The organism is Paenibacillus sp. JNUCC 35, from assembly GCF_058269095.1.
Window position 1 is genome coordinate 5975063 of sequence record NZ_CM177771.1, and the last position, 57671, is coordinate 6032733.

Genomic DNA, 57671 nt, shown 5'->3' on the forward strand with positions numbered 1-57671 from the left:
GTCACTCAGATCGAAACAGGGCCTGATGGAAGAGCTTCCGGTGTGCTTTTTATGAAAAAAGGAGTCGAATACCGTCAAAAAGCCAAACTCGTGATCGTATCGGCCTATGCGGTCGAAACACCCCGATTGCTGCTGAATTCTGCGAACAGTCGTCATCCGGACGGGCTTGCCAACAGCAGCGGCTGGGTAGGCAAAGCACTTATGACGCACAGCAGCCATGACGTGTATGCCAAGTTCGAGGAGGAAGTGCGGCTGTACAAGGGGACCCCTGTGCTGGCTACCACTCAGGAGTTTTACGAATCCGACCGGAGCCGCGGCTTTGCACGCGGGTATTCCCTGCATGCCCATGGCACGCGGCCTCTCGCTTTCGCCCAAGGGATCGTCAAAACAGCCGAATTCCCCATCTGGGGAGCTCCGTTACGAGAGGCTATGCTGGACTACAATTTTTACGGCCGCGCGACACTAGTTGGAGAAGTCCTTCCTCAAGAGCACAACTGTGTCACGTTATCCGGGGAAAAAGACGCTTTCGGTTTGCCCAGAGCCAAAGTATCCTTCAGCTTCGGGGAGAACGACACCAAGCTTATCGAGCATGCGGTCTCGAACATGAAATCTATTCTTCAGGCTGCGGGAGGAACACCCGAATTTGTGGTCCCTGATACCGCCCACCTGATGGGAGGCTGCCGGATGGGGAGCGATCCTTCGCGATCTGTCACAAATTCATTCGGGCAAACGCACGATATCCCGAATTTATTCGTATGCGATGCGAGCCTATTCGTCACGTCCAGCGGAGTGAATCCTACTAACACCGTAATGGCTTTAGCATCGCGAACAGCCGATTACATCGTAAGTGAAATCATTTAATCACCAAAATGAAGATATCAGATCCCCTTTTCTTGTTACAAATCGCTGATGGTAACCCAGGCGCTTCCGCCTTTTCCAAGCAGCAAGTAGCCACCGGGCATCGTTTCCATTACAATTAAAGACAAAGCTATCCCTAACAAAGGAGGATCACTACTAAATGGCTATTGCAGAAATTACGGTTGTTCCTATAGGCACAAGCTCTACAAGCTTAAGTGAATATGTAGCTCATCTCCAAAAGGTGCTGAACAACCAACCTCTCCATTATGAGCTTACTCCAATGAGCACCATCATCGAAGGCCCACTGGATCAACTCATGGAAGTCATTCTTAAGCTTCACGAAAGCCCCTTTGAAAACGGCGCTCAACGTGTCTCCACCTCCATCAAGATAGACGACCGCCGTGATAAAACGGCATCCATGCAACAAAAACTCCAGTCCGTTGCCGACAAACTGGAGCGGCTTCAATAGCTCGGAAGCTATACTCAATCACTCGCTGAAAACCTTTTTCGCTCACCTTGAACACCGGGAGTCCTCTAAAAATCGAATTCAACACCAGCGAATATCAGGGTCTTTCCGGCACGGCTAGGTCGAGAGTTGGACTCATGCAGCGATTTAAGATATTTTTCTTTTCCGTTCGCCAGCTAAAAAGACAACAAAAAAAGAGACCGTTAAGGTCTCTTTTTATATGAAGAGAATTGTTCACATGGCATGTGAGCCATGAAGGACTCGAACCTTCGACACCCTGATTAAAAGTCAGGTGCTCTACCAACTGAGCTAATGGCTCTTGGAAAAACTGGTGGAGGCTGATGGATTCGAACCACCGAACTCGTCAGAGAACAGATTTACAGTCTGCTGCGTTTGGCCACTTCGCTAAGCCTCCACAATACTGCCAAGCGCCGTTATGGACCAACTTGACTAAAAGTGGTGGCTCGGGACGGAATCGAACCGCCGACACGAGGATTTTCAGTCCTCTGCTCTACCGACTGAGCTACCGAGCCATACTATGAAATTGTTATACAAACTAAAATGGCGGAGCTGACGGGATTCGAACCCGCGGTCTCCTGCGTGACAGGCAGGCATGTTAGGCCTCTACACCACAGCTCCGTGCAATAAGATTGTATGGTGGACGCTGACGGGATCGAACCGCCGACCCTCTGCTTGTAAGGCAGATGCTCTCCCAGCTGAGCTAAGCGTCCTTATGTAGTTGTTATGGTAGCGGCGGAGGGGCTCGAACCCCCGACCTCACGGGTATGAACCGTACGCTCTAGCCAGCTGAGCTACGCCGCCTTAATACTGGCGGAGAGAGAGGGATTCGAACCCTCGCACCACTTACGCAGTCTAACCCCTTAGCAGAGGGTCCCCTTGAGCCACTTGGGTATCTCTCCAATGTGTAAACAAACTTTTCAGGTTGCTCCCTGAAAACTAGCAGCGAAACGTGCAGTCGATCCATCCAAGATCTTGTGGTGCATATGCTTCCGATGTCAGACACTATCGTCTAGGCTCGTAGCATATGCTTTCGATGCGGCCTTTCCTGTCGGAAAAGCCTTGTGGTCAAGCCCTCGACCGATTAGTATTGGTCAGCTCCACACATTGCTGTGCTTCCACCTCCAACCTATCTACCTCGTCGTCTTCAAGGGGTCTTACATACTGGGAAATCTCATCTTGAGGGGGGCTTCACGCTTAGATGCTTTCAGCGCTTATCCCTTCCGTACATAGCTACCCAGCTATGCCTCTGGCGAGACAACTGGTACACCAGCGGTACGTCCATCCCGGTCCTCTCGTACTAAGGACAGCTCCTCTCAAATTTCCTGCGCCCGCGACAGATAGGGACCGAACTGTCTCACGACGTTCTGAACCCAGCTCGCGTACCGCTTTAATGGGCGAACAGCCCAACCCTTGGGACCTACTTCAGCCCCAGGATGCGATGAGCCGACATCGAGGTGCCAAACCTCCCCGTCGATGTGGACTCTTGGGGGAGATAAGCCTGTTATCCCCAGGGTAGCTTTTATCCGTTGAGCGATGGCCCTTCCATGCGGTACCACCGGATCACTAAGCCCGACTTTCGTCCCTGCTCGACCTGTATGTCTCGCAGTCAAGCTCCCTTATGCCTTTGCACTCTTCGAATGATTTCCAACCATTCTGAGGGAACCTTGGGGCGCCTCCGTTACTCTTTAGGAGGCGACCGCCCCAGTCAAACTGCCCACCTGACACGGTCCCTCTACCGGTTAACGGTAGTAGGTTAGAACTCCGATACGATCAGGGTGGTATCCCAACGGCACCTCCACCCAAGCTGGCGCTCAGGCTTCAAAGGCTCCCACCTATCCTGTACAGATCGTACCAAAGTCCAATATCAAGCTGCAGTAAAGCTCCATGGGGTCTTTCCGTCTTGTCGCGGGTAACCTGCATCTTCACAGGTATTAAAATTTCACCGGATCTCTCGTTGAGACAGCGCCCAAGTCGTTACGCCATTCGTGCGGGTCAGAATTTACCTGACAAGGAATTTCGCTACCTTAGGACCGTTATAGTTACGGCCGCCGTTTACTGGGGCTTCAGTTCACAGCTTCGGATTGCTCCTAACCGCTCCCCTTAACCTTCCAGCACCGGGCAGGCGTCAGCCCATATACTTCGCCTTGCGGCTTCGCATAGACCTGTGTTTTTGCTAAACAGTCGCTTGGGCCTTTTCACTGCGGCCCCCTCGTGCTATTCACACTACCGGGGCACCCCTTCTCCCGAAGTTACGGGGTCATTTTGCCGAGTTCCTTAACGAGAGTTCTTCCGCGCGCCTTAGAATTCTCTTCTCGCCCACCTGTGTCGGTTTGCGGTACGGGCACCTTCGCCTGGCTAGAAGCTTTTCTCGGCAGTGTGAGATCAAGACCTTCGCTACTGTAATTTTCGCTCCCCATCACAGCCCAGCCTTCACGATGTGCGGATTTGCCTACACATCAGCCTCACTGCTTGGACGGACATCCATCAGTCCGCGTCCCTACCCTGCTGCGTCACTCCATTGCTCATAACGGCTTACGGTGGTACAGGAATTTCAACCTGTTGTCCTTCGACTACGCCTTTCGGCCTCGCCTTAGGTCCCGACTTACCCTGAGCGGACGAACCTTCCTCAGGAACCCTTAGGCTTTCGGCGGATCAGATTCTCACTGATCTTTTCGTTACTCATACCGGCATTCTCACTTCTGTACAGTCCAGCAGTCCTCACGATCTACCTTCACTCCGTACAGAACGCTCCCCTACCCATGCACGCAAGGTGCAAGTCATAGCTTCGGTGGTGTGTTTAGCCCCGTTACATTTTCGGCGCAGAGTCACTCGACCAGTGAGCTATTACGCACTCTTTAAATGGTGGCTGCTTCTAAGCCAACATCCTGGTTGTCTGTGCAACTCCACATCCTTTCCCACTTAACACACACTTGGGGACCTTAGCTGATGATCTGGGCTGTTTCCCTCTTGACAATGGATCTTAGCACTCACTGTCTGACTCCCGGGGTAATGTCTGTGGCATTCAGAGTTTGACTGGACTTGGTAACCCTTGGCGGGCCCCGCACCCAATCAGTGCTTTACCTCCACGACACATCCCCCGAGGCTAGCCCTAAAGCTATTTCGGGGAGAACCAGCTATCTCCGAGTTCGATTGGAATTTCTCCGCTACCCCCACCTCATCCCCGAATTTTTCAACATTCGTGGGTTCGGGCCTCCAGTGCGTGTTACCGCACCTTCACCCTGGACAGGGGTAGATCACACGGTTTCGGGTCTACGCCTGCATACTCATTCGCCCTATTCAGACTCGCTTTCGCTGCGGCTCCGCCTTTTCAGCTTAACCTCGCATGCAAACGTAACTCGCCGGTTCATTCTACAAAAGGCACGCCATCACCCATTAACGGGCTCTGACTTCTTGTAGGCACACGGTTTCAGGTTCTTTTTCACTCCCCTCCCGGGGTGCTTTTCACCTTTCCCTCACGGTACTGCTTCACTATCGGTCGCTAGGGAGTATTTAGCCTTGGCAGATGGTCCTGCCGGATTCCGACGGGGTTTCACGTGTCCCGCCGTACTCAGGATCCGTCTAGGCATACGTTCACTTTCGGCTACAGGGCTGTTACCTTTTCCAGCGGACCTTTCCAGATCACTTCACCTAATGAACTTTTGCCACATTGACGTCCTACAACCCCAAGGAGCAAGCTCCTTGGTTTGGGCTAATCCGCGTTCGCTCGCCGCTACTGACGGAATCACTATTGTTTTCTTTTCCTCCAGGTACTTAGATGTTTCAGTTCCCTGGGTGTGCCTCCAATGCAGCTATGTATTCACTGCATGGTAACTGCGCATTACCACAGCTGGGTTCCCCCATTCGGACATCCCCGGATCAAAGCCTGCTTACGGCTCCCCGAGGCATTTCGTCGTTCGCCACGTCCTTCTTCGGCTCCTAGCGCCTAGGCATCCTCCGTGTGCCCTTATTAGCTTGACCAAACGCTCCGTTATATACCGATTCGCGCTAGCAAGCAAGCTTGCCAAATCGCTCATACGCCATATAACCTCGCTTTACATCAAACCATCAAGGTTTTGGATGATTCTAGTTACATGTTTCGCTATCTAGTTTTCAAGGATCAACTGACTTCGTTACCGCTCAAAGCGGCAAGAAGTATCTTACCACATCACGCATCTTCAGATCAACCCGTAATTTATTGGAAATTACGACCGTTTCGAAGACGGTTTTGGTGGAGCCAAGCGGGATCGAACCGCTGACCTCCTGCTTGCAAGGCAGGCGCTCTCCCAGCTGAGCTATGGCCCCTCATTATATCGCCCACATGGTTATGGGGCCCCCGAAAAGTACTCGGAATCTTCTGCGAAGCCACGCTTCACTTTTTGGGGTATTATGGTGGGCCCTAGTGGACTCGAACCACCGACCTCACCCTTATCAGGGGTGCGCTCTAACCAGCTGAGCTAAGGGCCCGTATATTGTGAGTTTTCACTCACTTTGGTCTTGCGTGCCAGCAAGCAACCGCCTGCTCTTTTCGCAAAATAAAAACCCACAAAGTGGGTTCGCTTGGCAACGTCCTACTCTCCCAGGACCCTTCGGTCCAAGTACCATCGGCGCTGGAAGGCTTAACGGTCGTGTTCGGGATGGGTACGCGTGGTTCCCTTCCGCCATCGTCACCAAACGAATTGCGTGGTTTCCGGAGTCGCCAAACTCCAGAAAGGGTTTGTAGCTTGAAAGGTTCTTGCCCTTTCAAAACTGACAACGAGTGATTGAAGGTTGAAGGCTAAGCCTTCTTGACTGGGTCCGTTTCAGGACCCGAGTCTCCATAGAAAGGAGGTGATCCAGCCGCACCTTCCGATACGGCTACCTTGTTACGACTTCACCCCAATCATCTACCCCACCTTCGGCGGCTGGCCCCTTGCGGTTACCTCACCGACTTCGGGTGTTGTAAACTCTCGTGGTGTGACGGGCGGTGTGTACAAGACCCGGGAACGTATTCACCGCGGCATGCTGATCCGCGATTACTAGCAATTCCGACTTCATGCAGGCGAGTTGCAGCCTGCAATCCGAACTGAGACCGGCTTTTCTAGGATTGGCTCCAGATCGCTCCTTCGCTTCCCGTTGTACCGGCCATTGTAGTACGTGTGTAGCCCAGGTCATAAGGGGCATGATGATTTGACGTCATCCCCGCCTTCCTCCGGTTTGTCACCGGCAGTCAACTTAGAGTGCCCAGCTTCACCTGCTGGCAACTAAGTTCAAGGGTTGCGCTCGTTGCGGGACTTAACCCAACATCTCACGACACGAGCTGACGACAACCATGCACCACCTGTCACCTCTGTCCCGAAGGAAAGGCTTATCTCTAAGCCGGTCAGAGGGATGTCAAGACCTGGTAAGGTTCTTCGCGTTGCTTCGAATTAAACCACATACTCCACTGCTTGTGCGGGTCCCCGTCAATTCCTTTGAGTTTCACTCTTGCGAGCGTACTCCCCAGGCGGCATGCTTACTGTGTTAACTTCGGCACCAAGGGTATCGAAACCCCTAACACCTAGCATGCATCGTTTACGGCGTGGACTACCAGGGTATCTAATCCTGTTTGCTCCCCACGCTTTCGCGCCTCAGCGTCAGTTACAGGCCAGAAAGTCGCCTTCGCCACTGGTGTTCCTCCACATCTCTACGCATTTCACCGCTACACGTGGAATTCCACTTTCCTCTCCTGCACTCCAGTCTCCCAGTTTCCGGTGCGAACCGAGGTTGAGCCTCGGGATTAAACACCAGACTTAAAAAACCGCCTGCGCGCGCTTTACGCCCAATAATTCCGGACAACGCTTGCCCCCTACGTATTACCGCGGCTGCTGGCACGTAGTTAGCCGGGGCTTTCTTCTCAGGTACCGTCACCCAAAGAGCAGTTACTCTCCTTGGCGTTCTTCCCTGGCAACAGAGCTTTACGATCCGAAAACCTTCATCACTCACGCGGCGTTGCTCCGTCAGACTTGCGTCCATTGCGGAAGATTCCCTACTGCTGCCTCCCGTAGGAGTCTGGGCCGTGTCTCAGTCCCAGTGTGGCCGTTCACCCTCTCAGGTCGGCTACGCATCGTCGCCTTGGTGAGCCGTTACCTCACCAACTAGCTAATGCGCCGCAGGCCCATCCGTAAGCCACAGATTGCTCCGTGTTTCACGATCTCCCCATGCGGAGAAACCGATTATCCGGTCTTAGCTACCGTTTCCGGTAGTTATCCCGATCTTACAGGCAGGTTGCCTACGTGTTACTCACCCGTCCGCCGCTAACTCTCAGAGAAGCAAGCTTCTCATCAAGTCCGCTCGACTTGCATGTATTAGGCACGCCGCCAGCGTTCGTCCTGAGCCAGGATCAAACTCTCCGATAAAGTTGTGCCGACCCTAAGGCCAGCGGTTTATCTCAAGCTGATTAAGCTCAAAAATTCGTTGCTGACGAGAATTTCTTCTCATTTAATATCTCAATTACTTGAGACGCTTCAATCACTCGTTGTTCAGTTTTCAAAGGACAATCTCGGCTTGTCAGCCTTGTTGTTGGCACCGTGTTTCAGCGGCGACTTAAATAAGATACCACGCTGAGAAACAGAATGCAAGCCCAAATTTTGGACAAGCCCAAAAAAATTAAAAAGGCGCCAAATCGGCGCCTTTTTACGTACAAATCTATTCTCCCTGACGCTGCTCGCGCATGTGAGGGAACAACAACACGTCACGGATAGACGGAGCGTTGGTAAGCAGCATAACCAGACGGTCAATCCCGATACCAAGTCCGCCTGTCGGCGGCATGCCGTATTCAAGCGCACGAATGAAGTCATCGTCCATTTCATGGGCCTCATCGTTACCGTGCTCACGCTCAAGCAGCTGCGCTTCGAAACGCTGACGCTGGTCGATCGGATCGTTCAGCTCTGTGAAGGCGTTAGCGTGTTCACGCGCTACGATAAAGAGCTCGAAGCGGTCCGTGAAACGCGGGTCTTCCGGATTCTTCTTCGCAAGCGGCGAAATTTCAAGCGGATGCCCGTAGATAAACGTAGGTTGAATAAGCGTTTCTTCCACAAACGTTTCGAAGAATTGGTTCACGATGTGGCCAAAAGTCATATGAGGCTCGACCGGAACCTTGTGTTCTTTTGCCAGACGCTGTGCTTCTTCATTGCTCATGTGTACGCTGAAGTCAACGCCAACCACTTCTTTAATCGCATCTACCATGGAGATCCGTTTCCAAGAAGGCGCAAGATTTACTTCATGTCCTTGATACTGAACCGTAGTCGTCCCCAATACTTCCTGTGCGATATGGGCCACCATATTCTCCGTGAGCGCCATAATATCTTTGTAGTCTGCATAAGCCTCGTACAGCTCAATCATGGTGAATTCGGGGTTATGACGGGTGGAAATACCTTCGTTACGGTAAACGCGCCCGATTTCGTACACTTTCTCCAAGCCGCCTACAATCAGGCGTTTCAGGTGCAGCTCAATAGCGATACGCATGTAAAGCTGCATATCAAGCGCATTGTGATGCGTTATAAAAGGCCGTGCGGCCGCGCCTCCGGCAATAGCGTGCAGAGTCGGAGTTTCCACTTCCAGATAGCCGAGGCCGTCCAGATAACGGCGCATGGATTGAATGATTCTTGAACGCAGAATAAAGGTCTCCTTCACTTCCTGGTTCATGATCAGATCGACGTAGCGCTGGCGGTAACGGGTTTCGACATCCTTGAGGCCGTGATATTTCTCGGGCAGAGGAAGCAGCGATTTAGTCAGCACTTCCAGTTCTTTTACCTTGATGGAGGTTTCACCGGTCTTCGTTTTGAAAACGGTACCTTTCACACCCACCATATCGCCGATATCCAGCAGATCAAAAGCGCTGTACTTCGTGTCGCCAAGCGCATCCTGACGAACGTATATTTGAATTTTGCCCGTAATGTCCTGAAGATGGGCAAAGCTTGCTTTCCCCATAGCACGCTTCTGCATGATACGTCCGGCAATGCTGACTTCAACGGTTTGCTGCTCCAGCTCTTCTTTAGGCGTTTCTTCATAGGCATCCAAAATTTGCTTGGCCGTGTGCGTCCGTACATATTTGTCGCCGAACGGATCTACGCCCAGACCGCGCAGCTCGTCCAGTTTGTCGCGGCGAATTTGTAACAATTCGTTTAACTCGAGTTCCTGACTCATGCTTTCAACTCCTATATGTTATAGCTCCGGATTGCGAAGCTTTTAGCATGCCCTTCCCACTCCCGATGATGCTCCCAAGAGGAGAAAAGCAGCGCTTATCATGCGGGCTGCCCGTAATTATACGGTCTATTTTACGCGAAAAAAGCTTCCAAAGGAAGCTTTTCCTGCATTCCCCGCTTCGGATGCTCATCCAATAGCGCGGTTTTATTTTTTGATGTCCATGATTTCGTATTGGATAACGCCGGCTGGAACCGTCACATCGACTTTAGCGCCCTTCTGCTTGCCAAGGATCGCTTTGCCGACAGGACTTTCATTGGAAATTTTGTTCAGGAAAGGATCGGACTCGGCTGTACCGACAATCGTATACTCGACAAGATCGCCGAATTCGAGATCTTTGAGCGTCACGATAGAACCCACGCTGACGGTATTGATGTCAACTTCGTCCAAATTGACGATACGGGCATTACGGAGCATTTTCTCCAGGGTAATGACGCGGCCTTCAATAAAAGCCTGCTCGTTCTTCGCATCCTCGTACTCGGAGTTCTCACTGATATCCCCGTAGCCGATGGCTACTTTAATCCGTTCGGCCACCTCGCGGCGTTTAACCGATTTCAAATGTTCGAGTTCTTCCTCAAGTTTCTTGAGGCCTTCCTGGGTAAGGAGCACTTCTTTTTCACTCATACAAACCTATCTCCCGTCGTGTAAATTCAAGGAAATGCTATACGAATTCACTCATTTATTCAAAAAACTTAACGTAAAGATGCAACTTATTGCCTGATTATAGGGCAACCAATTGCAATTGTCAATGTAACCCAGCGCCCCCTTTACTTAGTGCAAAGCAGGCTGTTCTTCCTGATTATCGGACATATTGTCGAAAGAACTCGCATATTCGTCCAAGATGCGGACCATGCCGTCACGGGTCGTCTGTTCCATAATGGCGTCCTTCAGACGGGCGGCGCCTTTCATGCCTTTGAGATACCACGCCATATGCTTGCGCATTTCCTTGATGGCCACGTTTTCGCCTTTGAGCTTGATCAGACGGTCCATATGAAGGGTCGCGATTCGCATTTTCTCTTCGGCTTCCGGCTCCGGAGGCAGCTCGCCTTTGGTCAGATACTGTACAGTGCGATACAGCATCCAAGGGTTACCCAGCGCGCCGCGGCCGATCATGACGCCGTCTACACCGGTTTCATCGATCATCCGCTTGGCATCTTCGGGTGTTACGACATCCCCGTTCCCGATAACCGGAATGGAGACGGACTGCTTGACGTCGCGGATGATGTTCCAGTCCGCTTTGCCGGTATAGAGCTGTTCACGCGTACGGCCATGCACACTGACGGCGGAACCGCCGCCGCGTTCGACCGCCTTGGCGTTCTCGATTGCGTAAATATGCTCGGAGTCCCAGCCGATCCGCATTTTGACCGTAACGGGTTTGTTCACGGAGCCCACTACCGTCCGAACCATTTCTTCGATTCTCGAAGGGTCGAGCAGCCAGCGTGCCCCCGCATCGCATTTCGTGATTTTGGGTACGGGGCAGCCCATGTTGATATCGATAATATCGGCATTCGTATTGGCGTCGACATATTTAGCGGCTTGCACGAGCGTTTCCGTATCGCCGCCGAAAATTTGCAGGCTGAGGGGCTTCTCGCGTTCGTCCACGTAGAGCATCTCCATCGTACGGGAGTTGCCGTGCACAATCGCTTTGTCGCTGACCATCTCAGCGCAGACCAGGCCGCATCCGAACTCTCTGGCGATCAGACGGAAGGCGGGGTTGCATACGCCGGCCATCGGTGCCAGTACAACGTTATTCGGGGCGACGACGTCGCCTATTTTTAACATGTGTTCTCCTCCTATTTGCCGGAGGGCGGAAGAAGCTCCTCCGGTTCAATGCCCAGGGCATTGGATATTTTCTGAATCATCCGGGTATCCGGTTTACGTGTTCCCCGTTCGATGGAACCGAGAACGGCTATTGAAACGCCGAGCAGTTCGGCGAGTTGGTTCTGGGTGTATCCTTTCAGCTTGCGGAATGCCCGGATTCGCTGGGCCACTGCATTTTTTTCCACAACATAACGCCTTCCTTTCCATCCAGTTTAGCCAACTGTTTCTCTATGGATGCAAACGATGTGTTCGGTATATGTGAAAAAAGATCTGCCAAGGGGACTAACACAAACGCTCGCTCCTGCATACGAGGATGCGGGACAATCAAATCCGGCGTGCGGATCTCCCGCTCCCCGTAAAGCAGCAAATCCAAGTCAATCGTTCGGGGACCGAAGCGAATGTCTCGGACTCTGCCCAGCACTTGCTCGATGTTCTGCATGACTGCAAGCAGCCCTTCCGGAGAAAGGCTAGTATGAACGGCTGCGGCCATGTTTAAAAAGGCATCCTGGTCCACATACCCGACCGGATCCGTCTCGTAAATGGCCGAACAGGCCAGCATTTGAACGTGCGGATGTTCGTCCAGCTTCTTAAGCGCTTCGGCTAGATACCGCTCCCGGTCTCCAATGTTGGAACCAAGCGCGATATACGCGGTCGTGATGTCGGCAGGGCTCATGATTGCGCCCGCTTCCGGCTTATCTCAGCGGTCACGCCTGCAAAATGAATATCGAAAGGCGGATGTGGTTTGATTACCCGCACCGTCACTTCTTCGATACTAGTATAAGTTTCAAGAAGGGAGGATGCAACCTGCTCCGCCAGAGCCTCGATCAATTTAAAGGTTCTTTTCTCTACGACCTCTTTAATAACGGCATAAGCTTCCGCATAGTTGATGGAATCTTCTATGTTATCGGTACGGCCGGGTTTGTCCAGCGGCATGTGCAGCTCGACATCCACATAAAAACGCTGTCCCAATTTATTCTCTTCGGCAAAAACGCCGTGATACCCGTAAAACTCCATACGTGTCAGTATAAGTTTGTCCATTACATGTCTTCCTCCTCAAGCCTCAAAATCAGAATAGGCGCAAAACTGCCGGTCCGTAATCCAGAAGACTAACCGGTCAGATTCAGGCTCTACATACTCCCGGGTCCGCGAACGATCGCGTCCGTCATGACGGCTACCCGCTTCATTGCCTGCACATCGTGTACACGGATGATATCGCAGCCCTGCGCAATCCCAAGCGCCGTTGTAGCCGCCGTTCCTTCAATGACATCATCCGGCGGAAGTCCGAGCGTCGTGCGGATCATACTTTTGCGGGAAGTGCCAAGCAGAACGGGATATCCCAGTTCCACAATAGCCTCCAGCCGGTTCATCAGCCATAAATTCTGCTCGTAGCTTTTGGCGAATCCGATACCGGGGTCGAGGATGATATTCGTCGTCTTCACTCCCCGGCTCAAAGCGAGATCAATGCTTTCCTGGAGATCCTGCAGAACTTCCGGCAAAAAATCCGTATACACGGCCTCCGGGCGGTTATGCATGAGAATAACCGGACAGCCGGCTTGAGCCGCCACGCCAGCCATGTCCGGATCCGCTTTGAATCCCCATACATCGTTGATGATATGGGCGCCCGCTTCGATCGCCTGTCTCGCGACCTCCGCTTTGTAAGTATCCACCGAAATCGGAACCTGAACGTGCCGGACCAGTTCCCGGATAACAGGTACGACCCGTTCCAACTCCTCCTGGAGCGAAACAGGCGCGTGTCCCGGGCGGGTCGACTCTCCGCCGATGTCGATCATATCTGCGCCTTCCTCCACCATGCTCAGCGCGTGTTGTACCGTATGCTCCACAGTAGTGTAGGAGCCTCCGTCGGAGAAAGAATCCGGTGTGACGTTCAGAATTCCCATAATGAGAGTCCGGCGTCCGAGTTCAATGCTTGTCTCTCCTGCTGCCAACGTTCGAATCATTCCAAAAGTCACTTCCTAAGGCTAGAGTAATCTCGTGCATTCCCGATACAACTGAGCCAGGCGGCTCGTAACAGGTCCGGCCGTTCCCCGTGAGACGGTTATCGAGCCGCCTCGTTCATCAAACAGTTCATTTATAGAGACAATTTCCTGAACGGAATTGGTCACAAAAATTTCGTCTGCCTCACACAGCTCGCTCCAGGGAAATAAACCCTCGCTTATTTCCAACCCTTCCTCTTCTGCAAGCTTAAGGACAAAAGCGCGCGTAATGCCGGGAAGAATGCCCGTTGTCAAAGAAGGAGTGAAACACACGGCTCCTTTGATCCAGAAAATATTGCTGACGATCCCTTCCGCTACATATCCGCCGTTATCCGTAAGAAAAAGTCCTTCCGCCCCCTGCGCCCACGGATAGTTCATCATTTCTCTTTTAGCAAGGATATTATTCATGTAATGAAATGACTTGTGCCTGCGTCCGCTTTCCGGCGTATTTCTCCGCAGATTCAGCAGCTGAAGGGGACGTGAGGCAGGCTGATCCGCGTTCCGCTGCGGAAGGCTTTTGACGTAAATAATCTCGCTGGGATTCTCATAAAAAGCGCCGCCCGGCAAACCGAGCATATCCACTCCGGCCGAAACGGCATACCGGAAATAGGCGTCCTCCAGTCCGTTAGCCTGCAGAAGATCCGCCACTCTGGCCCTCATCCCTGTCTCGTCCGTATGAAACGGAATGCCCAGTTCCGCACAGCCCTCGCGGATTCGCTCCATATGCTCCCGAAGTAAAAAAGGGTGTCCGTTGTACGTGCGAAACGTCTCGAACAGCCCCATGCCATATAAAAATCCGTGGTCGTAAACGGAAACGACCGCTTCTTTTTCTTCTACCAGATTTCCGTTCATCCAAATCTTCATTTAAGCTCCGGTTCCCGCCGGTACGGTACTCCCCAAGAAATTGCGGAGCAAAGTCAGGCCGTGGTCCGTAATGATGGACTCCGGATGAAACTGCACACCCTCGATCGGGTACTCTTTATGACGGAGCCCCATAATCTCTCCTTCGTCCGAGGTGGCGCTAATTTCCAGACAATCCGGCAGCGTTTCTTTGCGGACGATCAGGGAGTGATAACGCGTTGCCGTGTAGGGAGAAGGAATGCCTTCGAAAATCGTTTTGCCGTCATGGTGAATCGGAGATGTTTTACCGTGCATCAGTTTGCCGGCCCGAACCACGTCACCGCCGAAAGCCTGACCGATAGCCTGATGGCCGAGGCAAACGCCCAGAATAGGGATGCGGCCTTTGAAATGGCGAATCACGCCAAGGCTGATGCCCGCTTCGTTCGGGGTACAGGGTCCCGGCGAAATTAAAATGTGATCCGGCGATAGCTCCTCAATGCCCGACAGCTCTATGGCATCGTTGCGTTTCACGACGATCTCCTGCCCTAATTCACCCAGATATTGAACCAGATTGTACGTAAACGAATCGTAATTATCAATGACAAGAATCATGCTTGTCTTCCTCCTCTACTCTTCTACAGGACTTCTGTCCCTGCTCGGCTCATGCTGTGCTCGCTAAACTGGATCGCTTTCCATAACGCTCTCGCTTTGTTCAGGGCCTCTTCGTATTCACGGTCCGGCACGGAATCGATCACTATTCCCGCACCCGCCTGAATATAACCGCTGCCTCCGGCCGCTACGAGCGTTCGTATAAGTATATTAAATTCCATATTGCCGTTGTAGTCAATCCATCCCATCGATCCTGTATACGGGCCGCGCCGGACCGGCTCCAATTCTTCAATGATCTCCATTGTCCGGATTTTCGGCGCCCCGGTTATCGTTCCTCCCGGGAATGCGGCCGCGATGACGTCAAACGCGTCCAGGCCTTCCCGCAGCTCGCCGGTTACCTCCGAGACGAGGTGCATCACGTGAGAGTAGCGCTCGATCACGAAAAACTCATCGACCTTGACGGAGCCGTACCGGGCGATCCGCCCAAGGTCGTTGCGCTCCAGATCCACGAGCATCACGTGCTCCGCACGCTCCTTCTCGTTGGAGAGAAGCTCGTCCGCAAGCCGGGCGTCCTCTTCCGGCGTGCGGCCTCTCGGACGCGTGCCCGCGATGGGCCGGGTGCGCAGGTGCCTGCCCTCGAGCTGGACCAGCAGCTCGGGCGAACCCGACACAAGCGCGAAGCCGGGGAACCTCATCAGCCCCATATAGGGCGACGGGTTCACGATGCGCAGCGCTTCGTAGATCTGCTCGGGCGATGTTTGAAGCGGTCTGCTTTGGCGGACCGACAAATTAACCTGGAAAACATCCCCCTGCCCGATGTAAGCCTGAATCCGCTCGACGGCGCGGATGAAAGATTCCCGCGGAAAGGCCCGGCTGGCGCCTTCCGCCGCTTCCGCCTCCAGCGTGGTGTCTTCGCCGGCGCTTACAAGCGCCTGCCACTCCGCTTCGCGCTGGAGCCGCTTTGCGCCGGCCTCGGCGTCCCCGGCCAGCCCGCGCCAGAGCCGGAGCATGCTCTCCGAACGCTGAACGGCGGCCTGGTAGAGCCGGGAGAGGTCGGAGGCGGAGGGCTCCGCCGGCAGCGGGGTATGCACGGCCGCGTAAAGCCGGCCTTCCTCGCGGTCGAAGACCCAGACCTCGTCGTAGCGGGCGAAGCTGTATTCCGGCAGCGGAAGGTCGTCTTCCGCCAGCTTCGGAAGCTTCTCCATGCTCCGCACGACATCGTAGCTCCAGAATCCTACGCAGCCGCCTGTGAATTTGGGGGCCCCCGCTACATCCGGGGAGCGCCAGGGAGCCATCCACCTCTTGACGGTATTCAGCGGAGCGCCTTGCATAGGAACGGAACGCCAGCCGTTCGGGACGGCCCCGTCCCGTTCCGCGGCTTCAGCCGATGCCGCACTGCCGCATATGGCCGCAACCGGGTGCAGCCCGAGGAAGGTATACCGGCCTCCTCTGCCGCTCTCCAGTACGAATGCGTGCGTGCCCGCCGCTCGCCATGCATGCTCCCAGGTGCTGATTTCTTCCGTCCATGGGATGCTTGTTATATAAGGAACGGAGGTGTAGGCGCCTGCTTGCGCCCATTCCGTCCAGTCAGCCAAGGTGGTTAACGTTATTGTTGTCGCAGACATGCAGCCAGCTCCTCATTCTGCTCTATACTCATGCAGTAAGGTAAGATAGGTTAGCGTTCAATCGAAACGGTACGAATTGTGTTTTTTCTGCAAATTCCGTATGCTACACGCCACGATCTTCCTGTTCGAAGACCACTTACAGGTTTAAAGCATCGTGTAAAAACAGACCCGACGGTTCGGTTTGCACCCGATTTGTCACTTAGTATACTTGAATTGACTCAAAATAAAAAGCCTCCAGCACTGAACTGCTGAAGACTTTCGGAGAGTTACGGTTCTTATCCGGTTCTATTCGTCGAATTGATAAAGCGGAGTGCTCAAGTAACGCTCACCGTTGCTTGGAATGACGGCAATAACACGTTTGCCGGGTCCGAGTTCTTTGGCGACTTTAAGGGCAGCGAAGATCGCCGCACCGGAAGAAATACCGCCCAGAATCCCTTCTTGACGGGCAACGCGGCGCGAAGTTTCGAAAGCGTCCTCGTTGTCGACCGGGATGATCTGATCGTAGATTTCCGTGTTCAAAATGTCCGGTACAAAGCCGGCGCCGATCCCCTGGATCTTATGCGGGCCCGGCTTGCCTCCCGACAGAACCGGCGAAGCGCTTGGCTCTACCGCTACGATTTTGATGCCCGGGAAGTTCTCGCGCAGCACCTCGCCCGTACCGGTGATCGTTCCGCCTGTTCCGATTCCGGCGATAAAAGCATCCAGCTTGCCGTCATGGCCTTTGATGGCTTCGACAATTTCCGGACCTGTCGTTTCACGGTGGATTTTGACGTTAGCCTGGTTTTTAAACTGCTGAGGAATAAAATAGCCAGGGTTCTCCGCTTGAAGCTCTTCCGCTTTGCGGATAGCGCCCTTCATGCCTTCGGCTCCCGGTGTCAGAACAAGCTCGGCACCGTAAGCGCGCAGCAGATTGCGGCGCTCCATGCTCATCGTTTCCGGCATAACCAGAATGGCACGGTATCCTTTCGCTGCCGCTACCATGGCCAGACCGATTCCCGTGTTGCCGCTCGTCGGCTCTACGATCGTGTCGCCCGGCTTCAGCTTGCCTTCCTGTTCAGCGGTTTCGATCATGCTGATGGCAATCCGGTCTTTTACACTTGCTCCCGGGTTCTGGAACTCAAGCTTTACGTAAATTTCCGCGCTATCTTCCGGAACGACCCGGTTTAATTTTACAAGCGGAGTATTCCCGATTAACTGTGTAATGCTTTCCACCAATTTAGCCATTCGTGTCACCCTCCCAGGTTTGAAAAAAAGGATTTATATCCGAGTTATTAGGTTGGTATTATAATCCTATATTATCAGTGCCTAAGACCCTTGTCAACACCTTACAATTCTCTAAGAATTCGGGTTTAATCCCGGGTCGGCAATGGTCGCTTTCCACTTTTGGCGGAGGGACAGCAAATACTCGTTAAGAGGAGGAGCTTCCTGCAGGGCGAGCTGTTTCCGCACACTCTCCCGGATAGCCGCTTCGTCGAGACCGGTATTCATTTTTTTCTCCGTGATTAAAATAAGGGCATATCCTCCCGCGGTCTTGATTGGCGCGCTCAATTGGCCGACCCCTAATTTACGGGCCGCCTTCATGATCTCCGCCGGCTGGAACGGATCGTCCTCCTCCATCCAGCCCAGATCTCCTCCCTGGCTCCCGGAATCGTCCAAAGAACGGTCCCTCGCCAAAGTCGCGAAACTCTCCCCGCCCTGGTAGGCGGCCGTCGCCTTTTTAGCCTGATCCAGAGTGGACACGACCATTTTGTGAAGGTGAATTTGAGCGGTCTCCTTGAATTCTTCAGGATGCCCCTGTATGTACTTGGTAATCCGGTCGTCTGCTATCTCGACGTCATGCGTCGCAAGCTTTTCGAGCAAAAGTTTATAGAGCACGTCTTCTCTGACATCCTCTTTGCTCATTCCGAGCTGTTCTTTCATCGAATCGTAAAAGTTTTGTTCGTTTTCGTAGCCCTGCTGCATCCGTTTCAGCTCATGGCCGATTTCCGCTTCGCCGACGTCCACTCCTTGCTCCTTGCCTTCCAGCCGGAGGGTCTCGCGGTCCAGCATTTGATTGAGCATTTCGGCACCGTAGTGTTTGGTCAACTTCTCCGTCAATTCGCCTTGTGTAAATTCACGGCCCGTGATCCGGGCCACGATGTGACCGTCGGCAGGAGTTTCCCCGGAACGTCCGCCTGCCGCCGACTTCTTCCCTAGTCCCGTTTCCGACAATTGTAGTGACAAGAGGACAATGACTCCTATCGACAAAGCGAGGATAGCTCCCCACAACACTTTTACATTGTGCATGCTCTCTCCCTCGATTTGTTACTTGTTGATGGAATCCAACATAGTTTGCAGCTCTTCGCGTTCAAATTGGTAAGCTTCGTTACAGAAATGGCAGACGACTTCCGCCCGTCCGTCTTCGTCGATTAAAGATTGAAGTTCATCACGGCCCAAGCTGATGATGGTTTGCTCCACTCTTTCCCGGGAACATTTGCATTGAAAAGATACGGCAGACCGTTCCATAATTTCTACGGAAGGCAGCACTTCTTTCAGCACTTCTTCAAGCGATGCGCCGCGATCCAGCAGGGTAGTGATCGGCGGAATCTGTGCCAGCGTCTTTTCGATTTCAGTGATTTCATCGTCCGTCAGCCCCGGCAGAAGCTGAATAATGAACCCTCCGGAGACTTTGACCGTCCGGTCGACGTCCACAAGTACACCAAGGGCAACAGCCGAAGGCGTCTGTTCGGACTTGGCGAAATAGTAGGTAAAATCTTCGGCCAGTTCACCGGAGACGATCGGAATGCTGCCGCGGTAATTTTCTTTAAGCCCGAGATCTTTCGTTACATATAAAAATCCGTCCGTTCCGACCGCGCCCGCCACATCCAGTTTGCCCTTGGCGTTCAATGGCAGATCTACATTCGGATCGTCTACATATCCGCGTACCTCGCCCTTGGAATTGGCGTCAACGACGATAGAACCGATAGGTCCGCCGCCCTTAACCTGCAGGGTCAGCTTTTCTTCGCCCTTCAGCATAGCGCCCATCATAAGACCGGCTGCGGCCGTTCTTCCCAGGGCGGCCGTGGCTGTCGGCGTTGTATGGTGCCGTTGGCGGAGTTCTTCCGTAATGGAGGTCGTCAGGACGGCAAACGCCCGGACTCTTCCTTCCAGCGCAGTTCCGCGGATTAAATAATCACTCATCACGTTACCCCGTTTCTTGTAAGCTATTCCTGCTTCGCATTTTTGGCATAAATAAAGCGCAGGCCTTCCAGCGTCAGCATCGGATCGACGACATCGATCGTACGGGATTCGCTTGCGATCAGCTCGGCCTGTCCTCCGGTCGCGATAACCTTAGGAGCAATGCCGAATTCCTGTTTGACCCGGTCCACGATTCCGTCTACCTGGCCGACATAGCCGAAAATGATTCCGGCCTGCATGGCCGATATCGTATTACGTCCGACAACACTCTTGGGCTTGATCAGTTCGATACGCGGCAGTTTGGCCGCCCGCTGATACAGAGCCTCGGTTGAAATCCCAATGCCGGGCGCAATCGCACAGCCGATAAGCTGCCCGGCCTTGTCTATATAATCGTACGTGGTCGCCGTACCGAAATCAACAATGATGCAAGGAGAGCCATACAGCTCGAGCGCAGCCACGGCATTGACGATCCGGTCCGCCCCCACTTCCTTCGGATTATCGACCCGGATGTTGAGCCCCGTCTTGATGCCGGGCCCGACGATAAGCGGCGTTCTCTTCACATATTTTAAACAAAGGTGTTCCAGCGCAAACATCAGAGGCGGTACGACAGATGAAATAATGACCCCTTCGATCTGCTGGATATCAATGCCGGCATATTGAAAGAGGTTATGAAACATCATCCCGTACTCGTCCACGGTCGCAGAGCGATTCGTGCCGAGCCGCCAGTGATGAAGCAGTTCGGTGCCCTGATAAATGCCCAGGACTATATTGGTGTTGCCAACGTCAACGACTAAAATCACAAGGAAACTCCTTTCTGCTCGTTAAGATCCAGACTGATATCAAGCGCAGACACGGAGTAGGTCAGTCTTCCGACGGAAATCACATGTACCCCTGTTTCCGCCAGCGATTTGATCGTTTCCAGCGTAACGGAACCGGAGCCCTCCACCAATACATGCGGAGCCTGGCTTTTTACGATGGAAACGGCTTTGGCCATATCGGCCGCTTTCATATTGTCCAGCATAATAATATCCGCGCCAACCGCAATGGCTTCGTCCAACTGTTCGAAGTTCTCCACCTCGACTTCAATTTTCATCGTATGAGGGATTCTCGAACGAGCCGCACGGACTGCCGCCGTAATGCTGCCTGCGCCTTTGATGTGATTATCTTTGATCATGACGGCATCGTACAGGCCGTAGCGGTGATTGAACCCGCCGCCGACTCGTACGGCGTATTTCTCAAGCATCCGGTGCCCCGGTGTCGTTTTCCGTGTATCGACGAGCCGGGTAGGAAGACCCTCCAGCGCGTTCACATATTGACGCGTACGCGTGGCGATACCGGACATCCGTTGAAGAAGATTGAGAGCAAGCCGTTCTCCCTTCAGGATACTCCGAGTGTTTCCCGTCACGATGGCTATCACCGTCCCCTTGGAAACAAACTCCCCTTCCTTTACCTGCGGCGAAAACACCAGGTTCTCGTCCACTTCCGCGAATACTTCCTGCGCTACGCGCAGGCCCGCCACAATTCCGGATTCTTTCAGATGAATGATCCCTTTGCTCTGCTGGTCCGCGGGGATGGTGTACATCGTGGTCACATCACCGGTTCCGATATCCTCGTCAAGCCACAACTTGATGTTCTGCCGTATTTGTTTAAAGTTTAATTCCATCATTAAGTATCCACTCCTCCGTCAGACCACATTCACGGTTTAATACGGTATGTTTAAGCCACTGCTCGTCTTTGCGCTGCGGAAAATCTTCCCGGTAATGCCCGCCGCGGCTTTCTTCACGGCGCAGCGCGGCTTCGGCTGTCAGCAGCGCGCAGGTCAGCAAATTAGCGAATTCGTAATCTTCCCTGCGGGTAAGGCATGAGTCGAAGGACGGCAGATGCCGTTTAAGTTCGTCGAGTCCCCGCTGAAGCCCGGCCGCATCTCGGCGGACTCCCGCATAACGAACCATGACCTTCTGCAGCTTCAATTTTTTCTCTACCATTGCCTGTTTCGGCAGCTCCGTACGGGCAGCGGTTTCCTCACCTGTCCGGGGCACCTGGTTCAGAAGCGGAGCAAGTGACCGGATACGATCTATAATCCGGCGTCCGAAAACAATCGCTTCGGATAACGAATTGCTCGCCAGCCGGTTAGCTCCGTGTACACCCGTAGAGGATACTTCCCCGCAGGCGAACAACCTCTTTATGTTGGTTTCCCCATGCAGATCGGTCTTTACCCCTCCCATCATATAATGGGCGGCAGGGGCGACGGGAATCCAGTCGCTTGTCAAGTCCAGACCGAATGACAGACAAGTTTCATAGATGGTAGGGAACCGGTGCCGGATCATCTGTTCCGGCTCATGGGTTATATCCAGGTAGATGAAACTGGAACCCGTCTCCTCGATTTCGCTGACGATCGCCCGGGCTACTACATCTCGGGGGGCAAGCTCGAGCTGGGGATGGTATTTCTCCATAAATCGCTCCCCTTTGATGTTGCGCAAATAAGCGCCCTCACCGCGGACTGCCTCCGAAATTAGAAAACGCGGCGCTCCCGGGTAAACAAGCACGGTCGGATGAAACTGGATAAATTCCATATCACGTATGTCAGCTCCGGCACGGTAAGCGATCGCCACCCCGTCTCCGGTCGCAACGTCCGGGTTAGTTGTGTAGCGGAACAACTGACCCGCACCGCCTGTACAAAGCACGGTCGCGTTGCCCTGGACATATACACGCTGTCCATCGGGCTTTTGAACCAGGGCACCGCAGCATTCCCCATCAACCGTAATCAGATCAATTACAATATGATCATCCCAAATTTCAATGGACGGGTTATTCTTGGTATTTTCGGAAAGCGCCCTCACAATCTCAGCGCCGGTCGCATCCCCATTCGCATGGAGAATTCTCCGCTGGCTGTGAGCACCTTCTTTGGTCAAGGCGATTTCCCCGTTTTCCAAATCAAACTGCGTCCCCATCCCGATCAGGTCCTGTACGCCCTGCGGTCCTTCATGAACCAGTACGTCCACAGCATCTCGCGAACACAAGCCCGCGCCAGCGACAAGCGTATCCTGTAGATGATACTCAGGCGAATCTTCATCGGAAATTACAGCGGCAATTCCACCTTGGGCATACCGGGTGTTGCTGTCCAGAAGCGATTTCTTCGTAATCAAAAGCACGCGTTGAGAAGCGCTGGCCTGCAGGGCCGTGAATAAACCGGCAATTCCTGCGCCGATAATGATTACGTCGGTTTTATAGTGCGGAATGGCGGTCAAATCCGTATCCGTTAAGTATCTAGGTATCATGGCGGTTCACCCGTGCCTTCAACAAAGAGAGTAGCGCATGCTACTTAACTTGTAACATGCGCTCTAAGGAAAGCTTTGCTTTTTCAGCCACTTCCGGTGCTACATAGATTTCAGGCTGCATGGTTTCCAGACACCGGACGACTTTTTTCAAGTTGTTTACTTTCATATTCGGGCATACCAGATATTTCGTGGCAAAATGAAAGGTTTTATTAGGGCTGTCTAAACGAAGCTGATAGCCTGTTCCGTCTTCCGTTCCGACGATAAACTCCTGGCAATCGGATTCACGGCAGTACTTGATGATGGCCGTCGTGCTGCCTACAAAATCTCCGAGCTTTACAACCTCCGGTCGGCATTCCGGGTGAACCACGAATTGCGCGTTGGGATGAGCCGCCTTCATTTCCTCGACATCTTTGACGGTCAGCATATCGTGGGTGTTGCAGTAGCCTTCCCAGATGATCATTTTTTTGTTTGTGAATTTTGATACATAGTCGCCTAAATTTTTATCCGGTACCCAGATAATCTCCTCGGCATCGATCGATTCGATGACTTTTCTTGCATTTGCGGATGTGCAGCAGATATCCGTTTCGGACTTCACTTCCGCTGACGTGTTGATGTAGGCGACAACCTTCGCATTGGGATGCTCTTTCTTCAGAGCCCGCAATCCTTCCACGTTCACCATGTCGGCCATTGGGCAGCCGGCCCGTTCGTCGGGAATAATCACCGTCTTGGTAGGAGCGAGAATTTTAGCGCTTTCCCCCATAAAGTGTACTCCGCAAAAAACGATAACATCTGCATCGGTTTCAGCGGCTTTCTGAGCCAGAAGAAATGAATCCCCGCGGAAATCGGCGACTTCCTGAATCTCGTCACGCTGGTAGTAATGAGCGAGAATAATGGCATTGCGTTCTTTCTTAAGCTCTAAAATTCGCTCTTTCAGCAGTCTGTTCTGCTCGGCTTTTCTTTCGAGAGCCAATGCCTCCATGAATGCATCCTCCTTATATGAAGCGGCACGCCCTATGTTCAATAGCTATGGCGATCGCCTTCTCACCCTTGTGAACTCTTTGTAAAAGGCAATTCAAGTATCACAACTAAATTTACACAACATGCTTGGACGTGTCAATCCGCAAATCCGGCCGCTAAAATGAAAAAACCGGACGTCCGCGGGGACATCCGGTTGTATGCTCAGTTCTATCGGCTATGCCTGGTTGTTGCCTTCATCATCCGGTTTATCCGGATTCAGTTTGGTCCGTTCAGGCGTTTCGGTCTTCAGTTCGATTTCAGGCGCAGGTTCCGGCTTAACGCTGTCATCCTGTCCCTGGATCGTAACTTTTATATCCTCATTGCCCGAAATGTGACCTTTCTCAAGAAGCTCCACGATCTGTTCCTTATCGAGCGTTTCTCTTTCGAGAAGCGTTTGAGCGACAAGGTGAACTTTGTCCTTATGAGTATTCAGGATCTGCTTCGCCCGGTCGTAGCACTCCCGGATGATCAGCTGCATTTCCTGATCGATTTCATAAGCGATCGCATCGCTGTAGTTCTGCTCATGACCGATATCGCGGCCCAGGAATACTTGGCCTTGGCTGCTGCCGAACTGCATCGGGCCGAGCTTGTCGCTCATACCGAATTCCATGACCATCTTGCGAACGATTCCGGTCGCTTTCTGGAAGTCGCTGTATGCTCCTGTCGCGATCTCGCCGATGAAGATTTCTTCGGCAACGCGACCGCCAAGAAGTCCGGTGACCTTGTCGAGCAGCTCGTTCTTGGTCTGCATCATCCGGTCTTCGCCTTCTTTAGGAAGCATCATCACGTAACCGCCTGCGCGGCCGCGCGGAACGATCGTTACCTTATGAACCATGTCCGCATTCTCGGCATAGTAACCAATGATGGCGTGACCGGATTCATGGTAAGCTACCGTACGCTTCTCGCGCTCGCTGATTACGCGGCTTTTCTTCTGCGTACCTACGATAACACGGTCGAAAGCTTCTTCGATCTCGGCCATCGAGATATCTTTGCGGTTGCGGCGCGCTGCGATAAGCGCCGCTTCGTTAAGCAGGTTCTCCAAGTCGGCACCCGTAAAACCGGTGGTGTAACGCGCGATGGAGTCCAATCTTACGTCTTTGGCCAGCGGCTTGTTGCGCGCGTGAACCTTGAGGACCGCTTCGCGGCCTTTCACATCCGGACGGTCAACCGTAATCTGACGGTCGAAACGTCCCGGACGAAGAAGCGCCGGGTCCAAAATGTCCGGACGGTTGGTAGCCGCGACGATGATGATTCCCTCATTCGCTCCGAAACCGTCCATCTCGACGAGCAATTGGTTAAGCGTCTGCTCGCGCTCGTCGTGTCCGCCTCCGAGGCCTGCGCCCCGCTGACGGCCGACGGCGTCGATCTCGTCGATAAAGATAATACAAGGCGCGTTCTTCTTCGCATTCTCGAAGAGATCCCGTACACGGGAAGCACCGACACCGACGAACATTTCCACGAAGTCGGAACCGGAGATGGAGAAGAACGGAACTCCGGCTTCACCCGCAACTGCACGGGCAAGCAAGGTTTTACCGGTCCCCGGAGGACCGTTGAGAAGCACGCCTTTCGGAATGCGGGCTCCTACTGCAGAGAATTTACGCGGATCTTTAAGGAATTCGACGACTTCGATCAATTCCTGTTTCTCTTCATCCGCGCCGGCAACGTCTTCGAACGTGACGCGCTTTTTCTCTTCATTATATAAGCGTGCACGGCTCTTGCCGAAATTCATGACTTTGCCGCCGCCGCCCTGAGCCTGGTTCATCAAGAAGAAGAACAGGACGAAGATGATCACAAACGGAATGATGGACGTCAGGAACGAAATCCAAACGCTGTCGCCTTCCATTTTCAGATACTCTTCTTGAACCCCCGCTGTTTCGATCAGCTCTACTACACGTGAATCAAATGGACCACGGGTAACGAATGTAGATTTATCCGCCGCCTTAGGATTCTTGTATTGCCCGTTGATCAGGTACGTGCCCCCGTCGACTTTAATTTGAAGCTTCTCGACGTTCTTGGACGTTAATTCCTGCCGGAACTGGTTGTAGGTAATCGCTTCTTTCTGATCGTTCTGCGTACTAATGAAATGCACAATACCGACTGTTACCAGGAAAATCAATAAATAAAAACCGGTATTCCGGATAAAGCGATTCATCCGCTACCTCCTCTCAAACGACACACTTTTTATATTTTACCACAGCATGTCTTAGCATCACAACAAAGCCGGCCGTGGGACATACCCGAGTGTTCTTAAGAAGAGTAAATCTCTGGTTTCAGAACACCGATGTAAGGAAGATTGCGGTATTTCTCGGCATAATCAAGTCCGTAGCCTACGATAAACGCATCCGGAATTTCAAAACCGGCATAATCGGGCTGCAGATCGACGGACCGTCTGGCAGGTTTGTTGAACAGAGTAACCACAGACACGGACTGGGCATTTCTTCTCTCAAGCACGTCAATGAGGTAGCTCAGGGTCAAACCGCTGTCGATAATATCTTCGACGATCAGTACGTGACGTCCTTCTACGGACACGTCCAAATCTTTAATGATTTTGACGACGCCCGACGACTTGGTCGATTGTCCATAGCTGGATACCGCCATAAAATCAAGCTCAAGCGGAATCGTAACCTGCTTCACGAGGTCCGCCATGAAAATAAAAGCTCCTTTAAGCACACAAATCACAAGCGGATTGCGGCCTTCGAAGTCTTTGGATATCTGGGCTCCAAGCTCCTGTACCTTAGCTTGAATTTGTTCCTCCGAGTAAAAAACTTCTTGAATGTCGTTAAACAAGGATGCTCCCCCTACTTAATAATATGAAAACTGTGACAAATCATTCTCCAAGGCCGTTTCCCTCAGTCACCGGGGGCTCAATCCGGATGTGCAGCCAACGTACGGTTCCCGGTCCGACAAGCGCATGGCGGGAACGACGAACGCCCGGTATCCACAGAACCCTTCCTTCTGCATCCATAAGCAGCGGAAGCCGGTCTCTGCGGCTGGGCGGTATTTTGGCATCCATGAGAATATCTTTTACTTTTTTGGTGCCGTTTAAACCAAACACGTCCAAACGGTCCCCGGCTTGCCGGTTTCTCACCGACAACGGCATCCGAAGGGCATCAAGGTCAAACCAAGCCTCGTCGGGGCAGGTTGCCGGAATATCGGCGCCGCCGACTCCATCCCGCTCCTCGGCCGTAAAACCAAAGGTCATTCCGGCTTCCGGAATAGGCAGAAACGGCTGCTGCAAGTCCACTTGATGCAAAAAAGCCGCATCCCCCGACCTGGCTGATGTCTCGGATCGAAAACAGATACGTTCGTACTCGCGAATCAAGGCAATACGTCCGTCGATTGGCCATGTGAGATTGGAGGGACCGTCCTGCACAATTGCCGTACGAATCGCCTCTAATCTTGCATAATCGACGTTTTCCTCTTGAAAAGCGAGATAATTTAATATTAGTTTAATCACACGCCTTTGTAAAGCGACGTGCAAGTGAACAAAATCACCCCGATCCAAGCTCACTGCACCCGCCTCGGTCTTGACGACGGAAGCATACACGCGGTCAGCTTCGTGTTCCATATAATCGTTCTCGGCCGTCATGATTTCACCCATCCGGTTCAAGGACTCCGGAAGCTGATCGTTATATTGGCGCAAATAAGGCATCGCATCCAGCCGTATCCGGTTCCGGAAATACTTCCGCGAATCGTTGCTGCTGTCCCGGCAGTAAGCGAGCCCCAGGAAATCACAATAACTAATTACCTCTTTCTTGTATATACGAAGCATAGGCCGGACGAGTTCCACTTTTTTTTCGGCTCGCCGCTCGGGTATTCCCGTTAATCCTCCGGGCCCGGTGCCCCGTAAAATCCGCATCAGAATCGTCTCGGCCTGATCGTCCGCGTGATGGGCAAGCGCGATTTTGCTTGCGCCATACTTGCGAGCCGTCTCAAAAAGGAACTCATACCGTTTCCGCCGCGCCGCGACCTGAGAGTTCAAGGCTGTTTCTTCTATATAAGCGGGCACATCAATAAAAGCCGACTCGCAGGGCAATCCTAGATGCTCCGCAAAGGAAGCGACGAATGCCGCTTCACGGTCGGACTCTTCCCCTCTGAACCGGTGATTGACATGCGCTACGATGAGGCGCCAATTCCTTGAACCCGACAGCCCGTACAGCAAATGAAGAAGCGCAACCGAATCCGGTCCTCCCGACACGGCTACAACGACGGTGTCGCCCGGTTCCAGCAGCTTCTCTTCGGCGATACGGCTCTCGACGGCCGCACGGACCCGGAATCCCGGGTCCAATCCTTTGCTGCCGGGCTCCCTATGGTTAGCCTCTCTGGGCTGCCGCTTCCCTTCCATGATTGTTTCCCCGCTTTCCGTCAACTGCTGCAGCACCCTGCTAATCGGCCCTTGTAACGAAAGGGCGGAAGTCTTGACCTTTTTTCAGTCCAGATAAAAGTAAACGATCGTTCCCAGCAAAACAATCAAGGATATCGTCAAAAACAGAACAATCCCGGGGGCTTCTTTGCGTTCGGCCGGGACTTTGATACCGCGCGCCTTCTTGGCTTGTTCCCTCCATACGGCAAGCGCTTCTTCGGAAGAAGCAAACCGGTTATTCAGAGCCTTCAGCAAAAAAGGAGCCAAGCCTTTCATCCGCTCGCTGCTTTTGACGATATCCTCAAGCATGGAGATATTCCGGTTCTGTGGAAGCTCCTGCAGGGCGGGGCGGAACGCGTCGCGTTCATCCAGTGTTTTGATGATCAGAACGGCGAACGAAAACAAATCGTAGCTCTCCTCCGCAACCCGTTCTCCCGCACACCAGTAGCCGCGGTCAAAAATCTCCGTAAACTGCTTAACCGCACGTCCCTTGGCCGTCATGCCGCCGAAATCTATCAGCTCCACGCTTCCATGCTCCGTAAGAACGAGATTGTCGGATTTCAAATCTCCGTAGATAAACCCGCTGCGGTGCAGTTCCGTAAGCTTTTTAAGCAGATTCGATCCGATCACGTAAATCCAGTCCTTGCCGTAGGTCCGTATGTATTTCGATAAAGAAAGACCCTGTATGTAAGGCATGATAAAAAACGACAAGCGGCGTCCCTCGAATTCCGCATCGTCGGCATCCAGCAAAAATCGGCTGAACGACGTATCCGTTTTGGAAAGGGACTGCAGGGCGTTTACTTCGAACTGATGGTCGAGAGGATCGTATCCGATCTTCATCGCATACCGGCGCTCGCCTCTGCGTACAAGCAGCACTTGGCCGTTCGCTCCCGAACCCAGCCCGCGCACAACCGTATAAGTTCTGCCGTTCCAGATCCCCTTGAGGGTCGTACCGAGCGGCAGGGCGGGCTCATACGACGTAGTCACGCAGCATCCCGTCCTCATCGTCTGAATAGATAGGTTTACCCGATACGTACGCCGCCACTTTCAGCATGGCAGGTCCGGTAGGGGTGGTGCCCTTCATGTTTAATTTATAGAACATCTTATCCAGATTTGCAAGATTTGACGTCCAGCCCGAATCCATTTCCACATCAGGATCACCGTCGTGCCGTCCCGGAAAATGAAAAACCGACAGTTCGCTTGTTCCGCTCCGCGCCTTGAGACTCAGCAGCAGATCGGAGATGGCCTCACGCACCGCCGCCATCTTCGGCTTCATGCTGGCGCTGGCATCCACCAGCAGCGCGACGCGGAGGGAACCGCTCTCCGCAAGCTCGTCTATGACGCGCACGACCTCGGAGCGCTGTGCAGGAGGCAGCTCGGTCATGTCCCCGCTGCCGAGTATGCTCTGCAGCTCCCGGCTGACCGCCTGCTGCACCGTCTGCGTCACGGTCTTGCGCGTCATCATCTGCACGGTCTGCGACAGCTGCTGCGGGGTTGCGATCCGGCTCATGCCGCCGCCGGCTTTCGCAATCTCGCGGATTTCCTCGGCGCCGAGCAGGCCGAGCTCGCCCTGGTCAACGACACCGATCACGTTGACGGTAATGCCTTCCGCGCGGGCTTCCGCCGCAGCGGCCGCCGGGCTGATTCCGACGTTCGAACAGCCGTCGGTGATTAGTAGGATCTGTTTCATCTCTTCCGCCTCCAACCTATGAATGTTCTTACTAGTTTCGCCAAGTCTGCGAGATTTTAATCATAGGGGGAAAGATTAGAGGCTGGTCGCCCGGTCGATCGGGTGGCGGGACCTTTTCAAGAAAAAGCAGCGGGGCACCCGTTAGGATACTCCGCTGCACGGCTGCATTTGTCGAATTTCAGCATTCGGCCTCCTTTCTATTCTGGCAGGTCACCGTTCTATCGTTATCGGGGCGCTCAGCTCACCACCTTCGGCCGCTCGATCCGGTTAACGCCTGGCCAGCGGAAAGTTGCCCATTCCGGCTGATGCTTCTCGACACGCGCCGCGACCACGGTCATGTCGTCGATAATCTCCCCATGGTGGCAGCGCATAACGCGATCAAGCAGTCTATCGGCAAAGTCCTGCGGAATGTCCGTATCGATTTCCTGAATCACCCGCTTCATCCAGATTTCTTTGTTGACCGCATGCCCGGGTGCGTCGTAAATGCCGTCAGTCATCATAATCAGCAGGTCTCCGTGCTGAAGGGATCGCGACAGCAGGTCCACTTCGATGTCCTGCAGAATGCCGACCGGCAGGTTGTTAGCCATCACCGGAATCACTTCGCTGCCTCTTTTAATAAAGCTCGGTGTGGACCCGATTTTCATAAAGGTCGTCTCTGCGCTGTACAAATCAATCAGGGCCATATCCACCGTCGCATACACTTCGTCGGAAGAACGCAGAAGCAGAACGGAGTTAACCGATTTGATCGCGATTTTCTCGTCCATGCCCGATTGAAGAAGCTGCTGCAAAATAGTAAGCGCAGCCGAGCTTTCCGCCCTGGCCCTCTCGCCGTTGCCCATTCCGTCGCTCAGCGCCACGACGAATTTGCCGTTGCCCAGCTCCGCTACGGAAAAGCTGTCCCCGGACAGCAGTTCTCCGCCTTTGGCTGCTCCCGCGATCCCCGTTTCCACTTCGAATTCTTTGGCCGAGCCGAACAATACCGTGCTGTAACCTTCACCCCTCGGGAGCATTTCCTCATTTTTCACCGCAATATGTTCTCCGAGAATTTCACTTAACAGAGGCGCTATGATTTTGCGGCACTCATCGAAGCCTTTTGTATATTGGTGGATGATCTCGATCTCCACGTTACCTTCGTCCAGCGAAATAACATCAATGCTGTGTATGGAAAGCCCGAGATCCTCCAGAGCCTGACGAATCTGTTCCTCCTGCAGAAAGAGCTCCTGGCCCTCCCGCTTGATCTCCTTCGCCAAATCCTCCATGACCTGGGACACACCGCTTAATTGATCCGCCACAATCTGACGGCTGTCCGAAATCTGCTTTTTCCAGTGCATATCATTCTGATATTTCGCATACTGGTTTTTCATAACATCCAGCACCTGATCCGGCTTCGTACAGGCCTGCTTCCAATCTATCGGAATCTGCTTCCGCGAGAAGTTCGGATTCAGCTCGATTTCCGTCATCATGCTCGTCATAAACTGATACGTTTGGTAGAAACGCTGGTCCCAGCAGCGGACCCGTTTCGGGCACATCTGGCAGGTCTGGCAGGAAACAGCCTCCATGAAATGGCTGATCTCCTCTTCCTTAGGTACCGGCTGGCTCTCGACTGTAAGCTGTTTGAAACTCCGGGCCAACTGCATAAACACCTGTGAAAACTGCTCCACCCGGCCGGCCGTAATATCCCTGACGCGTTTGGCGTAATCCTGCTGGGATTTGAGGTTCTCCTGGGTACCCGGCACGTATTTGGCCAGCGTCTGGAGAACGCTCTTGGGTGTGAGCAGGAAAAGCGCTACCGCCGCAACGGATTCCCAGGTGGAGTTCATGACTTCCCCCTGCGTCCCGATATAAATGGAGAGGATCGACGAGCCGAGCAGCATGCCGAAGGCTACCGCCATCCGTCTGCCTTCCTTCAGCAGGCCCGCCAGCATGCCCGAAAAGGCCAGCAGACTCATCTGGTAAATCGCATTTGTATTGGCGAGACTTAAGATAAGACCCGTCACCACACCGACCGAGGCTCCGAACGGCGCTCCGCCCACCAGTGCGAATAACAGAATCAGGTAACGGGAGACAACGTGCTCAACCGTAACCGGTCCGAGCGTCCAGCCCACGGTGCCGGTCATCATGGACGCCAGCAGAATGATCAGACAAATGATCTCTTCATGCTTGAGCTGATAATTTTTGCGGGTCAGCGTGAAGACGGGAACCGCTTGTACAAAAATAAGCGTAAGCACCAGACTCAGCACCGATTCCACTCCCGTCATCGTCAAGGAGTACCAGGAGAGGTCCGAGCTGACCAAGTGAGCGAACATCTGCACGAGCAGCGTTGTGATGAAGACGAGCACCGGCGCCAGCGAGATATCCGAACGCTCGTATTTCTCCAATCCTTTCTGGATGAGGAGAAACACGATCATCTCGGTCAGGATAAACCCGCTCTGAGGTTGTACGGCCAGTAAACTTCCGGCAAATAGAAACACGCCTGTCCATAGAAGCAAATCGCGGCGCTGGAAATACATGACCGCAAAAAAAGCTATCGAAAACGGAGCAAGCTCCTCAAGGATCATGGCTCTCCCCAGCAGAAAGGCCATCAGCAGGAGCAGGATAGACCATTTCTTGGCTACAAACGATTGAATGAGTCTGTTTTCCGCCACTCTGCCCTGAGCTGCCGACTTCGTCCGCTGCACCGCGCCTGCCCATTGCAGACCGATGGAAAGTGCACCATTTCGTTTTTCCATGTTCAGACACCACCATTTCTCTTAGTGGTGTTTATTATAGGTGGGTTCTATCATAGATTTTGTCACAATGAGTTACTAGAGTTTAAGAAATTTCCGACAAAAAAAGGGAGCCTGTCAGGTCGGCGCGAATGCCTACCCCATGGGGGCTTGGCTTCTCCCTTCCGAACAGCCGTTCCGAAGCGGCGGGAGCTTGTCACCGGTAAATGGGATGCGTATGCGGTAAGGTTGTGTCGATTCCCCGAATAACCGCATGTTAATCGACGCAAAAAAACCACATCCGCCGAAACGGAATGTGGTTGTAAATTTGTGTAAATAGTAGAGCGAGGAACAATTAGTCGCGGCGTCCGCCACGTCCGCCACGCTTGGAGTCCTGCTTCTTCAGCGAAGAAATGCGCTCTTCACTGTCCTTGAGGAAACGGTTCATCTTGTCTTCGAAAGACAATTTGCCGGGTGCGTTACGGAAGCCGCCACCGCGTCCGCCGCGGTCTCCACGGTTACCGAATCCGCCACGATCTCCGGAACGAGGGGAGTCGAACTTGCCATTGCCTTGTCTTTCAGGGCGAGCAGGTTCAGCGGGCTTTTCAATCGTCTGCTTGATGGATAAGCCGATTTTCCCGTCCTTGTCCACGTTGATGACCTTGACCAGAACCTTGTCTTCCAGCTTGAGATGGTCGTTGACATCCTTCACGTAGTTGTCGGCAATCTCCGAGATATGCACCAATCCGGTGACACCTTGTTCAAGCTCGACAAATGCCCCAAAGTGAGTGATCCCGGTCACTCTTCCTTCTAATTTGCTGCCCACTTCTATTGCCATAAAATACAATGTTCCTCCCTTAAATTGTTCAAAAGAATGGCTATGCCGATTATACCCCATTGCTGAATAGACGGTCAACATGGAGAAAAGCCCAAATAATCCGGTTTTACGGATTTTGTGATTTGGACGTCGGTATAAAAAAACGCGTTTCTCCTTCGCGGGCATAATTCAACTCGCTGCGGATGACTTGCTCCAAATACTCAGGGTCGTGCAAACGGGCAATCTCCTGCTGAAGGTCCGCTTTACGCTTCTGTTCATCGGTTAACTCCTGTTTGATCTGCTGCATTTCTGCACGCTTCTCGCTGATCTTGCCATGTTGTCCCCAGAATGTAACTCCCGCCCACGTCAGAAAACCGAGCAGAATGACGGCGGCAATACGGAATCTGCGGCGCGTGCCTTTGCTATTCGATTTAGGTTGCGTCTGCGTTGATTTGGGTGGAACAGGCATTAATCTCTGAGCCTCCTGATCGTGCAGGGCCATGTACAGTTCGACCCATACCCGGTTACTTACCCTTGCGGAACCACTTCTGAAACAGCTGCTTCAAAAAATTTACCCACCGCAGCACTCGGGCAGGTACCCGTAAATGCTTGTACAGGGGACGTGTCAGCCAAAGCAGCAATTTCCACACAGGGTAAACCAATTGTACCACAACTCGGAACAGGAACATAGCCAGCGCCGCCAAAAAGCCCAACAGCACCCAGACCAGCTTGTATAACCCGATCACAGGCTTGATAAAGAGCAGCGTAAACATTCGCCTGAAAAAGCGGAGGAGCCATTTAACGGCCCGGATCAGGACCGCAATAACCTTACGGACGGTACGGCTCAGCGTCATCATGTAAACCAGCAGGCCGATAATTAACCCGACAAAGACAAAGAATCGGACTTGTCCCTGATTGCTGTGCACGAGCGTCCCGAACACGCAGACGGTCGCCGTAATCCAGTAAACCACATCCGCAAGCGGGAAAGTCCAGCGCGGCAGCCGCAGCTGCACGAACACCACCCGGAAGGCGTCGTAGAGCATCCCCAGTCCCATCCCGCTGACGAACATGAACCACAAGGTTAAAAACTGGACGTTCAGTGTCACTTGAACAGCTTACCCAGAAATCCCTTGTTTTTCTCCGGGGAATTTGCGTCCACATAAGACAAGGCGTTGACGTATCCTTCTATCGCCACCAGTCCCTGCTCCAGACTCAAATTCTTGATATGCAGATTCTGGCCCTTAATGAGCAGAAACCCGCAGTCCGTCTCCAGCAAAAATTCCTCACTGTCAAAGCTCTCCACATTCTTCACCCCGGAGATCTCCAGCAGCTTGCGGTTGAGCATTTTCACTTCCTGCCGTTTGGTCTTTCCGGCCTCCATCATGGCGAGTCCCCCCTACAGCTTTTCCTACCACTACGATATGGGGGGATGTCCGTTTTTAGAACACCCGGAAATACGTAAAAAAGAGGCCTAGTCGGCATAAGCCGCCTTTCAGCCTCTTGGTTATCCGTTATTCGCTTCTTCCCGCAGAAGCGTGTACATATGAGCCGCATCCTCTTTACGAGTCGACTCCGTCAGCTGTTCCACGCGAACGGTCACTTTCTTCTGCCCGAATTGAATGGTAAGCTCGTCGCCTACTTTCAACGTCGAGCTCGGTTTCGCATCCCGCCCGTTGATCCAGACACGCCCCTGATCAGAGACGTCTTTGGCCACCGTACGGCGTTTGATCAGCCGGGATACTTTTAAAAACTTGTCGAGTCTCATTATTTTACGGCTTCTTTAAGCTTGTTGCCCGCTTTAAAAGCAGGAACATTCGATTCCGGAATAGAAATTTCTTGACCGGTTTGCGGGTTGCGGCCCGTACGTCCGGAGCGTTTGCGGGTTTCGAATGTACCGAAGCCGATCAGCTGAACTTTATCTCCTGTGGACAGCGCGTCCGTAATTTCACCGAGGAAAGAGTTAAGGACGGTTTCCACGTCTTTCTTGGTGAGTCCGCTCTTTGTGGAAATGTTGTTGATCAGATCTGTTTTGTTCATGATTCGAATACCTCCTAAAGTGAATGACAATGTGTAGCTGGTTTTGAATCTCACAGGAAAGCCGCTTCCGAAACTAAGTATTCTTGCTCAGCTTGGGAAATCCTGCTGAAAAACCTACGTGGATTGAAGTTTTTTTGCTTCCTGCCACAATTCTTCCATCTCTGCCAAATCCGCCTCCGCCAGGGACTTGCCCCGGGCTTCCAGGCGCTCTTCGATGTACTGGAAACGGCGTACAAACTTGCGGTTAGTCGAAGCCAGCGCCTCTTCCGGATCGATTTTCAGGAAACGTGACAGATTGACAACGGCGAAAAGCAGATCCCCGAGTTCGTCCAGGCGCTCCGCCGCCGCACCGTTTTCCATTGCTTCCTGCACTTCACCGAGTTCCTCGGTGATTTTGCCGATCACTTCTCCGACCTCGGACCAGTCAAAACCGACGACAGCCGCTTTCTTCTGAAGCTTCAGGGCTTTCATCAGAGCCGGCAGATCCTTGGGCACTCCCGCCAAAGCAGACTGCTTCGAAGGGTCAATCCCTTTGCGGCGCTTCTCCTCGTCCTTCATCTGCTGCCAGTTGGCAAGAGCCTCTTCCGCATTTTCCGCTCCTTCCGTACCGAAAACGTGCGGATGACGGCGGATCAGCTTCTCGTTGAGACCCGCGATTACGTCATAGACGGTAAAAGCGCCGGTCTCCTCTTCCATCTGGGAATGGAGCATCACCTGCAGCAGCAGGTCACCGAGCTCCTCGCACATATGGTCGGGGTCGTCCTCATCGATCGTCTCCAGTACCTCGTACGCTTCTTCGATAAGATTTTTGCGGAGGCTGGCATGCGTCTGTTCGCGATCCCACGGGCAGCCTTCCGGGCTGCGGAGAATCGCCACAATTTCATGCAGCCGCTCCAATGTACGGTTGCGGAGTTCGTCGCGATCGCTGCGCGGCACCCATACAAGGGAGAGGTTGCCGTAGCCCTCGATCCGGTCGAGCTCGTAAAGAGGAACCCGGACAACCGATTCTTCTCCCGCAACGCCAAGGGAGTGACCCGCAAAGACGGTGTAATCGTCCGGGTAAAGCTCCATCAGCGTAAGCTTCACATCCGACGCCGTAAATGTATCGTACACTTGTCCGATAACCGTATGCAAGCGGGGGTTCAGCATGCCGGGCCGCAGGTCCGTCGCATCCAGAAGCTGCATCCCTTCGATAGGATCGAAGCCGAACCGGAGAAACGCCTGGTCGAGGAAGCTTTCCCCGCCCACGATCTCCAACGGAATGCCCGCGTCCGGGCATTTCGTCCTCAGCAGCTGCACGGTGTATTCGGCCACCATAGGATGTCCGGGAACGGCGTACACGACAGCCTGCGAAAGGGCCGACTCCAGCAGCGAGGCCGCTATCGCTTCATATGTGTCGTCAAAGCGGTCCTTCGCTTCGTAAATCGCGTCAAAGGTCTCGAACCGGATCCCCTCCGCCCGGAGATAGGCGGCAACCGGGTGATGATCGGTGCGGAGAATCAGCTTCGGAGCCTGCTGCAAACGGCGCAGCACGCCGAGCGTGAGCTGGTTTTCGTCCCCGGAACCGAGTCCGAGAACCGTAATTCCTTGCGTCATAGTCCTTGCCTCCCACGCGTATTCCGGTTCCCGCTTAAGCGGAGCCGGTTGATTCGCAGCTATTTTACGCCGACACGGCGCGGTCTATCACGGGGCGCGGCTCGCTTCTAGAGCCGTTCCCCCTGCGGGAGCAGGCGCAGCTTCGTCAGCGCCGAAGCCAGCTTGCCGCCGCCGGGGAGCTGCTCAAGCTCCGCGCGGTTCACGGCGCCGAAGCGCAGCAGCGCGATCGCGTACACGGCCGCGCCGAGCGCCACCCCGGCCAGCGCCAATACGCTGGCCTGTCCGCGCGAGCCGAGGCCCGGCGCCACGGCGCCAAGCAGCGGCCTACCCGCGAGCTGGAGCGCGCCCAGAGCGGCGCACATGAGCCCCGCGGCGGCAAGCGGCGCCAGGGCCGAGGCGCTCCAGCGCTGCGGAGCGCCGGTCAGCCGCCGCACCTCCGCGAGGCCGAGGGCGGACGCGGCCGCGAACGCGAGCACCGCCGACACGGCTGCGCCGGCGATTCCCCAGCGCGGCACGAGCAGCAGGCTGCCGCCGATCTTGACGGCGGCTGCGGCGAGCAGGTGCAGCGCGGGAGCGTTTACGGCGCCGAGGCCCTGCAGCACTCCGGCAAGCACGATGTTGAGCGTGCCGAACAGCGCCGTGAGCGCGAGCAGAGCCATCGTGCCGGACGCTTCTTCGCTCTGATAGAGCATCACGTTCACCGGCACGGCGAGAGAGGCCAGGCCGGCGGCCGCAGCCAGGCCGAGCAGGCCCGTCATCCGCACGGTCCGCTCCGTGCGCGCTTGCAGCTGCGCCGGGTTGGCCGCCGCAGCCGCGGCGATCGCCGGCACCAGCACGGCCGTCAGCGAGGACGCGACCATCGTCACGGCCTGTACCAAGGGCAGGCCGTGGTTGTACAGGCCGAACTGGCGCATCGCCTCGGCCGGGTCCGCTCCTCCGCCGAGCAGCAGGCGGGGAATGGTGAAGGCGTCGATGAGATTGAGAATCGGCGTCATGATGGAGCCGAGGCAGATCGGCAGCGCGTAAGCGCCGATAGAGACCATGAGCCGGCCAAGCGGTTCTTTGGTCCCCACAGGGCCAGTGGCCTCAGCTTGGGCAGCCTCTCCTATAGAGGCCGGTTTCTCATCAGCCGATCGTTCAAGCCTCTTGCCCGCGCTATGCGGGGCTTCACGGGAGTCGGAATGATCGGCGGTTTCCGCCGACGTTAATTTAGCCGGATTCCCAGCCCTTCTTTCCCTGCTTCTCTGCCAATAGAACAGAAGCAGAAGCAAGGCTCCCGCTGCCCCCGTTACGGAACCGAATGTCGCTCCGGCGGCAATATCGCCGTCTCCCGCACCTTGTTCGGTCAGGTAAAGCAGAAGAAGAACCATCGTAAGCACGCGCACCGTCTGCTCGACTACCTGGGACACCGCGGTGGGGACCATGTTCTGATAGCCTTGAAAATAACCGCGGAGAACCGAGAGTACAGGAACCAGCAGAAGCGCGTACGAAATGCTGCGGATGGCCGGCGCTGCAGCCGCTGTTCCTATCCAGCCCGCAAGCGCATCGGCTCCGAAATACAGCAAGAGAAAGCAAAGGACGCCGGTTCCTGTCAGGAGCAGAGCGGAAGCTGCCGCCACCCGCCTCGCCCCTGCATGGTCGCGTGCGGCTGCCCGGTCCTGGACGAATTTTGCGACCGTGATCGGAAAACCCGCCGTCGCCAGGAAAAGAATCAGGAGGTACAGCGGATAGACGGCATTGTAGATGCCGAAAGCTCCGTCTCCGGCTATATTCTGCAGCGGAATTTTTTGGAGCGTTCCGAGCAGTTTGGAGAATACCGCCGCCGCGGCCAGTAACGCGGCGCCCTTAAGGAGCCGGGAGCCTCCGACCGTCACAGTCTGTTCCTGCGTTCCCTTTTCCGTGGACATGGACGTCTCTCCTGCGATAAAAGATTAAATGTGCCTGTGTCTATCTACACTTCCATTTGTTTGGACAAGAAGGAAGCGGCCGTTTCGGCCATGATCCGCTCGGTTTTTCCCATGACCACATCATTTTCCTTGCTGACCAACAGAACGGCGCCGATGGCATCCCCGTTGTGAATGATCGGTGCAATGACGAACGAGCCGTAAGCATCTGCCGCATCCTTAACCAGCTCGTAACTGCCGGCCGTTTCTTGCACGATAGTCTGTCTTCCGTTCAAGGCGCTCTCCAACTGCTCACCCACCGGTTTGGCGTCATATTCTTTACGTCCGCGGCCTGCCGCTGCGATGAAGGTCTCACGGTCCGATATAACGGCTTGATACCCGGTGCTCTCGTTTAACGACTCCGCGTATTCCAGCGCAAAATCTCCAAGTTCACCGACCGGTGAATATTTCTGCAAAATGACTTCGCCGTCGGGGTTCACGAATATTTCCATGGGATCGCCTTCCCGGATGCGCATGGTGCGCCGAATCTCCTTCGGAATGACTACCCGTCCTAAATCGTCTATGCGTCTAACTATACCTGTCGCTTTCATGCTGCTTAAAGCCTCGCTTTCCTTCTGGGGGTTTACACTAGGATGTTTGAAAAAATACGGATTAAAGAGGACTCTTCCCATTATATATAAATTTCCTCATAAAACAAAAAAAGCCCCCTTACCTCCGGAATTGGTTTCCAAGTAAGGGAAGCTTTCGGTTACTGCTCCATTTGTTTCGCCAAAAAACCGGCTGCAGTCTCCACCATTTTCGATTCCATGTTGCCCATCTTGACCTCTTCGTCCTTGCTCATCAGAATAACCGAACCGATCGGATCTCCGCCCGCAACAATCGGAGCGATGACGAAAGAGCTGTAAGTTTCGGGATTGTCTTTGGAGATTTCGTATGTACCCGAACCGCTCTCGATCGTCGGTTTACGGTTTTCCATGGTGGTCTCCACGATCTGCCCGATCTGCTTGTCCATATACTCTTTCTTCGAACCGCCCGCTACCGCGATCACCGTATCCCGGTCCGTAATCAGTGTGATATGATTGGTGCTCTCATAGAGAGACTCGGCATATTCTTTGGCAAAATCCCCTAATTCGCCGATCGGGGAATACTTCTTCAAGATAACTTCACCGTCGCGATCGACGAATATCTCGAGCGGGTCGCCTTCCCGGATGCGCAGTGTGCGCCGTATTTCCTTCGGAATGACAACCCTGCCCAGGTCATCAATGCGACGAACGATTCCAGTTGCTTTCATGACTCTTGTTGCCCCACTTTCACTTGAAGTTTTGGATACGACTGGACGCCGATCTGCGTGTATTTAAAAGAGAAGGGTGTAGCGATTCGATTCTGACCATAGTATTCATCCGCCCCCATATTCTTATACATTTCCCTCTTTCCCTCCACGTAAAATAAAAAGCCATCCCGTCCGGATGGACGAGATGGCTTTCGTGACATCAATGATCTGCCGCCAGGCTTCGCAGATTCGCTTACTTCGCCGCCGGCGAAGGGCTTGCGGCCGGAGGCGTCGCTCCAGGCACGTCGGTCGGCGCCGCGGTCGGCGTCGTCTGTGGAGACGGACTGCCTGTCGGAGCCGGCGTGCCGCTTGGTTCCGTGCTGCCGCCAGGTGCCGGGCTCGGATTGGCCGATGGAGCCGGAGTCGGAGTCGGCTTAGGAAGCTTGTTCGTTTCGATCAAGCCGGGAAGCTCCTTCGTTACGAACTCCTGCATCTTCACTTGTGCCAGGTTGGAGGCCAGATCTTTCTTGGCGTCTTCTACGGTTTCGGTTTTACGGGATTCCACTTTCATGACGTGGTAGCCGTAATCGGTCTCAACGGGATCGCTGATCGTATTCAAAGGCAGCTCGAGGGCCGCTTTTTTGAATCCGGCCACCCACTGGCTTACTTTGGCGTTTTCATACTTGCCGCCTTTATCTTTCGAACCCGGGTCATCCGAGTATTCTTTGGCAAGAGCGTCGAAGTCTCCGCCGTTTTTCAGCTTCTGCTGTACTTCTTTTGCGCGCTTCAAAGCTTCTTCTTTCGTGCGGAGCTCTTTATTCGTATTCGGATCGTTAAGACCGATGAGAATATGACGGACAGTCGCTACATCGTAGGCGTTCGGGTCCGCTTTTTTGGCCTTCTCGTATTCCGCTTTGATTTCGTCGTCGGTGACCTGCTTTTCCAAGTAACTCGTGGAATATACGCTGAGTCTCAAGAGGTTCTCAATGTCTTTCTCTTCCAGTTTCGCGTCTTTCAGCTTCTTCTCCAGGCCGCCTTCCTGCGCGCCCACGAAAGTTTTCAGCTGCGTAACCTGGTCGGTTACCTGCTTGTCCGCTTCTTTCTTCACATCATCGCTCGCACGTCCGGAAAGGACCTTCAGCATGATATACTGCTCCAGCATGCTTTGCTGGTATGCCGGGTCGGTTTCGAATTGCGCGTATTCCGGATACAGAAGACGGTTGAAGGAAAGCAGTTTATCAAACTCTCCGCGGGTCACTTTACCCCCGTCTTTGTAAGTCGCGATAACCTCTTCCGGCGTGCCGGCTTTTCCTTCGTCCTTCTTGGCGCATCCGCTGGCCACGGCCAAAACAAGGACTAATACGGCAAGAAGCAGCCACTTGCTTTTGGCCCAACCTGATTTATTGTGTTGCATTCTGCAATTCTCCCTTCGTTTTCAAGGCTTCCCTGTATTGTAACAGAAAACGCTCCACCAATGCGATTGTGTCCTCGGGGGACAGCCCTTTGCCGCGGATATGAACATGAATCTGAGGCCCGGCAATCAGCTTGACGCGCCCGTCGAAGCCGTTCGAAATCGTAAACAGCTTCTGACCGTCCAGTCTTTCCGTCTCGTCCGGAGAAATCTTGATCTGATAGTCGTCGCCCTTCTGGGAGATGGATTCGATTTTATATTCGGCTCCATACACCTTCAATCTGGCTACGGCCAAAAGATTGGAAACGGCAGGCGGCAAATCGCCGAACCGGTCCACCAATTCCTCATCCAGATCTTCCGCTTCCGCGAAGGAGCGGATATTCGCCACTTTCTTGTAAATCTCGATCTTCTGCATACTGTCGTAAATGTAATCCGACGGCAGGTAAGCATCCAGGTGAAGGTCAAGCTGCGTGATCCATTCCTTCTCGGGCTCCGCCTGCTCTCCGTCCAGCTCCAGCTTGCGCTTGGCGATTTCTTCGCTCAGCATCTGAGAGTACAGGTCGAATCCGATGGAAGCGATAAACCCGTGCTGCTCGGCTCCGAGCAGATTGCCGGCTCCGCGGATGGACAAGTCCCTCATGGCAATTTTAAACCCGGACCCAAGTTCTGTAAATTCTTTAATTGCCTGGAGACGTTTCTCCGCCACTTCGTTCAGCACTTTGTCGCGCTGATACGTAAAGTACGCGTAGGCGATCCGGTTGGAACGGCCGACCCGGCCCCGCAGCTGGTACAGCTGGGATAAGCCCATCTTGTCGGCGTCATGCACGATCAGCGTATTCACGTTCGGGATATCGACGCCGGTCTCGATGATGCTCGTGCTTACGAGCACGTCGAACTCGCCGTCCAGGAAGTCGAGAATCGTTTTCTCGAGTTCCTGCTCCGACATTTGCCCGTGCGCAACGGTCACGCGGGCTTCCGGCACGAGCATGGAGATCTGCTCGGCCATCTGGTTGATCCCCTGGACGCGGTTGAACAGGAAATACACCTGTCCTTCACGCGCCAGCTCGCGTTCGATCGCTTCCCGTACGAGCGTTGTGCTGTATTCCAGCACGTAGGTCTGTACGGGGAAGCGGTTCTCCGGCGGCGTCTCGATGACGGACAGGTCGCGAACCCCCAGCATCGACATGTGGAGCGTGCGCGGGATTGGCGTGGCGGTCAGAGTCAGCACGTCGACATTCGTTTTCAGCCGCTTCAGCTTCTCTTTGTGCGAAACGCCGAAACGCTGCTCCTCATCGACGATGAGCAGCCCCAGGTCTTTGAACTTCAGATCCTGGGACAGCAGGCGGTGCGTTCCGATTACGATGTCGACGGTACCGGCTTTGACACCCTTGGTCGTTTCATTCTGCTCTTTCTTCGAACGGAACCGGCTCAGCACCTGGATGTTGAACGGGTATCCCGAGAAGCGCTCGCGGAACGTCTCGTAATGCTGCTGCGCCAAAATCGTCGTCGGCACCAGGACAGCGACCTGTTTGCCGTCGATAGCCGCTTTGAAAGCGGCACGGATAGCCACTTCCGTCTTGCCGTAACCGACGTCTCCGCAAAGAAGCCGGTCCATCGGACGCGGTTTTTCCATATCCTTCTTAATTTCCCCAATTGCCCGGAGTTGATCCGTCGTTTCGTCATACGGAAACATGCTTTCGAATTCCTGCTGGTAGGCGGAATCGGAGCTGAAGCCGTATCCCGTTGTCGCTTGACGGTCCGCGTAAAGCTTGATGAGATCGTCGGCGATGTCCTTGACGGAGGTCCGCACTTTGTTCTTGACGCGGTTCCAGTCGGCCCCGCCCAGCTTGTATATCTTCGGCTCTTTCTCTTCCGAACCGACATATTTCTGAATGAGGTCGATCTGGTCGATCGGGACGGACAGCTTGTCGCCGCCCGCATAGACAATATGCAAATAATCTTTATGAATGCCCCCGACTTCAAGAGTGCCGATCCCGACATACTTCCCGATCCCGTGATTAACGTGAACGACGTAGTCTCCGACTTTAAGCTCCTGGTAGCTTTTGATTCTCTCGGCATTCTCGATTTTCTTGTCTACTTTGCGCGCTTTCCGCTGCTTCTGCGTAAACATCTCGCCTTCCGTAATCACGACGAGATGAATGGACGGCAGCTCGAAGCCGGTCTGCAGGTTTCCGTTCATAATCTCGGGTTCATCGATTTGATAATCCCCGAGCACTCGGCGGACGCGGTCCATCCGCTCTTCACCGTTGGCTAAGATGATAACGCGGCTGCCCGTCTTTTTCCAGCGTTCCATTTCCGCTTTCAGAAGGTTCATCTGCCCGTGGAAATTCTGCATGACCCGGGACATGAAATTGACAATGTTCTGCGGCTGGGTCTGCGGGACCTGGCGCAGGAAGAGCGACATATAAAGCGTCGGATAAGTGCGGCGCTGCATAAGGGTCTCCAACTGCTTCGAAAGCGTGAGGGCCGGGAGGGCCTTCCCGTCCTGAAGGGAACTCGTCACCCACTCCGCCTCTTCCCGCTCCAGCTGCTTGGAGGTTTCCACGAGCCGGGCCGGCTCGTCAACGAGCAGCACCGTATCTTCCTGCATGTAATCGGATAGAGTCTGCCGCTCCGGATAGAGCAGCGAGACATACTTGAACAGCCCCTGGAAGGTGTTCCCCTCTCGGAGCAGTTCAATATCATGTCCGATTCCTTCCAGCAGCCTGTCCTTGGCCTGACGGTCCGTCATTTTGGCAAGCTGGGTCTGAAGAAGTTCGTAAGCATGCTGAGCAGCACTCTGAAAACGCTTTCTATTTAAGAGTACTTCCCGGCACGGCTGGATCACGAACGAATCCAACTTTTCGATGGAGCGCTGGTCCGATACGTCGAACGTACGGATAGAATCCACATCCACATCGAATAACTCGATCCGGACGGCCGTGGAAGAAGTCAGCGGAAATAAATCCACGATGCCTCCGCGGACGCTCATTTCCCCCTTCGCTTCCACCCGCTCCACACGCTCGTAACCCAGCTCGGTCAGACGGGTCAGAAATTCCTCCAGGTCAATCGTATCCCCCAAACGTACGGTGAGCTGGGCTTCCTTGAACGTTTCCTTCGTCGGAAGCAAACGGCGGAATCCGGCATAGGGCACAATGACCGCTCCCCGGTATCCGCCGGCCAGTTTGGTCAGCACATCGATCCGCTGCGCCAGCATTTCGGGACTGGCAATAGCCGCTTCGGCGGCAAGCAGCTCTTGTGCGGGATATAAGAGAACCCCGTCTTCCGGAAGACATTCGCTTAAATCCTCGAAGATCTTCTGGGCGGAGAACATATTATGCGTAACGATGAGAAGCGGACGCTCGAGTTGCTGCATCAGTGCGGCAAGCATCACCTGACGAGAGGAGCCGGTTAATCCGGCGATCAACTGCTCTTTCATGCCGGAACGAATACCCGTAATCACACTTTGAAAATCGCGGTCCGTTGAAAAAGCCTGTATTAAAGCTTGCAAATCAAGTACACTCCTCTCACAAAAAGAAGCCTCGGCGCTTGCCTAGGCTGTCATGACACAATTTTTGCACATGTCCGGAGTACGGGATAAGCGCCCTAAGCAGCGCGCAGGCAGCGGCCGGAATCGGTCACTGCAGCGGGCTGCCGATCAGGTTAAGCTCCGGATTGGCGTCCAGTGCCTGCTTGCAGTAATCGCAAACCACCTTGACCGTAACGCCCCCGTCCATGTTATACGCTATTATATCGCTCCGTTCTTCGGGGGTCAAGAAATGGAAACCGAGCTGGTATTCACTCACTTGATCCCGGCTGATTTCCCCGATAGACGATTGGCAATGACGGCAAATATATTTTACTGACATCAATGTATGCCTCCTTGCAGGATTCGATTACTCCTTAGTATGGCCCTAATTTTAAAATCCTATCCAACTCTGGAAGTAATTTACCAGCCTATGCACGGCATACAATGTGTCTTGGAGCGGCCGATGTCCCCGGATCAGCATTCTGGAAACTGGGCACACGAGAGAACGCCCGTTTGCCGCAACTCAGGATATTGCATGCACCCGGGACTCCGGACTAATTCCCGCTTCCGTTGAAAACCGCCATCGTTTTCTCGAAAGGCTCGCTCAAGCAGTGCTCCATCGCTTCGCACGTTTTGTCCAGAACGGCCGGCAGCGCCCCCGTTTCCGCTTTGCTGAAATTCGACAAAACATAGTCGACAATCGGATAGCCCGGATTCGGTCGATTGATCCCCATACGGATGCGGTTGAACGTGGACGTGCCCGTATGGGCTATGACGGATTTGATCCCGTTATGGCCGCCGGCGCTCCCCTGGTAACGCAGTCTGATATTCCCGAATGGCGTATCCATGTCATCGTACAAAATGACAAGATCCGACACGTCGACTTTATAGAAGTCCATGAAAGCCCGGATCGACTCCCCCGACAAATTCATATAGGTCATAGGTTTCAGCAAGTAGGCCTTTGTACCGTTCACACGCACCTCGGCCAGATGGCCCTTGCACTTATTCTGGAACGAAGAGACGCCCCATTTCTCGGCAAAACGGTCAATCGCCATGAATCCGATATTATGCCGTGTATGCTCATACTGTTTCCCTGGATTGCCTAAACCGACAAAACATTTCACGTTTCATTCACTCCCAAAATTTTTTTACTTTTTTTAACTAGACACCGTAACGATTCCCTGGCGAAACTTGTCTATTATATACAGGCATTTTGCGCGGTTCCGGGCATAGGCCTGCGGTTTTTCGGCCGCTCGGCTCATTTGCCGGTCCCGGCCGCAAAGATAAAGTCATAAATTGGCGCAAATCAGCATGATTTACGCTTCAAAAAATATGGGTAGCAGGTGATGAATCTTATGTACGACAACGGCCAGCAGCTTTACCAGGACGACCATTTTCAAGATCATTTGGAAGCGGAGGTTCCTGTCCAAGTATACTATCTTAACGCCCACAAAGATATAGGCTTCGTCTATCTCTATTCTTCCCACTTCATCAAGATCAACAACACGTTTTACAACCGCGGCATGTTCACATTCGTATCGAGACCCGGTTATTAGGCGCAATTTGGCAAGCGCTTACATAGCTTGTCAACTTATTCGCCCAGCGGTTAAGGATAACAAAGGCTGCTGCCGGATAACCGGCAGCAGCCTCTCATTTTGCCCGAAGGCCGTGTTATTCTTTCGACTCCGCAGTTTTTTCAGCCGTAGGCTCAGCTTCGGCTGCAGGCTCGTCCGCAGTCGTTTCTTCGACTTCCTTCTGCGGTTGAAGCACGGTAACCACAACGTCCTCAGCTTCCGTTTTCACTTCGACGTTCTCAGGCAGCTTCAAATCGGATACGAGGATATTCTCCCCGATGCCGAGATTGCTGATATCCACCTGCACGGAGTCCGGCAGATCATCAGGCAGACAGCGGACGTCGAGCTGCGCCGTCTCCAGCTGGAGAATGCCGCCTTCCTTCACGCCTGCCGCTTCTCCCACGATCTCGATGGCAACCGTAGCCTTAACCGGCTCGTTCATGTTGATCTGATGGAAATCAATGTGGATGACATCCTGGCTCAGGCTGTCTCTCTGAACTCCGCTGATAAGTACGGGGCGTTTGCCCACACCTTCGATATTAAGATCAATCACCGCATTCGGGTGGCTTCTCAGCAGCGGCACGAGTTCCTTCCGCTCCAGAACAACCGTAAGGCTGTCCGTGGTTTTCCCGTAAACTACGCCAGGCACCTTGCCTTGTCTGCGCAGCTGCTTGGCCTCCGACTTGGTGGCATTGGTTCTGGTATTTCCTTTAAGAGCTACTCCCATACAAAAAGAACCTCCCTTTTAGATGGCTAAAGATAAATTACCCATCCGGGGGAGGTTTCAATCAATTATTTATAAAAAATTTTACGAGTGCTTGTTTTCTTTCTTCGCTTTCAGCTTGCTGCGAATGCGATCGGCGTAGCCTTTTTTATTCGTCTGGCGCTCGCGGGCGATCGCCAGATCGTTGTCTTCCACGTTGTGCGTAATCGTCGAGCCCGCCACCACATAGGCTCCGTCGCCGATTTTGACAGGGGCGATCAGGTTTACGTTGCTTCCGATAAAGGCATCGTCGCCGACTTCCGTCAGGCTTTTGTTGAAGCCGTCGTAATTGACCGTGATGGCTCCGCAGCCGACATTGACGTTCTTACCGATAACGGCGTCTCCCACGTAACTGAGGTGCGACACTTTCGATCCCTCGCCGAGCTTGGCGTTTTTGATTTCCACAAAATCGCCGATTTTGACATGCTCGCCAAGATCCGTTCCCGGACGCAGGTAAGCGAACGGCCCCACATTCGCGTGGCTGCCGACTTTGGCTTCCTGAAGCACCGATTGCTTGACGGTTACTTCGTCGCCGAGCGTACTGTCGCAAATCTCGGTGTTCGGTCCGATCACGCATTCCGATCCGATGACCGTTTTGCCCCGCAGAGCAGTCCCCGGATACAGGATAGTATCCGGCCCGATCACGACGTCTTTCTCAATATACGTTTGAGAAGGGTCGATGAACGTTACCCCGCCTACCATGTGGCTGCGGTTGATACGCTGACGCATCAGCGTCTCCGCTTCCGAGAGGGCGATCCGGTCGTTAACGCCAATGGCCTCCGCCTCGTCCGGCGTGCAGTATGCTTCGACGATCTCGCCGGCATTTTTCAGGATCCCGACGACGTCCGTCAAGTAATACTCGCCCTGGGCGTTCTCGTTCTTCACGTTCTCCAGCGCTTCGAACAGCTTCCGGTTATCGAAGCAGTAGGTGCCCGTGTTGATCTCGCGCACAGCCGCTTCTTCCGGGCTGCAGTCCTTCTGCTCGACGATCCGGTCCACCCGGCCGCCTTCGCCGCGGATAATGCGTCCGTAGCCCGCGGCATCTGTCATTTCCGCCGTCAGGATAGTGCCCGCCGCGCCTTTTTCCTGATGCAGGCGGAGCATTTTCTCCAGCGTCTCCGGACGGACCAGCGGCGTATCTCCGCATACGACGAAGGTAACGCCGTCTTCCGCTCCGATAACATCCTTCGCCTGGAGAACGGCATGTCCCGTTCCGAGCTGCTGCTCCTGAAGAGCGTACTCCGCCCGGTCTCCCAAATAGCCTTTAACGGCTTCGGCCCCGTGGCCTACAATTACGATCGTTTTCTCCGTTTGTATATGTTCAAGTGTATCCAGTACGTGTCCCACCATCGGTTTTCCGCAGACGGAATGCAGCACTTTGTACAGCTTGGATTTCATTCGTTTTCCTTGTCCCGCGGCCAGTACAATCGCCATCAGCTTCAACTTCAATCCACTCCTTCTTCTCCTCTGGGTTTCATCCATGACTATATCTTATCTGCTGGAAAAAGAAAAGAGAGCCCTGCAGGAACAGGACTCCTTCTGCCAAAACCGGCGTTGATTATGCGCCTTCTTCAATAACTTCCTCTTCCGCAGCCGCACGGTCGTACTCAGACAAAACCGCCGCTTGAATCTTCTCGCGGGTTGTGGATGAAATCGGATGGGCAATATCACGGAACTCCCCGTCCGGAGTCCGTTTGCTAGGCATTGCAACAAACATTCCATTATTGCCGTCAATAACACGAATATCGTGTACGACGAATTCGTTATCGATGGTAATGGAAGCAATCGCCTTCATTCTTCCTTCGGAATTCACCCGGCGAAGTCTGACATCTGTAATTTGCACTGTGTTCACCACCTTTTTCCATTCGCAGGACTTGGTGTATACTTCCACATTTTCGTGCAAATTCCTTCTGGATAAAGAGGAAAAATTTAGATTTTCCTTAAATTAAATGTGCTCTTAAACGTTTTCGACAGCTATCGCCGCAATCAGTTCGATTTCGACAAGCACATCTTTCGGAAGCCTTGCCACTTCTACGGTAGAACGCGCCGGCTTATGCTCGCCGAAGTAGGAAGCGTACACTTCGTTAATGGCTCCGAACTGGTTCATATCCTTGATGAAGACGGTCGCTTTGACCACGTTCTGAAGAGTCGCTCCCGCTTCTTTGAGTACCGCCTGAAGGTTCCGGAACACCTGATGCGTCTGCTCCGTAACGCCGCCCTCTACGAGCTGCCCCTCGGCATTTAATGGAATTTGTCCCGATGTAAAAACGAGATTGCCCACCTGTACCGCCTGGGAGTACGGCCCGATGGCAGCCGGTGCTTCATTCGTTGAAAGAATACGCATAACTTAGATCTCTCCTTTATTCGGAATCAAAATAATTTCCAGGAACAACAGTTACCTGTTTGGTTTTGGAATCGACGCCGGTCAGCCTGGCGAGGGAGATATAATCTTTCACAAGCTCCTCCTCGACCTCGTTCGATTCAATAAACACGCCTACACCGCCAACGGTTGCTTTGAATTCGCCCAGCAAGTCCACCATTCCTTGAATCGTGCCGCCCGCCCTTTTGAAGTCGTCAATGATCAGAACCCGCGCTCCTTCTTGGAGCGTGCGTCTGGCCAGCGACATCGTTTGTATGCGTTTGCTGGAACCCGAAACATAATTGATGCTTACGGCCGATCCTTCCGTAGCGTTGCTGTCGCGTCGCACCGTCACGACCGGCAGATTCATAAAGGAAGCCGTTGCGTATGCAAGCGGGATGCCTTTGGTTTCTACCGTCATCACGACGTCCAGCTCTCTGCCCGCGAATGCGGTAGCGAACGTTTTGCCGATTTCGTTCAATACTTGCGGCCGCCCCATAATATCGGCCATATACAAAAATCCGCCCGGCAGCACGCGTTCCGGCTGCTCAAGCTGATTGCACAAATCCTGCACGAACGAAAGCGACGCTTCCTTGGCGACCTTCGGAATAAATTTCACGCCTCCGGCAGCGCCGGCGAGTGTATGGAGTTCTCCGAGTCCTTCGTCCTCGAATACCTCTTTTATAATCGCCAGATCCTCACTGATCGAAGATTTGGCCGAACTGTAACGTTCCGCGAATGTAGTCAGCGGTATGAGCGTATGCGGCCGAAATAACAAATACTGCGTCATCTCAACCAACCGAGCGCTTCGCTTCAATTTTTTCATGACGCACCCCTAATAAAAACCGAATATTATAAAGAGAATATACCATTTTTGTCCGTCTTTGTACAACCTATACAAGGAAACGTCACATTCGGGACAAGGCCGCCCCCGCCAAGACAGAAAAAAAGCTCCTCACCGGGAGCTATCGCACGGATCTCGAATGCTTGATGCCTACGGGAGCATCCGTACCGCGTATACGTCCTTGCAGAACCCTCTTAGCCCGTTATAGATCCGGGCAACCTTGGCTTCCTTCGATACGAGTCCGAAAACGGTCGGACCGCTGCCCGACATAAGGACACCGTCGGCTCCCAGCCTCTCCATCACTTCTTTCATCTGCCGGACTTGAGGATACAGCTGGAGCGTCACCTCTTCGAGCACGTTGCCGAGACTTCCGCACAGCTCGTCGAACCGTTTATGCCGGATGGCTTCCAAAACCCGCTTGGTATCCGGGTGATGGTTGATTCCCGCAGCATTCAGCTTGCCGTACACCTCGGAGGTAGACACGTTGATGGGCGGCTTGGCGAGAATGACCCAGGATTGCAGAGGGTTGTCCACCGGGTGAAGAATCTCTCCGCGGCCGGTCGCGAGCGCAGTTCCTCCCGTTACGCAGAAGGGGACGTCCGAGCCCAGCTCGCCGCCAAGCTTCTGCAGCTCCTCCGTGGGGATGCCGAGTCCCCACAGCCGGTTCAACCCGCGCAGCGTAGCCGCGGCGTCACTGCTTCCTCCGGCGAGCCCTGCGGCCACCGGAATCTTTTTATCCAAATGTATATAGACGCCCTTGCGGACGTCGTACCGATCTTTTATGAGCCTCGCGGCCTGGAAGGCGAGGTTCTTCTCATCAAGCGGAATGTAGCCGGCCTGACTTGAAATGATGATCGTATCCCGCGGGAGCTCCTGCATTTCAATCCGGTCGGCCAGGTCGACCATCGTCATAACCATTTCCACTTCGTGGTAGCCGTCTTCCCGTTTCCGTAACACGTCCAGGGACAGGTTGATTTTGGCGGAAGCTCTTTCGTATATTTTCACAACGGTCACCTTCTTTTGGGCGCTTTGCCGATAATAGCTTCACATATTATAGCAAATGCCTCTAAGAAAAGCTAAAGCTTCCGCACGGTTCAAATACAAGCGGGGCGGGCATTTTCCATTTGTTCACTTATTTATTAACAATTGTATTTAACGGCGATTATCCGGTACTATCTTAGCCTCCATAAGAGGATGAACCTGCAAATCCCTCATCCGCCCTTTTTCTTCGGTTCGGAAATTCCAGGCAGACCCGATAACTCCATTCCGATGAATGTGCCGCATCTTTTTAAGCTAACCTTGTCGGATGAAGTTCAGCCACGGTGCCCTTCCACGTTAACCGGGCAGCAGCTTCCCCCGCTTACGGACGGCGTTTTATGGCCTGCTCGGCGATCTGCAGAGCTCTTTTCACCATATTTCCCGCATCCTTGCTCCGTATCCCTCCCCAGCCTTCACGCTCGACTGTCTCATAGAAACCAAGGTCTTTGGCGAGCTCGTACTTAAAATCCTCCGACATGATGCCCCTTCTTCTTCTTCTGCTCATCTTAGTTCCTCCTTTGGAGTGCGATTGCGTTAGGTTTCCACCAGTAGTATGCGTCGGGAACGGAATGTCATTCACTCACACCGGGACATGGACAGGAACCTTCCTCTTGGACCCGTACAATCCTTGCACACAAGCGCCCCTGAAAAGCAAAAAACGGCAGCTCCCAAAGGAGTGCCGCTGTTCTTAATGCTGTATATACGTGATGCGGAGTTCTTCTGCTGCGTCATCGTCACAAACCGTAACTTCAACGGATTCGGTCAAAATATCCGCGTAGCTGTACGAGACCCGCTTAAATGATTGTTGTTCTTGGTCTAGCTTTACGATAAAAACAGAAGGGTAGGTTTCTTCCAAAACACCGAAACGCTCAATGGTTTTCCGACGGCCGCCATTTGCTTTCAACATGATTTTCTGTCCAACATGAGGCTCAAGACTGCGTTTGATTTCCAACAGCGCATTTTTAGCCATTGTGATCTACCACCTCTTTCTCTGTTTATTATACCTCAAACCAGTGTGTTTGTCAAACAAGCCAAATATTATATCAGCCAGACAAATACGTTGTCAACGGTATAAAATCCTATTTTTATTTCTTCACAGGCTTAGCTTTTGTCAAAACCTGCAGAATTATGCACCGCTGCCTTTTCCTAAGATCCGCCGGGTCCATAAAGGCCCATTTCTCCGCCCTTAAACCGCAACGTATAAAAAAGCGTACAGCCCCTTGTATCCAAGATACATGGTTCTGTACGCTTATCTTTAAACGCCAAGCAGGTGCTAAAGCCGCATCCTTTGTTCCGAAGCATCCGGGCACCGCTTCACGCCCTCGGCCTCATCAGCCGCCCTGCCAGAAGCCTATACGGTGGCTTCCGCAGTCAGGTTTACGAGCCTGGGCACACCCATCCGGTAGCTCCCCCTGGTTTCAATGCCGCCGACTCCGTCCAGACCCGTTACCGTAACGCCGGCCAGATCGACCATGGACACGGTTTCGCGAATCGATGTGTAGGAAGCTTTGGCAGCTATACATAGGGGATCCAACGCATGAATGAGCACCCGGGCGGGAGAGCTTGCGAAATTCGCCCCCGCCTGCAGTAGCGCCTCGAAGTGGGATTGGCAGGCACCCGCCACGATCGTCAGCGCATCGCGGTTGCTCTGGTACTGCCGCGCGACTTGGACGGCCCTGACGAAATGAAGCGAGTTTTTATAGCTGTCGAGCTGATGTACGTCCAGCTTCTTTCTGTTTTTCAGCAGACCGTCATGTCCCGTGACAACGACGATATCGGGCTTCACCTGCGGCAGGAGACGCTGCAGGGTGACAGCCATCTGAGATTCGCTCACATAAAAGCCCTCTGCGGGGATGCGAAGCTCTCCGTACAGATTCATGCTTTTGCGCAGATAGTTCGGATCGCCGTCCAGATGCAGGATCTTACCCGGCATCTCGAAATATTGCGTATTCTCGGGCAGCTTATTACGCACCAGATTATCGTTGAGCTGATACAGCTCCTGACGAAACTGGCGGATGCTGCGGATTGTCTCGCCTACCCTCGGCAAATTCACTCTCGGAAAATCCGAATCGCGGGCGACCGTTACGCGGGATAGATCAGCAATGGGAGCGTCCGCCAGCAGGCGAAAATCGACGCCCCGAAGAATCGCCCTTGTCGTATCGATCTCCTGGATTCGAAAAATGATATCGTTGCCGTAGGATTTGCGGGTCGCCAGATCGCCTTGCCTCATGAAGCCATCCCCTCCTAAGCCTATCGTATGGCAGGGGTGGGCAATTGGTGATTAGCCCGCTTCTATTTGCTGCAGGTCGGGCAGTTCCGCAGAGCTTCCGCCACGCGGCCGTATTCCTCCATGCTGAGCGTTTCGCCGCGGCGGCTTGGTTCGATGCCCGCCTCCAGCAGAAGAGCCTCCAAATCGCGTTTGTTCTCTTTGGAGAAGAACCGGGCTCCGAGGTTGTTATAGATCGTTTTGCGCCGCTGCGCAAAGCTGGCCTGTACCACCTCGAAGAAGAAGTCTTCGTCCGCTACTTCGACGGGAGGTCCTTTGCGCAGACGCAGGCGGATCACAGCCGAGTCGACGTTCGGCTGCGGCACGAAAACGGTGCGCGGAACGATCGTAACCAGTTCCGCTTCGCAATAGAATTGTACGGCGATGCTGAGGCTGCCGTACTCCTTGCCGCCCGGCTTGGCCGCCATCCGGTCCGCCACTTCCTTCTGGATCATCACGACGATGTTTTCGAGCGGAAGCTTTTCTTCGAGCAGCTTCATAATGATCGGCGTCGTGATGTAATACGGAAGGTTGGCGACGACGCTGATTCCGGACAAGCCGGAGAATTTCTCCTCGATCAGTTGCCTCAGATCGAGCTTCAACACGTCGCCGTGGACGACCTCGGCCGTCGGATAGGGCGACAGCGTCTCCCGCAGGATGGGGAGCAGACGCTGGTCGATCTCCACCGCCACGACGCGGCCGGCTTCCTTCGCCAGCTGCTGGGTCAGGGCGCCGATTCCGGGCCCGATCTCCAGCGCCCCCTTCTCGGGAGTAAGCTCCGCCGCCGAGATGATGTTGCGCAGAACGTTGCCGTCCGTAAGAAAGTTCTGTCCCAGACTTTTTTTGAGCACCAGATTGTGCCGGTTTAGAATATCTTTGGTCCGTTTGGGCGTTGCCACATCTTCAGAAGCAAAAGACGGGCCGCTGCCTTGTTCATTTAATTTCATAGTCATCCTCCAAGCTTCCGTCCCTGACGAAAGCTGCCTGTGCGTAAATTATTGATCCGGACGGTCCAACTGCTCTACGGCAGCTTCGAACTCTTCCCGGGAAATTTGAAAAGCGGCGCAGCGCTTGTAAAACTGCTTACCATTACAATACCCGATTCCGAGCTTTTTTCCTACTTCCAGTCGTCTGGCCGCGGCATCGGGATGAACAACGAGGCCGGCGGCGATCAGATCCTCCCATGTCAAAAGAGACGCGGCGCCCTCATATTCGGTCTTTACGTTCGCCAGAGCGGACCGTATAGCGTCCGGAGTCGCGTTCTCGACTCCGATGTCCCCCCGCTTCTCGGCAAGTTCCTGGGGGAGAAAAGCGTGCTTGCAGCCGGGCACCTTGCCCGAAATGATTTTGCGGATGCGCTCCCCCGCATGATCCGGATCCGTGAAGACAATGACCCCTCTGCGCTCCTGGGCCAGCCGGATGCGATCCAGAATTGCCCGGTTGATTGCCGACCCGCCGGTTTCGATCGTATCCGCTTCAACCGCCCGCTTGATGGCGGTTGTATCGTCTTTTCCTTCGACAACAATGATTTCTTTGATCATGTTCTTTATCCTCTCTTAAGCGCACAAAAAGAAGAGGGTTTCCCTCTTCTTTTTGCATACGGTTTGTTACCGGTTTGTAAATCTTCGTTACAGGTAACATGTTATCCTAATCTTGCGTCGGTTTATTCGGACCGATGACGTAAACGGTATATCCCCGTTTCACACCGAAAGTCTTGGCATAATTCATGCTGTCGAAATAAACGTCCATTTTCTGGCCTTTAATAGCACCGCCCGTATCTTCCGCACGGCGGTATCCGATGCCTTCAATGTACACCCACCAGCCTAACGGCACGACGGATGGATCTACGGCAATCGTCTGCCCTTGAACAGGCTTCGTTCCGCTGGCGGTCCGGTTGCCTACGCCCGGCTCTTCGGAAGAGTAAGCGGTCAAGGTAACGTTCTTTAATATTTTCTTCGCGTCTATGTCGGTACCTGCTTTAGTTACCTGCTTAGGCTTAACCGGTTCGGATGCGGCTGCCACCGTAACGACCGGATTTTTTGTGCCTACAGCCACAATCTTATCCACACTGGCGTTTTTGACTGCTTGATCGATAACTTGCTCGGATACGAGTTTTCCGTTTTCGAAAATCTTCTCTTTCTTTTTGACCAATACGCCTTCCTGGCCTTCCTGTACGACCTGCTCTTTGCCTTTCAGCAGATCCTCATCGGATTTCTTGACCACACTGAATGCGATGGGCTCCGAAATTTCTTCCGTTTCTTTCTTCACCCGGACAACTTCGATAGCCGCATTGGCTGAAAGCTCCGTGTCTTTGGCCGGAGTCACTTTGTCGTGCTCTCCCAGCGAAATATTTGAATCTTGCAGAACTTGATCTACCGTTTTCGCAATGGTATGCACAGTTTGTGTCTGCCCGTCGGCAGTTAGCTGTACGGGTGATGCATGATCGATGACAATCTTCTGACCGTCTTGAATCTTGCCGTCAAGCGGCATAGATACCTGATCGTGCTCACCGATTGTAATGGCTTGTTCATCCAGTAGGCGCTGTAGGACCCATTGTCTTGTTTCCACAACGGTTTCTCGTCCGTTTACCACCAATGATACGCTTTTACCAGCCGTACCGTATAACAACACCAAAAACATGAAAGTCAAAGCGAATGAAATGATAGCTGCAAGGATGATCATACGCAAGTTTTCATGCTTCCATCGCAATGCGAAGGACATGCTGGATGATCGCTTAACATGGGTCTCTGATTGCGAGATATTGCCCACTTCTTCGGTCCTCCTTCAAAGCCTCGCCTCTGTGATACGCATGATGATTTGGACGCGACTTAGGTTTATTTGGCGGTTCCTAACGGAACCCTTGCAATTGGCTCTTTCCCGCCGGCTGACCGGTTGCTCTCAGTCTCTACGGGGTCGGCATCACCTCCGCTTGATGTTTACCTGTATGCGGGTCGAATACCCGTCCGATATGGAACAAAAAAGGCCATCGGAAAGAGAAAGCTTCCCGGTGGCCTGTGTGTGAGCGCGACTAAACAGAATGACACGACAGTTGGTATCTCTCCCGGTACGCTTACGAGGTTAGCTGACGGATTCGGGCCGTGAGAGCTGCCCTACTCGCCGGCGGTGCTGCCTGCACCTGCCATTGAGATTCACCCCAAATTGTTTCCTGTTGTATCGGCCCAAAGCTGTTCCGACCTTGACAGCGGTTCCCCCGTTTTCCTTTTACGGAAACTCAGCGTTAAAACTTGGCGTTTATTAAGTTATCATGAAAGTATATTACGCTCAAATATCCAACCTGTAAAGGGGGCATATTCCCTAAAAATAAGCAAATTTAACCAAACCAATGGCATTTATCTAATTATCTTGCAGTCGTTCTCCTTTTTTCTCCCGTTATCTCGCTTCTAGTTTTCTCCATTTCCGCCGTCCCGCTTGGACATTGGGCTTCCAGGCATTTTTTGACTATAATAAAAGATACGGCAATCCGCCCGAAAAGGCCGAAAGCCGCAATAACCGATTGAAGAAAAGCAGGTGAAGGCATGGATCCGATTCTTCACATTTCCCGTCTCAGCGGAGGCTATT

53 protein-coding genes, 9 tRNA genes, 3 rRNA genes and 1 riboswitch (2 of these 66 running past the window's edge) are annotated in these 57671 nt (G+C 53.5%); of the genes, 4 read left to right on the forward strand and 61 right to left on the reverse strand.

Annotated elements, in window-relative coordinates:
- A protein-coding gene (locus tag AC2TF6_RS27035; protein ID WP_491309297.1) for a GMC family oxidoreductase crosses the window boundary here: on the forward strand, nucleotides 1–861 show its 3' portion. It extends 699 nt beyond the left edge of the window; the window shows 861 of its 1560 coding nt (coding positions 700–1560); the start codon falls outside the window, past its left edge; its stop codon occupies nucleotides 859–861.
- Between the two features lie 157 nt (nucleotides 862–1018).
- A complete protein-coding gene (locus tag AC2TF6_RS27040) occupies nucleotides 1019–1327 on the forward strand; it encodes an MTH1187 family thiamine-binding protein (protein ID WP_491309298.1) in 309 nt (102 codons plus the stop codon).
- Nucleotides 1328–1570: 243 nt separating this feature from the next.
- Here the strand turns inward: AC2TF6_RS27040 and AC2TF6_RS27045 are convergent.
- The 49 genes from AC2TF6_RS27045 to pth form a co-directional block, all read right to left on the reverse strand.
- Nucleotides 1571–1643 (reverse strand) — tRNA-Lys (locus AC2TF6_RS27045).
- 10 nt (nucleotides 1644–1653) lie between these two features.
- Nucleotides 1654–1739, reverse strand: a tRNA-Tyr gene (locus tag AC2TF6_RS27050).
- A gap of 42 nt (nucleotides 1740–1781) precedes the next feature.
- A tRNA-Phe gene (locus AC2TF6_RS27055) sits at nucleotides 1782–1857 on the reverse strand.
- Nucleotides 1858–1886: 29 nt separating this feature from the next.
- Nucleotides 1887–1963: transfer RNA gene (locus AC2TF6_RS27060), tRNA-Asp, on the reverse strand.
- A 16-nt stretch (nucleotides 1964–1979) separates the two neighbouring features.
- Nucleotides 1980–2055, reverse strand: a tRNA-Val gene (locus tag AC2TF6_RS27065).
- A gap of 14 nt (nucleotides 2056–2069) precedes the next feature.
- Nucleotides 2070–2146, reverse strand: a tRNA-Met gene (locus AC2TF6_RS27070).
- A 7-nt stretch (nucleotides 2147–2153) separates the two neighbouring features.
- A tRNA-Ser gene (locus tag AC2TF6_RS27075) sits at nucleotides 2154–2244 on the reverse strand.
- Nucleotides 2245–2406: 162 nt separating this feature from the next.
- A 23S ribosomal RNA gene (locus tag AC2TF6_RS27080) occupies nucleotides 2407–5323 on the reverse strand.
- Between the two features lie 248 nt (nucleotides 5324–5571).
- Nucleotides 5572–5647 (reverse strand) — tRNA-Ala (locus AC2TF6_RS27085).
- 85 nt (nucleotides 5648–5732) lie between these two features.
- Nucleotides 5733–5809, reverse strand: a tRNA-Ile gene (locus AC2TF6_RS27090).
- A gap of 91 nt (nucleotides 5810–5900) precedes the next feature.
- Nucleotides 5901–6017, reverse strand: a 5S ribosomal RNA gene (gene rrf / locus AC2TF6_RS27095).
- A 148-nt stretch (nucleotides 6018–6165) separates the two neighbouring features.
- A 16S ribosomal RNA gene (locus tag AC2TF6_RS27100) occupies nucleotides 6166–7719 on the reverse strand.
- Together the 16S, 23S and 5S rRNA genes with 9 tRNA genes alongside form the textbook arrangement of a ribosomal RNA operon.
- Nucleotides 7720–8008: 289 nt before the next feature.
- Nucleotides 8009–9508, reverse strand: coding sequence for a lysine--tRNA ligase (gene lysS / locus AC2TF6_RS27105; RefSeq protein ID WP_218231763.1), 1500 nt, complete (start codon nucleotides 9506–9508; stop codon nucleotides 8009–8011).
- Between the two features lie 204 nt (nucleotides 9509–9712).
- The gene (gene greA / locus AC2TF6_RS27110) at nucleotides 9713–10189 is read right to left on the reverse strand and encodes a transcription elongation factor GreA (protein WP_042235239.1); all 477 of its coding nucleotides are present in this window, start codon (nucleotides 10187–10189) and stop codon (nucleotides 9713–9715) included.
- 147 nt (nucleotides 10190–10336) lie between these two features.
- Nucleotides 10337–11347: a tRNA dihydrouridine synthase DusB gene (dusB, locus tag AC2TF6_RS27115; RefSeq protein ID WP_009671892.1), complete on the reverse strand. Its 1011-nt coding sequence runs from the start codon at nucleotides 11345–11347 to the stop codon at nucleotides 10337–10339.
- 11 nt (nucleotides 11348–11358) lie between these two features.
- Nucleotides 11359–11571, reverse strand: a complete 213-nt coding sequence (locus tag AC2TF6_RS27120) for a helix-turn-helix domain-containing protein (RefSeq protein WP_009671865.1) — start codon at nucleotides 11569–11571, stop codon at nucleotides 11359–11361.
- The gene (gene folK, locus AC2TF6_RS27125) at nucleotides 11523–12059 is read right to left on the reverse strand and encodes a 2-amino-4-hydroxy-6-hydroxymethyldihydropteridine diphosphokinase (protein WP_491309299.1); all 537 of its coding nucleotides are present in this window, start codon (nucleotides 12057–12059) and stop codon (nucleotides 11523–11525) included. Before folK ends, AC2TF6_RS27120 begins: the two co-directional genes overlap by 49 nt.
- On the reverse strand, nucleotides 12056–12424 hold the full coding sequence (gene folB / locus AC2TF6_RS27130; RefSeq protein WP_317956957.1) for a dihydroneopterin aldolase: 369 nt from the start codon (nucleotides 12422–12424) through the stop codon (nucleotides 12056–12058). Before folB ends, folK begins: the two co-directional genes overlap by 4 nt.
- A gap of 89 nt (nucleotides 12425–12513) precedes the next feature.
- The gene (folP, locus tag AC2TF6_RS27135) at nucleotides 12514–13344 is read right to left on the reverse strand and encodes a dihydropteroate synthase (protein ID WP_491309300.1); all 831 of its coding nucleotides are present in this window, start codon (nucleotides 13342–13344) and stop codon (nucleotides 12514–12516) included.
- 21 nt (nucleotides 13345–13365) lie between these two features.
- Nucleotides 13366–14244: an aminodeoxychorismate lyase gene (gene pabC / locus AC2TF6_RS27140; protein ID WP_491309301.1), complete on the reverse strand. Its 879-nt coding sequence runs from the start codon at nucleotides 14242–14244 to the stop codon at nucleotides 13366–13368.
- A complete protein-coding gene (pabA, locus tag AC2TF6_RS27145; RefSeq protein WP_491309302.1) occupies nucleotides 14245–14832 on the reverse strand; it encodes an aminodeoxychorismate/anthranilate synthase component II in 588 nt (195 codons plus the stop codon).
- A gap of 23 nt (nucleotides 14833–14855) precedes the next feature.
- The gene (locus tag AC2TF6_RS27150) at nucleotides 14856–16454 is read right to left on the reverse strand and encodes an anthranilate synthase component I family protein (RefSeq protein ID WP_491309303.1); all 1599 of its coding nucleotides are present in this window, start codon (nucleotides 16452–16454) and stop codon (nucleotides 14856–14858) included.
- Nucleotides 16455–16739: 285 nt separating this feature from the next.
- The gene (gene cysK, locus AC2TF6_RS27155; RefSeq protein WP_218231769.1) at nucleotides 16740–17678 is read right to left on the reverse strand and encodes a cysteine synthase A; all 939 of its coding nucleotides are present in this window, start codon (nucleotides 17676–17678) and stop codon (nucleotides 16740–16742) included.
- Between the two features lie 111 nt (nucleotides 17679–17789).
- The gene (locus AC2TF6_RS27160) at nucleotides 17790–18740 is read right to left on the reverse strand and encodes a peptidylprolyl isomerase (RefSeq protein WP_491309304.1); all 951 of its coding nucleotides are present in this window, start codon (nucleotides 18738–18740) and stop codon (nucleotides 17790–17792) included.
- An 18-nt stretch (nucleotides 18741–18758) separates the two neighbouring features.
- Nucleotides 18759–19634, reverse strand: a complete 876-nt coding sequence (gene hslO / locus AC2TF6_RS27165) for an Hsp33 family molecular chaperone HslO (protein WP_009671895.1) — start codon at nucleotides 19632–19634, stop codon at nucleotides 18759–18761.
- A 23-nt stretch (nucleotides 19635–19657) separates the two neighbouring features.
- Nucleotides 19658–20431, reverse strand: a complete 774-nt coding sequence (locus tag AC2TF6_RS27170) for a type III pantothenate kinase (RefSeq protein WP_317956950.1) — start codon at nucleotides 20429–20431, stop codon at nucleotides 19658–19660.
- Complete coding sequence (gene nadC, locus AC2TF6_RS27175) at nucleotides 20428–21297, reverse strand: carboxylating nicotinate-nucleotide diphosphorylase (RefSeq protein ID WP_009671861.1); 870 nt, start codon at nucleotides 21295–21297, stop codon at nucleotides 20428–20430. Before nadC ends, AC2TF6_RS27170 begins: the two co-directional genes overlap by 4 nt.
- Complete coding sequence (gene nadB / locus AC2TF6_RS27180) at nucleotides 21278–22909, reverse strand: L-aspartate oxidase (RefSeq protein ID WP_491309305.1); 1632 nt, start codon at nucleotides 22907–22909, stop codon at nucleotides 21278–21280. Before nadB ends, nadC begins: the two co-directional genes overlap by 20 nt.
- 40 nt (nucleotides 22910–22949) lie before the next feature.
- Nucleotides 22950–23888, reverse strand: a complete 939-nt coding sequence (gene nadA, locus AC2TF6_RS27185) for a quinolinate synthase NadA (RefSeq protein WP_009671902.1) — start codon at nucleotides 23886–23888, stop codon at nucleotides 22950–22952.
- A gap of 213 nt (nucleotides 23889–24101) precedes the next feature.
- Nucleotides 24102–26078 (reverse strand): ATP-dependent zinc metalloprotease FtsH, encoded by a 1977-nt coding sequence (gene ftsH / locus AC2TF6_RS27190; RefSeq protein ID WP_491309306.1) that lies wholly within the window; start codon nucleotides 26076–26078, stop codon nucleotides 24102–24104.
- A gap of 95 nt (nucleotides 26079–26173) precedes the next feature.
- Nucleotides 26174–26713, reverse strand: coding sequence for a hypoxanthine phosphoribosyltransferase (gene hpt, locus AC2TF6_RS27195; RefSeq protein WP_009671909.1), 540 nt, complete (start codon nucleotides 26711–26713; stop codon nucleotides 26174–26176).
- A gap of 40 nt (nucleotides 26714–26753) precedes the next feature.
- Nucleotides 26754–28271, reverse strand: a complete 1518-nt coding sequence (tilS, locus tag AC2TF6_RS27200; protein ID WP_491309307.1) for a tRNA lysidine(34) synthetase TilS — start codon at nucleotides 28269–28271, stop codon at nucleotides 26754–26756.
- Between the two features lie 84 nt (nucleotides 28272–28355).
- Nucleotides 28356–29276, reverse strand: coding sequence for a protein kinase domain-containing protein (locus tag AC2TF6_RS27205; RefSeq protein WP_009671868.1), 921 nt, complete (start codon nucleotides 29274–29276; stop codon nucleotides 28356–28358).
- Entirely contained in the window at nucleotides 29260–29979 is a 720-nt protein-coding gene (locus AC2TF6_RS27210; protein WP_009671875.1) for a vWA domain-containing protein, read from the reverse strand. The genes AC2TF6_RS27205 and AC2TF6_RS27210 overlap by 17 nt, the downstream gene beginning before the upstream one ends.
- Nucleotides 29980–30215: 236 nt before the next feature.
- Nucleotides 30216–32708 carry a stage II sporulation protein E gene (gene spoIIE, locus AC2TF6_RS27215; RefSeq protein ID WP_218231775.1) on the reverse strand — a complete coding sequence of 831 codons (2493 nt, stop codon included), beginning with the start codon at nucleotides 32706–32708 and terminating at the stop codon, nucleotides 30216–30218.
- A gap of 331 nt (nucleotides 32709–33039) precedes the next feature.
- Complete coding sequence (locus AC2TF6_RS27220) at nucleotides 33040–33522, reverse strand: S1 domain-containing RNA-binding protein (protein WP_016424266.1); 483 nt, start codon at nucleotides 33520–33522, stop codon at nucleotides 33040–33042.
- 106 nt (nucleotides 33523–33628) lie between these two features.
- Complete coding sequence (locus AC2TF6_RS27225; RefSeq protein ID WP_009671876.1) at nucleotides 33629–33970, reverse strand: FtsB family cell division protein; 342 nt, start codon at nucleotides 33968–33970, stop codon at nucleotides 33629–33631.
- A 55-nt stretch (nucleotides 33971–34025) separates the two neighbouring features.
- Nucleotides 34026–34607: a spore cortex biosynthesis protein YabQ gene (gene yabQ / locus AC2TF6_RS27230; RefSeq protein ID WP_491309308.1), complete on the reverse strand. Its 582-nt coding sequence runs from the start codon at nucleotides 34605–34607 to the stop codon at nucleotides 34026–34028.
- Nucleotides 34604–34885, reverse strand: coding sequence for a sporulation protein YabP (gene yabP, locus AC2TF6_RS27235; protein ID WP_009671862.1), 282 nt, complete (start codon nucleotides 34883–34885; stop codon nucleotides 34604–34606). Before yabP ends, yabQ begins: the two co-directional genes overlap by 4 nt.
- Before the next feature lie 120 nt (nucleotides 34886–35005).
- Nucleotides 35006–35266, reverse strand: a complete 261-nt coding sequence (locus AC2TF6_RS27240) for an RNA-binding S4 domain-containing protein (protein ID WP_009671920.1) — start codon at nucleotides 35264–35266, stop codon at nucleotides 35006–35008.
- A complete protein-coding gene (locus tag AC2TF6_RS27245) occupies nucleotides 35266–35538 on the reverse strand; it encodes an HU family DNA-binding protein (protein ID WP_009671911.1) in 273 nt (90 codons plus the stop codon). The genes AC2TF6_RS27240 and AC2TF6_RS27245 overlap by 1 nt, the downstream gene beginning before the upstream one ends.
- 114 nt (nucleotides 35539–35652) lie before the next feature.
- Nucleotides 35653–37134 (reverse strand): bifunctional methyltransferase/pyrophosphohydrolase YabN, encoded by a 1482-nt coding sequence (gene yabN / locus AC2TF6_RS27250; RefSeq protein ID WP_491309309.1) that lies wholly within the window; start codon nucleotides 37132–37134, stop codon nucleotides 35653–35655.
- Nucleotides 37135–37241: 107 nt separating this feature from the next.
- Nucleotides 37242–39041 carry an oligosaccharide flippase family protein gene (locus AC2TF6_RS27255; RefSeq protein ID WP_491309310.1) on the reverse strand — a complete coding sequence of 600 codons (1800 nt, stop codon included), beginning with the start codon at nucleotides 39039–39041 and terminating at the stop codon, nucleotides 37242–37244.
- A gap of 44 nt (nucleotides 39042–39085) precedes the next feature.
- Nucleotides 39086–39628: a stage V sporulation protein T gene (gene spoVT / locus AC2TF6_RS27260; RefSeq protein WP_491309311.1), complete on the reverse strand. Its 543-nt coding sequence runs from the start codon at nucleotides 39626–39628 to the stop codon at nucleotides 39086–39088.
- A 158-nt stretch (nucleotides 39629–39786) separates the two neighbouring features.
- A complete protein-coding gene (gene spoVT / locus AC2TF6_RS27265; protein WP_009671922.1) occupies nucleotides 39787–40329 on the reverse strand; it encodes a stage V sporulation protein T in 543 nt (180 codons plus the stop codon).
- A 232-nt stretch (nucleotides 40330–40561) separates the two neighbouring features.
- Nucleotides 40562–41722 (reverse strand): peptidylprolyl isomerase, encoded by a 1161-nt coding sequence (locus AC2TF6_RS27270; protein WP_491309312.1) that lies wholly within the window; start codon nucleotides 41720–41722, stop codon nucleotides 40562–40564.
- A complete protein-coding gene (gene mfd / locus AC2TF6_RS27275) occupies nucleotides 41709–45230 on the reverse strand; it encodes a transcription-repair coupling factor (protein ID WP_491309313.1) in 3522 nt (1173 codons plus the stop codon). The genes AC2TF6_RS27270 and mfd overlap by 14 nt, the downstream gene beginning before the upstream one ends.
- A gap of 127 nt (nucleotides 45231–45357) precedes the next feature.
- A complete protein-coding gene (gene fin, locus AC2TF6_RS27280) occupies nucleotides 45358–45588 on the reverse strand; it encodes an anti-sigma-F factor Fin (protein WP_009671878.1) in 231 nt (76 codons plus the stop codon).
- Nucleotides 45589–45802: 214 nt separating this feature from the next.
- Nucleotides 45803–46372 (reverse strand): aminoacyl-tRNA hydrolase, encoded by a 570-nt coding sequence (gene pth, locus AC2TF6_RS27285; RefSeq protein ID WP_009671867.1) that lies wholly within the window; start codon nucleotides 46370–46372, stop codon nucleotides 45803–45805.
- A 231-nt stretch (nucleotides 46373–46603) separates the two neighbouring features.
- Between pth and AC2TF6_RS27290 the strand changes: the two genes are divergently transcribed.
- On the forward strand, nucleotides 46604–46804 hold the full coding sequence (locus tag AC2TF6_RS27290) for a hypothetical protein (protein ID WP_009671908.1): 201 nt from the start codon (nucleotides 46604–46606) through the stop codon (nucleotides 46802–46804).
- Nucleotides 46805–46919: 115 nt separating this feature from the next.
- Here the strand turns inward: AC2TF6_RS27290 and AC2TF6_RS27295 are convergent, their stop codons facing one another.
- From AC2TF6_RS27295 to AC2TF6_RS27350, 12 genes are all read right to left on the reverse strand, one after another.
- Nucleotides 46920–47549: a 50S ribosomal protein L25/general stress protein Ctc gene (locus tag AC2TF6_RS27295; RefSeq protein ID WP_491309314.1), complete on the reverse strand. Its 630-nt coding sequence runs from the start codon at nucleotides 47547–47549 to the stop codon at nucleotides 46920–46922.
- Between the two features lie 81 nt (nucleotides 47550–47630).
- Nucleotides 47631–49028 (reverse strand): bifunctional UDP-N-acetylglucosamine diphosphorylase/glucosamine-1-phosphate N-acetyltransferase GlmU, encoded by a 1398-nt coding sequence (gene glmU, locus AC2TF6_RS27300; RefSeq protein ID WP_491311723.1) that lies wholly within the window; start codon nucleotides 49026–49028, stop codon nucleotides 47631–47633.
- A 115-nt stretch (nucleotides 49029–49143) separates the two neighbouring features.
- A complete protein-coding gene (gene spoVG, locus AC2TF6_RS27305; RefSeq protein WP_009671859.1) occupies nucleotides 49144–49428 on the reverse strand; it encodes a septation regulator SpoVG in 285 nt (94 codons plus the stop codon).
- A 114-nt stretch (nucleotides 49429–49542) separates the two neighbouring features.
- Nucleotides 49543–49929: a RidA family protein gene (locus tag AC2TF6_RS27310; protein WP_009671871.1), complete on the reverse strand. Its 387-nt coding sequence runs from the start codon at nucleotides 49927–49929 to the stop codon at nucleotides 49543–49545.
- Between the two features lie 16 nt (nucleotides 49930–49945).
- On the reverse strand, nucleotides 49946–50770 hold the full coding sequence (gene purR / locus AC2TF6_RS27315; protein ID WP_491309315.1) for a pur operon repressor: 825 nt from the start codon (nucleotides 50768–50770) through the stop codon (nucleotides 49946–49948).
- 168 nt (nucleotides 50771–50938) lie between these two features.
- A complete protein-coding gene (ispE, locus tag AC2TF6_RS27320) occupies nucleotides 50939–51793 on the reverse strand; it encodes a 4-(cytidine 5'-diphospho)-2-C-methyl-D-erythritol kinase (protein ID WP_491309316.1) in 855 nt (284 codons plus the stop codon).
- Nucleotides 51794–52148: 355 nt separating this feature from the next.
- Nucleotides 52149–52331, reverse strand: a complete 183-nt coding sequence (locus AC2TF6_RS27325) for a small, acid-soluble spore protein, alpha/beta type (RefSeq protein WP_491309317.1) — start codon at nucleotides 52329–52331, stop codon at nucleotides 52149–52151.
- Nucleotides 52332–52514: 183 nt separating this feature from the next.
- Nucleotides 52515–52796, reverse strand: a complete 282-nt coding sequence (veg, locus tag AC2TF6_RS27330; protein ID WP_009671869.1) for a biofilm formation stimulator Veg — start codon at nucleotides 52794–52796, stop codon at nucleotides 52515–52517.
- A gap of 381 nt (nucleotides 52797–53177) precedes the next feature.
- Entirely contained in the window at nucleotides 53178–54056 is an 879-nt protein-coding gene (yabG, locus tag AC2TF6_RS27335; protein ID WP_491309318.1) for a sporulation peptidase YabG, read from the reverse strand.
- Nucleotides 54057–54118: 62 nt separating this feature from the next.
- Nucleotides 54119–55039, reverse strand: a complete 921-nt coding sequence (gene rsmA, locus AC2TF6_RS27340; RefSeq protein WP_317956938.1) for a 16S rRNA (adenine(1518)-N(6)/adenine(1519)-N(6))-dimethyltransferase RsmA — start codon at nucleotides 55037–55039, stop codon at nucleotides 54119–54121.
- Nucleotides 55040–55087: 48 nt separating this feature from the next.
- Nucleotides 55088–55633, reverse strand: a complete 546-nt coding sequence (rnmV, locus tag AC2TF6_RS27345; RefSeq protein WP_009671863.1) for a ribonuclease M5 — start codon at nucleotides 55631–55633, stop codon at nucleotides 55088–55090.
- 106 nt (nucleotides 55634–55739) lie between these two features.
- Nucleotides 55740–56861, reverse strand: a complete 1122-nt coding sequence (locus AC2TF6_RS27350; RefSeq protein ID WP_372009344.1) for a resuscitation-promoting factor — start codon at nucleotides 56859–56861, stop codon at nucleotides 55740–55742.
- Nucleotides 56862–57145: 284 nt separating this feature from the next.
- Nucleotides 57146–57340: riboswitch (cyclic di-AMP (ydaO/yuaA leader) on the reverse strand.
- A 288-nt stretch (nucleotides 57341–57628) separates the two neighbouring features.
- Between AC2TF6_RS27350 and AC2TF6_RS27355 the strand changes: the two genes are divergently transcribed.
- On the forward strand, nucleotides 57629–57671 hold the beginning of the coding sequence (locus tag AC2TF6_RS27355) for an ABC transporter ATP-binding protein (RefSeq protein WP_405080817.1). 701 nt of this gene lie beyond the right edge of the window; 43 of the gene's 744 nt are visible here — the first part of the coding sequence; its start codon is at nucleotides 57629–57631; its stop codon lies beyond the right edge, outside the window.

Coding starts and splice junctions, on each gene's coding strand:
- AC2TF6_RS27290 (WP_009671908.1), top strand. CDS start 46,604: ATGTACGACAACGGCCAGCAGCTTTACCAGGACGACCATTTTCAAGAT.
- AC2TF6_RS27295 (WP_491309314.1), bottom strand. CDS start 47,549: ATGGGAGTAGCTCTTAAAGGAAATACCAGAACCAATGCCACCAAGTCG.
- AC2TF6_RS27160 (WP_491309304.1), bottom strand. CDS start 18,740: ATGCACAATGTAAAAGTGTTGTGGGGAGCTATCCTCGCTTTGTCGATA.
- AC2TF6_RS27220 (WP_016424266.1), bottom strand. CDS start 33,522: ATGGCAATAGAAGTGGGCAGCAAATTAGAAGGAAGAGTGACCGGGATC.
- AC2TF6_RS27225 (WP_009671876.1), bottom strand. CDS start 33,970: ATGCCTGTTCCACCCAAATCAACGCAGACGCAACCTAAATCGAATAGC.
- AC2TF6_RS27270 (WP_491309312.1), bottom strand. CDS start 41,722: ATGCAACACAATAAATCAGGTTGGGCCAAAAGCAAGTGGCTGCTTCTT.
- AC2TF6_RS27150 (WP_491309303.1), bottom strand. CDS start 16,454: ATGTCTGCGACAACAATAACGTTAACCACCTTGGCTGACTGGACGGAA.
- yabP (WP_009671862.1), bottom strand. CDS start 34,885: ATGATGGAGGCCGGAAAGACCAAACGGCAGGAAGTGAAAATGCTCAAC.
- rnmV (WP_009671863.1), bottom strand. CDS start 55,633: ATGATCAAAGAAATCATTGTTGTCGAAGGAAAAGACGATACAACCGCC.
- veg (WP_009671869.1), bottom strand. CDS start 52,796: ATGGCTAAAAATGCGCTGTTGGAAATCAAACGCAGTCTTGAGCCTCAT.
- purR (WP_491309315.1), bottom strand. CDS start 50,770: ATGAAAAAATTGAAGCGAAGCGCTCGGTTGGTTGAGATGACGCAGTAT.
- nadA (WP_009671902.1), bottom strand. CDS start 23,888: ATGGAGGCATTGGCTCTCGAAAGAAAAGCCGAGCAGAACAGACTGCTG.
- yabG (WP_491309318.1), bottom strand. CDS start 54,056: ATGAGGCAAGGCGATCTGGCGACCCGCAAATCCTACGGCAACGATATC.
- greA (WP_042235239.1), bottom strand. CDS start 10,189: ATGAGTGAAAAAGAAGTGCTCCTTACCCAGGAAGGCCTCAAGAAACTT.
- rsmA (WP_317956938.1), bottom strand. CDS start 55,039: ATGAAATTAAATGAACAAGGCAGCGGCCCGTCTTTTGCTTCTGAAGAT.
- hslO (WP_009671895.1), bottom strand. CDS start 19,634: ATGAGTGATTATTTAATCCGCGGAACTGCGCTGGAAGGAAGAGTCCGG.
- AC2TF6_RS27310 (WP_009671871.1), bottom strand. CDS start 49,929: ATGCGTATTCTTTCAACGAATGAAGCACCGGCTGCCATCGGGCCGTAC.
- folK (WP_491309299.1), bottom strand. CDS start 12,059: ATGAGCCCTGCCGACATCACGACCGCGTATATCGCGCTTGGTTCCAAC.
- AC2TF6_RS27245 (WP_009671911.1), bottom strand. CDS start 35,538: ATGAACAAAACAGATCTGATCAACAACATTTCCACAAAGAGCGGACTC.
- folP (WP_491309300.1), bottom strand. CDS start 13,344: ATGATTCGAACGTTGGCAGCAGGAGAGACAAGCATTGAACTCGGACGC.
- pabA (WP_491309302.1), bottom strand. CDS start 14,832: ATGATTCTTGTCATTGATAATTACGATTCGTTTACGTACAATCTGGTT.
- AC2TF6_RS27210 (WP_009671875.1), bottom strand. CDS start 29,979: ATGAAACAGATCCTACTAATCACCGACGGCTGTTCGAACGTCGGAATC.
- AC2TF6_RS27040 (WP_491309298.1), top strand. CDS start 1,019: ATGGCTATTGCAGAAATTACGGTTGTTCCTATAGGCACAAGCTCTACA.
- AC2TF6_RS27325 (WP_491309317.1), bottom strand. CDS start 52,331: ATGAGCAGAAGAAGAAGAAGGGGCATCATGTCGGAGGATTTTAAGTAC.
- ftsH (WP_491309306.1), bottom strand. CDS start 26,078: ATGAATCGCTTTATCCGGAATACCGGTTTTTATTTATTGATTTTCCTG.
- nadB (WP_491309305.1), bottom strand. CDS start 22,909: ATGATACCTAGATACTTAACGGATACGGATTTGACCGCCATTCCGCAC.
- pabC (WP_491309301.1), bottom strand. CDS start 14,244: ATGAAGATTTGGATGAACGGAAATCTGGTAGAAGAAAAAGAAGCGGTC.
- dusB (WP_009671892.1), bottom strand. CDS start 11,347: ATGTTAAAAATAGGCGACGTCGTCGCCCCGAATAACGTTGTACTGGCA.
- spoVT (WP_009671922.1), bottom strand. CDS start 40,329: ATGAAAGCAACTGGAATCGTTCGTCGCATTGATGACCTGGGCAGGGTT.
- yabN (WP_491309309.1), bottom strand. CDS start 37,134: ATGACGCAAGGAATTACGGTTCTCGGACTCGGTTCCGGGGACGAAAAC.
- lysS (WP_218231763.1), bottom strand. CDS start 9,508: ATGAGTCAGGAACTCGAGTTAAACGAATTGTTACAAATTCGCCGCGAC.
- spoIIE (WP_218231775.1), bottom strand. CDS start 32,708: ATGGAAAAACGAAATGGTGCACTTTCCATCGGTCTGCAATGGGCAGGC.
- fin (WP_009671878.1), bottom strand. CDS start 45,588: ATGTCAGTAAAATATATTTGCCGTCATTGCCAATCGTCTATCGGGGAA.
- cysK (WP_218231769.1), bottom strand. CDS start 17,678: ATGGCTAAATTGGTGGAAAGCATTACACAGTTAATCGGGAATACTCCG.
- folB (WP_317956957.1), bottom strand. CDS start 12,424: ATGGACAAACTTATACTGACACGTATGGAGTTTTACGGGTATCACGGC.
- AC2TF6_RS27255 (WP_491309310.1), bottom strand. CDS start 39,041: ATGTCCACGGAAAAGGGAACGCAGGAACAGACTGTGACGGTCGGAGGC.
- AC2TF6_RS27240 (WP_009671920.1), bottom strand. CDS start 35,266: ATGAGACTCGACAAGTTTTTAAAAGTATCCCGGCTGATCAAACGCCGT.
- spoVT (WP_491309311.1), bottom strand. CDS start 39,628: ATGAAAGCGACAGGTATAGTTAGACGCATAGACGATTTAGGACGGGTA.
- nadC (WP_009671861.1), bottom strand. CDS start 21,297: ATGATGGAATTAAACTTTAAACAAATACGGCAGAACATCAAGTTGTGG.
- tilS (WP_491309307.1), bottom strand. CDS start 28,271: ATGGAAGGGAAGCGGCAGCCCAGAGAGGCTAACCATAGGGAGCCCGGC.